The organism is Quadrisphaera granulorum, assembly GCF_003149145.1.
In the GTDB taxonomy this organism is placed as follows: domain Bacteria; phylum Actinomycetota; class Actinomycetes; order Actinomycetales; family Quadrisphaeraceae; genus Quadrisphaera; species Quadrisphaera granulorum.
Genome location: NZ_QGDQ01000038.1, coordinates 1 through 46,564 on the forward strand (window position 1 = coordinate 1; position 46,564 = coordinate 46,564).

At 72.1% G+C, this 46,564-nt stretch carries 42 protein-coding genes and 1 tRNA gene; 22 read left to right on the forward strand and 21 right to left on the reverse strand.

The window, feature by feature from the left end:
* Positions 1-377 precede the first annotated feature (377 nt).
* The 5 genes from BXY45_RS24890 to BXY45_RS20600 form a co-directional block, all read right to left on the reverse strand.
* A complete protein-coding gene (locus BXY45_RS24890; protein WP_109776408.1) occupies positions 378-740 on the reverse strand; it encodes a LysR family transcriptional regulator in 363 nt (120 codons plus the stop codon).
* 116 nt (positions 741-856) lie between these two features.
* Positions 857-1,990, reverse strand: a complete 1,134-nt coding sequence (locus BXY45_RS20585; RefSeq protein ID WP_170131652.1) for a PP2C family protein-serine/threonine phosphatase — start codon at positions 1,988-1,990, stop codon at positions 857-859.
* Positions 1,991-2,226: 236 nt separating this feature from the next.
* A complete protein-coding gene (locus tag BXY45_RS20590) occupies positions 2,227-3,192 on the reverse strand; it encodes an Fpg/Nei family DNA glycosylase (protein ID WP_109776410.1) in 966 nt (321 codons plus the stop codon).
* 39 nt (positions 3,193-3,231) lie between these two features.
* Complete coding sequence (locus BXY45_RS20595; RefSeq protein ID WP_172601978.1) at positions 3,232-3,705, reverse strand: ribose-5-phosphate isomerase; 474 nt, start codon at positions 3,703-3,705, stop codon at positions 3,232-3,234.
* Between the two features lie 94 nt (positions 3,706-3,799).
* Entirely contained in the window at positions 3,800-4,444 is a 645-nt protein-coding gene (locus BXY45_RS20600; RefSeq protein WP_109776412.1) for a mycothiol-dependent nitroreductase Rv2466c family protein, read from the reverse strand.
* A gap of 134 nt (positions 4,445-4,578) precedes the next feature.
* On the opposite strand from BXY45_RS20600, the gene pepN reads away from it, so the two are divergent.
* Entirely contained in the window at positions 4,579-7,230 is a 2,652-nt protein-coding gene (gene pepN, locus BXY45_RS20605) for an aminopeptidase N (RefSeq protein WP_109776440.1), read from the forward strand.
* Positions 7,231-7,407: 177 nt separating this feature from the next.
* On the opposite strand, the gene BXY45_RS20610 is transcribed toward pepN, so the two are convergent.
* From BXY45_RS20610 to malQ, 4 genes are all read right to left on the reverse strand, one after another.
* Positions 7,408-9,888: a transglycosylase domain-containing protein gene (locus BXY45_RS20610; RefSeq protein ID WP_109776413.1), complete on the reverse strand. Its 2,481-nt coding sequence runs from the start codon at positions 9,886-9,888 to the stop codon at positions 7,408-7,410.
* A gap of 156 nt (positions 9,889-10,044) precedes the next feature.
* Positions 10,045-10,926, reverse strand: a complete 882-nt coding sequence (locus BXY45_RS20615; RefSeq protein ID WP_170131653.1) for an RsiV family protein — start codon at positions 10,924-10,926, stop codon at positions 10,045-10,047.
* A gap of 226 nt (positions 10,927-11,152) precedes the next feature.
* Positions 11,153-12,412, reverse strand: coding sequence for a GNAT family N-acetyltransferase (locus BXY45_RS20625; RefSeq protein ID WP_109776415.1), 1,260 nt, complete (start codon positions 12,410-12,412; stop codon positions 11,153-11,155).
* A gap of 98 nt (positions 12,413-12,510) precedes the next feature.
* Positions 12,511-14,802, reverse strand: coding sequence for a 4-alpha-glucanotransferase (gene malQ, locus BXY45_RS20630; RefSeq protein WP_218566955.1), 2,292 nt, complete (start codon positions 14,800-14,802; stop codon positions 12,511-12,513).
* 141 nt (positions 14,803-14,943) lie between these two features.
* On the opposite strand from malQ, the gene BXY45_RS20635 reads away from it, so the two are divergent.
* The 13 genes from BXY45_RS20635 (at position 14,944) to BXY45_RS20695 (ending at position 30,097) form a co-directional block, all read left to right on the forward strand.
* Positions 14,944-17,229 (forward strand): prolyl oligopeptidase family serine peptidase, encoded by a 2,286-nt coding sequence (locus BXY45_RS20635; protein WP_109776416.1) that lies wholly within the window; start codon positions 14,944-14,946, stop codon positions 17,227-17,229.
* On the forward strand, positions 17,226-18,395 hold the full coding sequence (locus BXY45_RS20640; protein ID WP_109776417.1) for a mechanosensitive ion channel family protein: 1,170 nt from the start codon (positions 17,226-17,228) through the stop codon (positions 18,393-18,395). The genes BXY45_RS20635 and BXY45_RS20640 overlap by 4 nt, the downstream gene beginning before the upstream one ends.
* Positions 18,396-18,885: 490 nt before the next feature.
* Entirely contained in the window at positions 18,886-20,487 is a 1,602-nt protein-coding gene (locus BXY45_RS20645; protein ID WP_109776418.1) for an SDR family oxidoreductase, read from the forward strand.
* Positions 20,477-21,379, forward strand: coding sequence for an SDR family NAD(P)-dependent oxidoreductase (locus tag BXY45_RS20650; RefSeq protein ID WP_109776419.1), 903 nt, complete (start codon positions 20,477-20,479; stop codon positions 21,377-21,379). Before BXY45_RS20645 ends, BXY45_RS20650 begins: the two co-directional genes overlap by 11 nt.
* A gap of 218 nt (positions 21,380-21,597) precedes the next feature.
* Complete coding sequence (gene urtA, locus BXY45_RS20655) at positions 21,598-22,854, forward strand: urea ABC transporter substrate-binding protein (RefSeq protein WP_109776420.1); 1,257 nt, start codon at positions 21,598-21,600, stop codon at positions 22,852-22,854.
* Between the two features lie 44 nt (positions 22,855-22,898).
* Positions 22,899-23,783, forward strand: coding sequence for an urea ABC transporter permease subunit UrtB (gene urtB / locus BXY45_RS20660; protein WP_109776421.1), 885 nt, complete (start codon positions 22,899-22,901; stop codon positions 23,781-23,783).
* Positions 23,780-24,946 (forward strand): urea ABC transporter permease subunit UrtC, encoded by a 1,167-nt coding sequence (urtC, locus tag BXY45_RS20665; protein ID WP_211319791.1) that lies wholly within the window; start codon positions 23,780-23,782, stop codon positions 24,944-24,946. The genes urtB and urtC overlap by 4 nt, the downstream gene beginning before the upstream one ends.
* Before the next feature lie 68 nt (positions 24,947-25,014).
* The gene (gene urtD / locus BXY45_RS20670) at positions 25,015-25,776 is read left to right on the forward strand and encodes an urea ABC transporter ATP-binding protein UrtD (RefSeq protein ID WP_109776443.1); all 762 of its coding nucleotides are present in this window, start codon (positions 25,015-25,017) and stop codon (positions 25,774-25,776) included.
* A complete protein-coding gene (locus tag BXY45_RS20675; RefSeq protein ID WP_218566956.1) occupies positions 25,773-26,474 on the forward strand; it encodes an ATP-binding cassette domain-containing protein in 702 nt (233 codons plus the stop codon). Before urtD ends, BXY45_RS20675 begins: the two co-directional genes overlap by 4 nt.
* 145 nt (positions 26,475-26,619) lie before the next feature.
* Entirely contained in the window at positions 26,620-28,341 is a 1,722-nt protein-coding gene (locus tag BXY45_RS20680; protein WP_211319793.1) for a purine-cytosine permease family protein, read from the forward strand.
* Positions 28,342-28,346: 5 nt separating this feature from the next.
* Positions 28,347-28,970, forward strand: a complete 624-nt coding sequence (locus tag BXY45_RS20685; protein WP_170131654.1) for a TetR/AcrR family transcriptional regulator — start codon at positions 28,347-28,349, stop codon at positions 28,968-28,970.
* The gene (locus BXY45_RS20690) at positions 28,967-29,581 is read left to right on the forward strand and encodes a TetR/AcrR family transcriptional regulator (RefSeq protein WP_109776424.1); all 615 of its coding nucleotides are present in this window, start codon (positions 28,967-28,969) and stop codon (positions 29,579-29,581) included. The genes BXY45_RS20685 and BXY45_RS20690 overlap by 4 nt, the downstream gene beginning before the upstream one ends.
* A gap of 27 nt (positions 29,582-29,608) precedes the next feature.
* Positions 29,609-30,097 carry a globin gene (locus tag BXY45_RS20695; protein ID WP_109776445.1) on the forward strand — a complete coding sequence of 163 codons (489 nt, stop codon included), beginning with the start codon at positions 29,609-29,611 and terminating at the stop codon, positions 30,095-30,097.
* A 94-nt stretch (positions 30,098-30,191) separates the two neighbouring features.
* On the opposite strand, the gene BXY45_RS20700 is transcribed toward BXY45_RS20695, so the two are convergent.
* Positions 30,192-30,545 (reverse strand): PRC-barrel domain-containing protein, encoded by a 354-nt coding sequence (locus BXY45_RS20700; protein WP_109776425.1) that lies wholly within the window; start codon positions 30,543-30,545, stop codon positions 30,192-30,194.
* A gap of 194 nt (positions 30,546-30,739) precedes the next feature.
* Here BXY45_RS20700 and BXY45_RS20705 point away from each other — a divergent pair, with 194 nt between their 5' ends.
* Together BXY45_RS20705 and BXY45_RS20710 are read left to right on the forward strand one after the other, a co-directional pair.
* A complete protein-coding gene (locus BXY45_RS20705; protein ID WP_109776426.1) occupies positions 30,740-31,711 on the forward strand; it encodes an ATP-binding cassette domain-containing protein in 972 nt (323 codons plus the stop codon).
* Positions 31,711-32,469, forward strand: coding sequence for an ABC transporter permease (locus BXY45_RS20710; protein ID WP_109776427.1), 759 nt, complete (start codon positions 31,711-31,713; stop codon positions 32,467-32,469). The genes BXY45_RS20705 and BXY45_RS20710 overlap by 1 nt, the downstream gene beginning before the upstream one ends.
* Positions 32,470-32,548: 79 nt before the next feature.
* Here the strand turns inward: BXY45_RS20710 and BXY45_RS20715 are convergent, their stop codons facing one another.
* From BXY45_RS20715 to BXY45_RS20725, 3 genes are all read right to left on the reverse strand, one after another.
* The gene (locus tag BXY45_RS20715; protein WP_109776428.1) at positions 32,549-33,607 is read right to left on the reverse strand and encodes an ABC transporter substrate-binding protein; all 1,059 of its coding nucleotides are present in this window, start codon (positions 33,605-33,607) and stop codon (positions 32,549-32,551) included.
* Positions 33,608-33,671: 64 nt separating this feature from the next.
* Complete coding sequence (locus BXY45_RS20720; protein ID WP_211319794.1) at positions 33,672-34,319, reverse strand: DUF8010 domain-containing protein; 648 nt, start codon at positions 34,317-34,319, stop codon at positions 33,672-33,674.
* On the reverse strand, positions 34,316-34,765 hold the full coding sequence (locus BXY45_RS20725) for an acyl-CoA thioesterase (RefSeq protein ID WP_211319795.1): 450 nt from the start codon (positions 34,763-34,765) through the stop codon (positions 34,316-34,318). Before BXY45_RS20725 ends, BXY45_RS20720 begins: the two co-directional genes overlap by 4 nt.
* An 85-nt stretch (positions 34,766-34,850) precedes the next feature.
* Between BXY45_RS20725 and BXY45_RS20730 the strand changes: the two genes are divergently transcribed.
* Positions 34,851-35,762 (forward strand): acyl-CoA thioesterase, encoded by a 912-nt coding sequence (locus BXY45_RS20730; protein ID WP_245961955.1) that lies wholly within the window; start codon positions 34,851-34,853, stop codon positions 35,760-35,762.
* A 133-nt stretch (positions 35,763-35,895) separates the two neighbouring features.
* Entirely contained in the window at positions 35,896-36,651 is a 756-nt protein-coding gene (locus BXY45_RS20735; RefSeq protein WP_211319796.1) for a DUF6882 domain-containing protein, read from the forward strand.
* A gap of 431 nt (positions 36,652-37,082) precedes the next feature.
* Here the strand turns inward: BXY45_RS20735 and ettA are convergent, their stop codons facing one another.
* Both ettA and BXY45_RS20745 read right to left on the reverse strand, forming a co-directional pair.
* Positions 37,083-38,765, reverse strand: a complete 1,683-nt coding sequence (gene ettA, locus BXY45_RS20740; RefSeq protein WP_109776431.1) for an energy-dependent translational throttle protein EttA — start codon at positions 38,763-38,765, stop codon at positions 37,083-37,085.
* A gap of 75 nt (positions 38,766-38,840) precedes the next feature.
* The gene (locus BXY45_RS20745) at positions 38,841-39,452 is read right to left on the reverse strand and encodes a single-stranded DNA-binding protein (protein WP_170131655.1); all 612 of its coding nucleotides are present in this window, start codon (positions 39,450-39,452) and stop codon (positions 38,841-38,843) included.
* A gap of 153 nt (positions 39,453-39,605) precedes the next feature.
* On the opposite strand from BXY45_RS20745, the gene BXY45_RS20750 reads away from it, so the two are divergent.
* Entirely contained in the window at positions 39,606-40,208 is a 603-nt protein-coding gene (locus BXY45_RS20750; RefSeq protein WP_245961956.1) for a GNAT family N-acetyltransferase, read from the forward strand.
* A gap of 6 nt (positions 40,209-40,214) precedes the next feature.
* On the opposite strand, the gene BXY45_RS20755 is transcribed toward BXY45_RS20750, so the two are convergent.
* Positions 40,215-42,020: a GTPase gene (locus tag BXY45_RS20755; RefSeq protein WP_109776433.1), complete on the reverse strand. Its 1,806-nt coding sequence runs from the start codon at positions 42,018-42,020 to the stop codon at positions 40,215-40,217.
* Positions 42,017-43,837, reverse strand: a complete 1,821-nt coding sequence (locus BXY45_RS20760; protein ID WP_146211304.1) for a GTPase family protein — start codon at positions 43,835-43,837, stop codon at positions 42,017-42,019. Before BXY45_RS20760 ends, BXY45_RS20755 begins: the two co-directional genes overlap by 4 nt.
* Positions 43,838-43,960: 123 nt before the next feature.
* Here BXY45_RS20760 and BXY45_RS20765 point away from each other — a divergent pair.
* Positions 43,961-44,032 (forward strand) — tRNA-Arg (locus BXY45_RS20765).
* Positions 44,033-44,120: 88 nt separating this feature from the next.
* Here the strand turns inward: BXY45_RS20765 and BXY45_RS20770 are convergent.
* Positions 44,121-45,326, reverse strand: a complete 1,206-nt coding sequence (locus BXY45_RS20770) for a tyrosine-type recombinase/integrase (protein WP_211319797.1) — start codon at positions 45,324-45,326, stop codon at positions 44,121-44,123.
* A gap of 44 nt (positions 45,327-45,370) precedes the next feature.
* On the opposite strand from BXY45_RS20770, the gene BXY45_RS24780 reads away from it, so the two are divergent.
* On the forward strand, positions 45,371-45,550 hold the full coding sequence (locus tag BXY45_RS24780; RefSeq protein WP_109776436.1) for a helix-turn-helix domain-containing protein: 180 nt from the start codon (positions 45,371-45,373) through the stop codon (positions 45,548-45,550).
* Here the strand turns inward: BXY45_RS24780 and BXY45_RS20780 are convergent.
* The 3 genes from BXY45_RS20780 to BXY45_RS23600 are packed head-to-tail and all read right to left on the reverse strand — an operon-like array spanning position 45,544 to position 46,174.
* Entirely contained in the window at positions 45,544-45,843 is a 300-nt protein-coding gene (locus BXY45_RS20780) for a hypothetical protein (protein ID WP_109776437.1), read from the reverse strand. The two genes, BXY45_RS24780 and BXY45_RS20780, sit on opposite strands and share 7 nt — an antisense overlap.
* Entirely contained in the window at positions 45,840-46,010 is a 171-nt protein-coding gene (locus tag BXY45_RS23595) for a hypothetical protein (RefSeq protein ID WP_170131656.1), read from the reverse strand. Before BXY45_RS23595 ends, BXY45_RS20780 begins: the two co-directional genes overlap by 4 nt.
* Positions 46,007-46,174 carry a hypothetical protein gene (locus tag BXY45_RS23600; RefSeq protein ID WP_170131657.1) on the reverse strand — a complete coding sequence of 56 codons (168 nt, stop codon included), beginning with the start codon at positions 46,172-46,174 and terminating at the stop codon, positions 46,007-46,009. The genes BXY45_RS23595 and BXY45_RS23600 overlap by 4 nt, the downstream gene beginning before the upstream one ends.
* Before the next feature lie 66 nt (positions 46,175-46,240).
* On the opposite strand from BXY45_RS23600, the gene BXY45_RS20790 reads away from it, so the two are divergent.
* Positions 46,241-46,456, forward strand: a complete 216-nt coding sequence (locus BXY45_RS20790; protein ID WP_109776439.1) for a hypothetical protein — start codon at positions 46,241-46,243, stop codon at positions 46,454-46,456.
* The last annotated feature ends 108 nt before the right edge of the window (positions 46,457-46,564 follow it).

A 46,564-nucleotide genomic window follows, 5' to 3' on the forward strand; every position in this document is an offset into this window, starting at 1 on the left:
ACCGCTCTGGACGCTGCACCAGCAATGACGGCATGATCAGCGAAGCTGACCTCGCAAGGTGACAACGGAAGTACACCACTCCGAGGGACGTGACCCTGGCCGCGGTGGCAGCCGAAGATGCCAAGGCTGGCACGAGCTTTCGGTGGGCGGTACGGCGTAGACACCCACATCATCTGCCTGGGTTCGTGCCCGCCCACATCGACGTCACCGCAGGTCACAACCGCAGCTCACGCCCCGTATTCGTGACTTTGCCGAGGCCCTGCCTGTGCCCGACCCGCATCGGAACCATCGTCGCCGCCGCGCTCGTGGTGCTGCACCTGGAGCACCACCGCACGGTGTGACACAGCGTCACCACTCACACCACTACTGGCAAAGGCTCATTCCTTAACAGAAGAATAGACCAAGTTGGTGAGTTCCTCGGTCTCCCCTATCAACTGCGCGATCCTCGGCATCGCTCGAATGCCAGCCCGCGTTAAGGGGCAACCTCGCCTGTCACGCTGAAGGAGGCGGGCGCCTACACGGTCCTCAAGTGCCGTGATGTGCATCGAGACCGTGCTCACTGAGCAGTGCAGCTGCTGAGCAGCTTGGCTGACGGAACCCAACTGAACGACACTCAGGAAAGATCGCAGAACGACGAGGGGCAAGTCGGCGCGAGTCTCGGACGGACGGTCCCGGGGAACCGGTTGACGGGGTGGAAGCGTCGGCGGCAACGTCTCAGTCCGTGTGGCGGATCGGTTCACAACCGTTCATGCGAACACTGCGTGGTTCGATCACGCACTCCTGGCGTGATCTGAATCACACCGGCTCGGGGGGGGCGCTTGACGATCCCGCCTCGGGGAGACACCTTCCAGCATCGTCAGGCGGTGCGCCACACGAGGATGAGCGCGCGGTCGTCAGTCTCCTCCACCGCCGCCGCGTCGACCAGCCGCTCCGCGGCGCCCTCACGCCACCCGGCCCGGCAGGCCTCGCTCGCGAGCCGCAGCAGCGTCTCGGTGCCGACCGACAGGTCCTCCCCCGGCAGCTCGACCATGCCGTCGGTGCACAGGTACAGCGCCTGCCCCGGCAGCAGCCGACCCCGCACGGCGGGGAACTCGACGTCGGGCACGAGCCCGAGCGCGGGGCCGCCGTCGTCGTCGAGCAATCGCCAGGGAGAACCCGCGCCACCGGTGCCCGGCGGCGGGTGACCGGCGCAGCTGACGGTGAAGTCACCGGAGCGCAGGTCGACGGCGAGGTGGACGGCGGTCGCGAACCCCTCGGGCCAGTCCTGCCGGAGCAGGTACGCGTTGGCCGCCGGCAGGAAGCCCTCCGGCGGCATCGCGCCCAGCAGCCCCCCGAATGCCCCGGACAGCAGCAGCGCGCGGGTGCCCGCGCCCTGGCCCTTGCCGGAGACGTCGACGAGCACCACCTCGAGCAGGTCGTGCTCGTCGCGAGGGGTGCGGGTCGCCACGACGAAGTCTCCGCTGAACGAGTCTCCGTACGCGGGCCGCAGCTCGGTCTCCACGTGCCACTGGGCGGGCAGCGGCGGCACCCGCCCCTGGCTGCGGAGCCTGTCGCGCAGGTCGACGAGCATCGTGTCGCCCAGGGTCCCCTGCACACCGAGGCGCTCGCGGCTGCGCACGAACAGCGCAACGAGCACCGCCGTGGCACCCAGCAGCAGCAGGTCGCCGGGGCGCGTGCGCACCCCGCTCGCGTCCGGCACCGACACGGTCAGCGCCGCCCCGGCTGCGGCCACGAGGTACAGCAGCACCATAGTGCGCATCCGCAGGAAGAAGCCCCCGAGCAGCAGCACGAACACCATCGCGCTGGTCGGGGCCCACTGCGGCGCCATCACCCCGGTGAGGGCGACGACGACGGCGAGCGCCGTCAACCACAGCAGCAGCCATGCCTGGCGCGGCATCGTGCGGGGACGGAAGCGGGCGGCGAGCCGGCGGGAGAGGCGACGACGACGCCGGTGGACCCAGCGCGCGGCGCGGTCGAAGCGCTGGCCCACGGAACCGACCCTAGTCCGGGGCCCGGTCCCCCATCCGGGGTTCGCTGACTCCCGGCGCGCCTCCCGCCGTGAGCGGGTTGCGACGGGGCTGAGTGAGCCTCCGAACCACTCCCCCGCCGTGATCATGGACTCCCGCCACCCTCCGCAGGTGGCGGAGGCCCATGATCACGGCCAGAAAGTGGCCGAGTGCCCATGATCACGGGCGGAGGGTGGCGGACGCCCATGATCACGGGGGGTCAGGGTTTGAAGGGCGGGAGCTGCGTGCCGGGAGCCTGACAGCTGGGGCACCAGAACAGGTTGCGGGCCTCCACCACGGCGGTGGCCACGGGCGTCGCGCAGATCCGGCACGGCAACCCGGTGCGCCGGTACACGTAGTGCGAGCCGGCCTGGCCGCGGCGGACGGGCGTGCCGTCGACCTCGTCGTCGCGCTTTCCGCGGTCCACCGGGCGCGTGGTGACGATCCGACCAGACCGCACACCGGCGCGCATGAGCACGCGCAGGTCGTCCCAGACGCCCACCAGGCGCTCCGGCGCCACGTCACGGCCGGCCGCGAACGGGTCGATGCCCGCCCGGAACAGCGCCTCGGCGCGGTAGATGTTGCCGGCGCCGGCCAGCACGTCCTGATGCATGAGCAGCGCGCCGATGCTCACGCGCGAGCGCCCGGCGCGCTCCACGAAGCGCTCCGGGCCGTCGTCGGGACGCAGCGGGTCGGGGCCGAGGCGGGCGCGTAGCTCGTCGACCTCGGGGCGGACCATCACCTCGCACGCGGTGGGGCCGCGCAGGTCGGCCCAGCGCAGCGGACCGGCGCCCTCGGCGGCGTCGAGCGTGACGAGCCTCAGCCGCACCTGCCCGACGGGGGCCGGAGGCCCGGAAAGGACGTGGCCGCGAGCGCCGTCGTCGTCGTCCTCAGACTCCTCGGAGCCCCCGACGGAAGCGTCGGAGACGCCGAAGAAGACCTTCCCGTACAGACCCAGGTGCACGTGCAGCCAGCGCTGGGGCTCGCGGCGGCCGCTGACGTCCGCGCGCGAGAAGCCGACGAGCAGGTGCTTGCCGACGGCGTCGGCGCGGATGACGCGGTGACCGTCGAGCAGCGCCGCGCCGTCGGCGAAGCGGCCCTGTGGGCTGGTGGCTTCGACGACGCGGCCACCGAAGGCGTCGCGCACGGACCGGGCGAGGCGATGGAGGGTGTGACCTTCAGGCACGAGGGACGAGCCTGCCTCCCCGTGGCTGATCGCGCGCGATCAGCGCTCGGTGAGGTGCTCTGTCTCCCACGCGGTCATGGCGTCGAGGCGACGCTGGTGGCGGGGGTCGTTGCTGAACGGGGTGGCGAGGAAGGCATCGACGATGGCGGTGGCCTCCTCGAGGGAGTGCATGCGCGCACCGACGCTGACGATGTGGGCGTCGTTGTGCTGGCGGGCGAGCTGCGCCGTCTCCAGGCTCCACGCGAGCGCAGCGCGGATGCCGGGGACGCGGTTGGCGGCGAGCTGCTCGCCGTTGCCGGAGCCACCGAGCACGATGCCGAGGGCCTCGACGCCGGCGCGCACGTCAGCGCGGACGCCGAGCGCGGCGGGGATGCAGTAGGTGGGGTAGTCGTCGAGGGCGTCGTAGGCGGCGGGACCGTGGTCCACCACCTCGTGCTCGGTGCCGCTCAGGTGCTGCACGAGGTGCTGCTTGAGCTCGAAGGCGGCGTGGTCGCTGGCGATGTGGACGCGCACGGCGCTGATCCTCCCACTCCGCTGTGATCATGGGCAGTCGGCCACCCACGTGAGGTGGCCAACTGCCCATGATCACGGCCGGGAGGAGGGGCGATCAGTCGAAGATCGGGCCCTGGGTGCGGGTGCGCTTGATCTCGTAGAAGCCCGGGTAGGCGGCCACCGCGGTCACGCCGTCCCACAGCTTTCCGGCCTCCTCGCCCTTCGGGGCGGGAGTGATGACGGGACCGAAGAACGCCGGACCCGGCTCGCCGTCGGGGCCGCGGACACCGATGACAGGCGTGCCGACGTCGTCGCCGACGCGGTCGATCGCCTCGTGGTGGGAGGCCTTGAGCGCCTCGTCGTACTCCGTCGTCTCCGCGAAGCGGATGAGGTCGGCCGGCAGGCCGACGTCGGCCAGCCCACCCACCACCGCGGCGTGGAAGTCCTTCTCACCGCCGGGGTGGATTCGGGTGCCGATGGCCGTGTACAGCGGCTCGACGACCTCCTGGCCATGCAGCTCCTTCGCGGCGGTCACCACGCGCACGGGACCCCATGCGCGCTTCATCATCTCGACGTACTCCTCGGGCAGGTCGCGCCCGTCGTTGAGCACCGCGAGGCTCATCACGCGGAAGGTCACGTCGATGTCGCGGACCTTCGCGGCTTCCAGGATCCAGCGAGAGGTCATCCACGCCCAGGGGCAGATGGGGTCGAACCAGAAGTCGACGGGGCTCTTCGAGGCGCTCTGCGCTGTCTCGGTCATGCCACCGACAACACCACCGGCCCGGCTTCTCTGCCCGGCCTGCGTGCCCGGGAGCATCGGGTGGCAGCATCGGGGAGGTGCGGAGCAGCCATCACGAAGACGGCGCCGGCCAGCCGGCCGACGCCCAGCAGGGCATGAACCTCAGCAGGGCGGAGGCCTCCGAGCGCGCCGCGCTCGTCGACGTCAGCGCCTACGACGTCGAGCTGGACCTCACCACCGGCCCGACGACGTTCCGCTCGAAGACCACCGTGCGGTTCACCGCACGCGAGGGCGCCTCGACGTTCCTCGACCTGGTCGCCCCGCACGTGCACGAGGTGGTCCTCAACGGGACAGAGCTCGACCCGCGTGAGGTCGCCGACAGCGTGCGCGTGCAGCTGCACGGGCTCGCCGCGGAGAACGAGGTCGTCGTCGTCGCCGACTGCGCCTACATGAACACCGGTGAGGGTCTGCACCGCTTCGTCGACCCCGTCGACGGCGAGGTGTACCTCTACTCGCAGTTCGAGGTGGCCGACTCTCGCCGCGTCTTCGCGGTGTTCGAGCAGCCCGACCTCAAGGCCGTCTTCACGTTCACGGTGACCGCGCCCGACCACTGGACGGTCGTGTCGGTCTCCCCCACGCCTGAGCCGGCTCCTGGCCCGGCGGACGGCACAGCCACCTGGCACTTCGCGCCCACCCCGGTGCTCTCCAGCTACGTCACGGCCATCGTGGCCGGCCCGTACCACGCGGTGCGCGGCGAGCTGACCAGCAGCGACGGCCGCACCGTGCCGCTGGGCGTCTTCTGCCGCAAGAGCCTCGCCGAGTACCTCGACGCGGACGAGATCATGGACATCACCCGGGCGGGCTTCGCCTTCTACGAGGGCCTGTTCGAGATCCCCTACCCGTTCCCCAAGTACGACCAGCTCTTCGTGCCGGAGTTCAACGCCGGCGCCATGGAGAACGCCGGGGCCGTGACGTTCCTGGAGCGGTACGTCTTCAGGTCCCGCCCCACCGAGGCCGTGGTCGAGCGCCGCGCCGTGACGATCCTCCACGAGCTCGCGCACATGTGGTTCGGCGACCTCGTCACCATGCGCTGGTGGGACGACCTGTGGCTGAACGAGAGCTTCGCGGAGTACGCCTCCACGCTCGCCACCGCCGAGGCCACCCGCTGGACCGACGCCTGGACCACCTTCGCCTCCATGGAGAAGGCGTGGGCGTACCGGCAGGACCAGCTGCCCTCGACCCACCCGATCGTCGCCGACATGGTCGACCTCGAGGCGGTCGAGGTGAACTTCGACGGCATCACCTACGCCAAGGGCGCCAGCGTGCTCAAGCAGCTGGTCACCTACGTGGGCCGCGACGCGTTCTTCGAGGGTGTGCGCCGCTACCTGCGCGCCCACTCGTTCTCCAACGCGACCCTCGCCGACCTGCTGCGCGAGCTCGAGGCGACCTCCGGCCGCGACCTGGCCGCGTGGTCGAGCGTGTGGCTGGAGAAGGCGGGCGTGACCACGCTGAAGCCGGAGATCACCACCGCTGAGGACGGCTCCATCACGTCGCTGGTGGTCACGCAGACCACGCCGCCGGAGCACCCGGTGCAGCGCCCCCACCGCTTGGCCGTGGGCTTCTACGACCTCCACGTGCCGGGGTCGGGTGGTCACTCGGTGAAGGAGGACGACGACGACGACGGCGACGGCGACGCACCCGCCGCTGGCGCTGCGCCGCGCCTGGTCCGGACGGACCGGGTGGAGGTCGACGTCGACGGCGAGCGCACCGACATCACGGCGCAGCTGGGCGCCCTGGCAGGCCGGGATGCCCCCGACCTGCTGCTCCTCAACGACGACGACCTCGCCTACGCCAAGGTCCGCCTCGACCCGTCGTCGCTGGCCACGGCGGTGCAGCACCTGTCGGCCATCGACGACGCGCTGCCGCGCACGCTCGTGTGGTCGGCCGCGTGGGACATGGCCCGTGACGCCGAGATGGCTGCCCGCGACTTCGTGGACCTCATCCTCGACAACGCCGCCGTCGAGTCGACCCCGGCGACCTCCTCGGTGCTGCGCACGCTGCTGTCGCAGCTGACGACGTCCGCGCGGCTCTACACCGCGCCGGGGCACCGCGACGACGTCGTGGCCGGCGTCGCGGCGTCACTGCTCGACCTGGCGCTGGCCGCTCAGCCGGGCAGCGACGCGCAGCTGCAGCTCGCCACGGCCGCGGCGTCGTGGGCGCGGACGCCGTCCCAGCTCGACGCGGTGGCCGGGTGGCTGTCGGGCGAGGCACCCCTGGAAGGGCTGACGGTCGACACCGACCTGCGCTGGGAGCTGTTGACGGCGCTCGTCGTCGAGAAGCGCGCGGGCGAGGCGGAGATCGCAGCGGAGCTTGCCCGCGACGACACCGCCTCCGGCCGCCTGGCCGCCGCGGGCGCGCGGGCCGCGATCCCGGACCTGGGCGCCAAGCGGGCGGCGTGGTCGCAGCTGGTCACGTCGTCGGCGGAGCCGGGTCTGGCCAACGCCGAGCGTGCCGCCGTCATCGGCGGATTTGCGCGCGTCCACGACGCGTCACTGCTGGAGCCCTTCGTCGAGCCGTACTTCGCCTCGATCGAGAGCACGTGGCGGATGCGGACCAACGAGATCGCCCAGCAGGTGGTGACCGGGCTCTACCCGGTGCTGCTGGCCTCGCCCGCGCTGCTGGAGCGCACCGACGCGTGGCTCGCGTCGGCACCGGCGGACCTGCCGGCGCTGACGCGCCTCGTCAGCGAGCAGCGCGACGGCGTGGCCCGGGCCCTGCGCGCCCAGGAGCGCGACCTCCTCCGCTGACCCGCACTCCTCTTCTCGCAGCCGGGCTCCCCCCGGACGCGGAAGGGCCCCTCCCCGCACTCGCGAGGAGGGGCCCTTCCGCGTCCTTTCCCTTCCCGCACTTTCCGCGGCAAGTGCGGGAAGGGAGGGGGTCCTTGGCGCACTTTCCGCGGCAAGTGCGGGTGGGGAAGGGCGGGGTCAGCCCTGGGGGGTGCCGCCGGGGGCGGGCTGAGCGCTGCCGTCCCCGTTCCCCGCAGCGCGCTGGTCGCCCGCGGGCTGACCACCGCCGGCGGGCTGGCCGGAGCCAGCCTGCGGGGCGCTACCCCCACCCGCCTGAGCAGCGCCACCAGCGTCCTGAGAAGGCTGGTCGGTGCTCGCGCCGCCGTTGTCGCCGCTGCTCTGGCTGGGCGCCGGGCTCGACAGGGAGCTCGGCGAGGAGGTCGACGCGGGCGGAGCCGGCGGCGTGCCGATGATGCTCGCCAGCGGGGCGGTGAAGTCTTCCCGAGGAGCGCCAGCAAGCGCCTTGTCCATGTACGCCTGCCACATCGGCGCGGCGAGCGTCCCGCCGTACATCTCCGAGTACCGGTGACCGTTGATCACCGCGCCGTTCAGCGACATGCTGCCGCTGGGCACGCCGACCCACACCGCCGTCGCCAGTTGCGGCGTGTACCCGGTGAACCACGCGGCCACGGAGTTGTTCGTCGTCCCCGTCTTTCCGGCGGCTTCGCGGCCGCCCGCCAGGCCGTCACCGGCCGCCGTCCCCTGCGTCAGCACCCGCTGCAGCGCGTACGTGACGCCGTCGGCAACCTCCTGAGGGATCGCCTGCGTGCAGGTGGACGGCGGTACCGGCAGCGCCTTGCCGTCGGGGCCGGTGATCGACGTGATGGCCGTCGGGGTGCAGTACTTCCCCTCGGCGGCGAACGCCGCGTACGCGCTGGCCACCGTGAGCGGGGAGACACTGTCGATCCCGAGCGTCATCGACGGCGTCACCGTGAGGTCGGTGCTCTTCTTTCCGGTGGGGTTGTGCGTGTCGGGCTGGGCCTTGTGCATGCCGAGGGCCTGCGCGGTGGCCGCGACGTCGCACAGCGGCAGCTGGTTCTCCATGGCCGCGTAGCCGGTGTTGATGGAGTCGGCGGTGGCGTGCAGCACCGTCATCGACGACGTGCCCTCGCCGTCGCCGGCGTTCTTCGGTGCCCACGGCTTGCCCGTGTACGGCGTGCCGGCGGGTTCGCATCTGCCGTACTGCCAGCTGTCGTTGGGGAAGGTGCGCTCGCTGCCGTCGACGGTGTCGTAGAGCGAGTGCCCGGCAGCGAGCCACGTGGCCAGCACGAACGGCTTGAAGTTCGAGCCCGGCTGGAAGCCACCGGAGCCGCCGTCGGCGGCGTCGGTGCTGTAGTTGATCGATGTGTCCGTGGGCGGTGCGTCGTCGGCCGTGCTGTACGTCCGGTTCTGCGCCATCGCGACGATCTTCCCGGTGCCCGGCTGCACGGACACGATGGCGGCGCCGACCCCTGACGTCCCGGGCAGCTGCACCACGTTCCCGTTCACGATCTTGTTGTTCCGCACGGTGGAGTTGCCGGCGGGGACGGCGCTGGTGACCTCGGCCGCCGCGGCCTGTTGCGCGTGCGGGTCCAGCGTCGTGGTGATGGTGAGGCCGCCGCGGTAGAGCTGGGCGAGGCGATCAGCCCGGGTGCCGCCGAAGGCGTCGTCGTCGAGGAACTGCCCGACCACGTCGTCGCAGAAGTACGCCGCCGAGCCCGCCTGGGCGCACCCGTCGGGGGTCGGCTGCACATGGAGCATCGAGGCGATGGGGACGGCGACGGCGGCGTCGTGCTGGGCCTGCGCGATGTCGCCGAGCTGCAGCATCCTGTCGAGCACGGTGTCGCGGCGCTGCTTCGCGGCGTCGGGGTGGTTCACCGGGTCGTAGCCGGTGGGGTTCTGCACGATGCCCGCCAAGAGCGCCGCCTCGGGCAGGTCGAGCTGGGCGGCGGACTTGTCGAACCAGTGCTCGCTCGCTGCCTCGATGCCGTACTGACCGCCACCGAAGTTGGCGATGTTGAGGTAGTTCTCGAGGATCTGCTGCTTGGAGTACTTCTTGTCCGCGGCGATGGCGAGTCGCATCTCGCGCAGCTTGCGCACGATGCCGTCGATGCCGGACCTGACCGTGACCTCGTCGAAGACCTTCTGACGCTGCTCCGGGGTGGCGTTGGGAGGCAGCGCCGCGAGGGCCTGCTCCACCTGCTGGTTCTTGATCCACTGCTGGGTGAGGGTGGAGGCGCCCTGCTCGTCGCCACCGGTCAGGTCGTCGACGATGGCGCGAGCCACGCCCCGCGGGTCGACCCCGCCGTGCTCGTAGAACCGGTTGTCCTCGATGTCGATGAGGGCCTTCTGCATGACCGGCGCGACCTTGTCGAGCGGCACCGAGATCCGGTTCTCGTAGTAGAAGGTGGCCATCGGCGTGCCGTCGGCATAGAGGATGCGCGACTGCTGGCTGAGGGTCGGCTGGTCGAGCGAGGCGGGCAGGCTGTTGAGGGAGACCACCGAGTCACCGGTGGTCAGGCCGAGGCCGAGGACGGCGGGAGCGGCCAGGCCAGCCACGAGCAGGCCGGCGCTGGCGCTCACCGCGAGGAAGCCCGCCAGCAGCCGGGTAGAACGGCCGAACGAGGTGCGTAGCGGCATGCCGATGACGCTACGCAGCTCACCGTGGCGTCAGCTGAACGCTTCCTGGACGCTCGCTGTCGCCGTCGTCCTCCTCCTTCCCGCACTTTCCTCGGCAAGTGCCCAGAGAAGGGGCACCTTGGCGCACTTGCCGCGGAAAGTGCGGAAAGGGGGGCGTCAGGAGGTCGGGGCGAGAAGCGCCTGCGCGGACGGCAGGAGGTATGGCGTGACCGTCGACCACGGGATCGTGTAGCTGGGCATGCCGTGCATGCCGAGCTGGTAGTCCTGGAAGGTGAAGGTCAGGCCCTTGTCGTCGCTCTGCCATGCCGACCAGTTGGCCGTGGTCGGCGCCAGGCCGTCGGAGCCGGACGGGTCGTAGCCGTCTGCCTTGGCCTGCTCGATGACCAGCGGCGCGAACGCCGTCAGCGCCTCCTTCTGGTTCTTGAACAGGTGCTCGAGCGTGACGGGGGCGCCGCTCGCCGCGACGAGCACCACGGTGTTGTCGACGTTGGTCGGGTGCGCGGCGCCCTCGTAGAAGTCACTCATGGGGATCTCGATCTGCACGGTCCGCCCGTCGTTGGTGGTCACCGCGGCCTCGCCGTCGAGGGTGTGCTTGCTCTCCGGGTCGTCACCGTTCTGCGTCTTCGAGGCGGTGACGGCACTCTGCGCGGAGGCCTCGACACGCCGGTTCACCTCGGCCACCGCGGCACCTGAGCCGGTGAAGGTCGGCAGGGTGATGTCCCAGCTGAAGCCACCTTCGCTGCCCGACAGGTGCTTGTCGGGGCCGCGAGTGAACGGCTTGACGACCGTCACCGGAACCGCCTTGCCCGAGGCTGAGGACGACGACGACGGCTTGCTCGTCGCGTGGGCTGGCGCCGACGCGGAGGCTGTGGCGGTCTCGGTGGCGGCTGCTGACGCACCCGTCGACGCTGTCGACGACGCACCGGCCGTGTCCGTGGCGCCACCGCCGCAGGCGGCGAGAAGGAGCACCGAGGTCACGGAACCTGCGGCCAGGAGCGCGCGGGCGGTCGCGGAACCGAGGGGAAGGGGTGATCGCACGAAGGCGGACGCTAGGCCTGTCAGCTGGGAACGGACCCGCGACACGCCGCCCCCGTCCGTGATCATGGGACTTGTGCACAAACCCCACCGTGATCATGGACGTTGCGCGCAGAACGGGGCGTGATCATGGGAGTTGTGCACAACCGCGCCGACGCGATCCCCGCCCGCCGTACACAGAGTCCATGATCACGGTCAGTGGCGTGCACAACGTCCATGATCACGCGGGTTAGAAGTGGCCGATCGTGGGCCAGGACGTCGGCTGCCAGGCCAGCTGCGCCGACAGGCGCCCCACCGCCGCCGCATCCCCACGAACCCGGCCAGCGGCCGCCAGCGCTACGAGCGACGTCTCCCCGAGGTAGGCCGCGGACAGCGCGCCGACGTCGCACGTCACGTCGGCGTCCGCCGTCGTCGTCGTCACTGTCGCCAACCCATCGGCCACATCCAGCCGCCAGCGGCCCCCGGCGATGCCCAGCGCGTCGTGCACCTCCAGCACGCACGACCCCGCTGGGCCGAGCCAACCGCGAGCCTCGAGCGCCGCGGGCACGTCGAGCAGCCGCGCCCAGAGGTGGTCGCTGCCCTCACCGGCGAGCGCGTCGCGGCGGTCGGCCAGGAGCTCGGGCAGCGGGTCATCGAGTGGCCGCTCGGTGATGCGCAACCTGTCGACGATGTCCATCGACAGCAGGTGCTGCCACAGCGCAGCCTGTGCGGCGGGAGTCGCGGCGAAGACGTCGTGCACCTCGAGCGTCGTGTCATGGCGCATGGCCTGCCAGCTCTCCTGAGCCCGGTAGCGCGCGACCCCGACCGCAGCACCGGAGGCGTCGCGCGCGATCAGCGCGGGGCGGGCCGCCGTGGCGTCGTCGCCGGGTCCCGGAGCCAGACCCAGCGCCTCGTCCCAGAATCGCTCGGTGCGGAGCACCGCTCCCGGCCGGGCGGCCGCCACCGCGGCGAACAGCACGGGAGCCTCGGCGCGCAGGTCGGCGTCGTCGACCAGCTCGACGCGGATGCCCTCGGTGCCGGTGGGCACGTGGGCCAGCGACGCCGGAACGCGCACCGTCAGCGTCTGCCCAGCCACGGCCGCCCCGAAGCCGTACCGCCCGTAGATCGGCGCCTCCCCGGCCACGAGGTACGCCAGCGGCACGCCGCGCTCGCGCGCCGCACTTAGATCGGCAGTGATCATCCGGGTGAGGATCCCGCGGCGGCGATGGGTGGGCGCCACGGTCACCGTGCTGATGTGGTCCGTGAGCACACTGTGGCCAGCGCCGCCGGGCACGGGCAGCGACCACTCCCACGAGCGGTAGGTGCCGACCACACGATCGCCATCGAAGGCGCCCGTGAGCCGCTGCCCTTCCCACGTCGGCCGCCGGTGCTCGACGTGCTCGGCGGTCACCGTCTTCGGGTAGAGAAAGGTGCGGCGCGAGCAGCGCAGCCACTCCAGCTGCTCGCCCTCGGTGACCGCCCGGATCTCGACCTGCTGCTCCGAGCTCACGCCCCCACGCTAGGACGCCGCTGCCGACGACCCGCTCAGGTGTGCACAGAGTCCATGATCACGGCCCGTCGTGTGCACAACGTCCATGATCACGGAGGTTAGTCGTCGCTACGCCCGACCAGCTCGGCCAGCGAGATCACCCGCGGCCGCTCGCGCAGCTCCTCCAGCAGCACCACCTGGCCGGAGCCGTCGGTGAGCGGCACCCGCCAGTTCGGGTACTCGTCGGAGGTGCCGGGCTGGTTCTGCGTGCGGCGGTCGCCCACGGCATCCGTGAGCGCCACCCCGACGAGCTTGGCGGGCGTCGCCAGCAGGAAGGCGTGCAGCGCCTCGACCACCTCGCGCTCGGTGGGCTGCTCCCCCAGCAGCCCGAGCTCGCGCAGCTGCGCCATGACGGCGGCACGGTCGGCCTCGTCGGCGGCGCGCTCCTCGTCGATGGAGCGCGTCAGCAGGCCGAGCCGGTCGCGCAGCTCGATGTGCTCGCCCGCGAGGTAGCCGGCCGTCGGCGGCAGGTCGTGCGTGTTCACCGTGGCCAGGCACAGCTCCCGCCAGGACTGCGGCGGCAGGGGCTTGCCCTCGCCGTCCTTCTCGAACCACAGCACGGACGTGCCGAGCACGCCCCGCTCGGTGAGATACCCGCGCACCCACGGCTCGACCAGGCCGAGGTCTTCTCCGACGACGACGGCGCCGGCGCGCGCGGCCTCCAGGCAGAGGATGCCGACGAGCGCGTCGTGGTCGTAGCGGACGTAGGTGCCCATGCCGGGGCCGGAGCCGTTCGGCACCCACCAGAGGCGGAACAGGCCGAGCACGTGGTCGACGCGGACGCCGCCGGCGTGCCGCAGGATCGTGCGGACCATGTCGCGCCACGGCGCGTACCCGGCCTCGGCGAGGGCCACCGGCTGCCACGGGGGCTGCGACCAGTCCTGGCCCTGCTGGTTGAACGCGTCCGGCGGGGCGCCGACGGAGACACCGGTGGCGAGCACGTCGCGCAGCGCCCACGCGTCGGCACCGGAGGGGTGGACGCCGACGGCGAGGTCGTGCATGACCCCGAGGGCCATGCCCGCGTCGATGGCGGTGGCCTGCGCGCGGGCGAGCTGCTCGTCGCACTGCCACTGCAGCCACTCGTGGAACTCGATCATCGGCGCGAGCTCCTCGCGCAGGTGCTCCACCAGCGGCGTGCCGATGCGGGCGTCCTCCGGCCACGGGGTGCCGGGGCCGAAGTGCTCGATCATCGCGGCCCACAGCGCGTAGTCGGCAAGACCCTGGCCCTCGCGCTCCCGGAACGCGTCGAAGGCCGCCTGCCGGGCGTGGCTGCGGCCCAGCTCGAAGACCGTACGCAGCGCGGTGCGCTTGGCGGCCCACACGGCGTCACGGTCAAGCTGGCCGGGGTCGGTGTTGCGGGTCTGCAGCGGCTCGGCCTGCCACTCCACGAGGGCGTGGTCGGTGGCGGGCAGGTAGGCGAACTCGCGCACGTCCTCCACCCGCAGGTACACCGGGTTGGTGAACCGGCGGGTGGTGGGCAGGTAGGGGCTGTCCTGCATGTGTCCCACGGGCTCGGCGGCGAGCAGGGGGTTGACGAGCAGGAAGTCGGCGCCGAGGTCGCGGCCGGACCAGTCGAGCAGCTCGCTGAGGTCGGCCAGGTCTCCCAGACCCCACGAGGCGCGGCTACGCACCGAGTACAGCTGCGTCATGAAGCCCCACCGGTGCCCGGCGCCGGCCAGGTCCGCCGGGAGCTCCAGGCGGTCAGGGGTGACCACGAGCGGGGCCGACGCCTCAGCGACAGCACCGGAACCGCCGCCGGTGGTGACCGTCAGCTCGTGCCAGCCCATCGGCAGGTCGGTCGGCAGGGCGAACAGCAGCTCCTCGCGCTGCTCGCCGTCGATCTCGCGGGTGGTCACGGGCCACTCACCGCCCTCGGTACGCCGGGCGCGCTGCAGCTCGGCGGTGGCGCCGTCCTCCAGCACCACCGACACCCGCACCTGGGCGCCCTTGGCCACGTGGAGCGGCACGGTGCCGCCGTGACCGGCCCTGACGACGACGACGGGCGGCAGCACGCGGCGCCACGGCGCTAGCTCGTGGTCGGCCAGCGCCGTCGCGACGTCGTCCTCGGTGGCGCAGGAGATGCCCATGGCGGACAGCACCGCGACGATGGTCGCCCGCGAGACGGTGATGTGGCCGCCCTGCCAGTCCCAGTACTCGGTAGCCACACCGTGCGCCGTGGCGAGTTCCGCCAGACGGGACGAGGGCATCTCGGCCGGGTCGATGGGCGCCGTGGTGGGGGCGTTCTGGTGCACGGGTGAAAGGACCTCCAGGTCCGGGCCGGAGGTGGTGACGGAGACGTACCGCCCGTCGCCCTCGCTGGGGGCCAGCAGGGACTGCGGGCTGTCACTCACGCGGAGCTCCTGGGGTGGTTCTGGCGCGGCTGCGCGCGGCGTCTGACGTCGGGGACGGTACGAGCCCAGCCTGCCCGGCGGGGCGCGCCAGCGCGAGCGGGCGCGCCGGAGCGTCGGCACCTCCGCATAGGGTCGTGAGGCGTGCCGTCGCTCACGCCTCCCGCCTCCGCAGCGCCGCCAGCGGCCCTGGCCTACCCACCCGCCGAGCGGCTCGACCTCGTCGAGGAGCTTCCCGCAGGTTCGCCCCGCTACCGCGTCGCCGACCCGTACCGCTGGTTGGAGGACGACGACGACGCGCGCACCCGCGCCTGGTCCGCCGCTCAGGACGCGCTGTTCGCGGCCGAGCGTGCGACGTGGAAGGGCCGCGACGCCGTGGCCGCCCGCATCGCGCAGCTGCTGTCGGCCGGGGCCGTGGGCCCGCCGGTGTGGCGCGGCGACCGGTGCTTCCGCGCACGCCGTGACCCCGGCCGCGACCACCCGCAGCTACTCGTCACCGAGAGGGGACCGGACGGCGCCGTCGTCGAGCGCGTCGTCATCGACCCGCTCGTGTGGGACCCCACCGGCCGCACCACCCTCGACGCGTGGCAGCCTTCGCGCGAGGGCCACCTGCTGGCGTTCCAGCTGTCCGAGGGCGGCAGCGAGGAGAGCGTGCTCCGCGTGCTCGACGTCGCCACGGGCGAGGTGCTGGACGGGCCGATCGAGCGGGTCCGGTACTCCCCCGTCTCTTGGCTGCCGGTCTCCGAGGACGGCGCAGCCCGCTTCTTCTACGTCCGCCGGCTCGCGCCCGAGGGGCTGCCAGCCGGTGAGGAGAAGTACCACCGCCGCGTCTGGCTGCACCGGGTCGGTGCCGACCCCGACGCGGAACCCGGCGACGGCGGCGACGTCGAGGTGTTCGGCGCCGGCCAGCCCATCACCACCTACTACGGGGTGGGCACGTCGCTGGACGGCCGCTGGCTGACGGTGACGACGTCGGTGGGCACCTCCCCGCGGTCCGACTGCTACCTCGCCGACCTCACCGCCGACGGCGGCCTGGCTGCCGGGCTACCGCAGCTACGGCCCGTGGCCGTGGGGCTGGACGCCCACACCAGCGCGGGCGTCGGGCGCGACGGCCGCCTCTACGTGGGTACCGATCTCGGTGCACCGCGCGGGCGCCTCGCCGTCGCCGATCCGACGGACCCCGAGAACCTCGGACCCGACAGCTGGCGTGACCTCGTCGGCGAGCGCGACGACGCGGTCCTGGAGGACTACGCCATCCTCGACGGGCCCGAACTGTCCCAGCCGCTGCTGCTGGTCGCGTGGACGCAGCACGCCGTCGCCCAGCTCACCGTGCACGACCTCGCCAGCGGCGAGCAGCTCCCCGGCGAGCGGGGCATGGTGGCGCTGCCCGGCGCGGGCAGCCTCGGCGGCCTGCGCGGCCGGCCGGAAGGCGGGCACGAGGCGTGGTTCACGTGGACGTCGACGGTGGAGCTGCCGAGCGTGCTCCGCTGGGACGCGCGCACCGCGTCGCTCACCGTCGAGTCCACGGCGCCGGGCCTCGCGTCGATGGGCGAGCTGCCCGCCGTCGTCACCCGCCAGCTGGAGGTGACCAGCTTGGACGGCACCGTGGTGCGCGCCCTCGCCGTCGCCCGCGCCGACGCCTTCGCCACCCCCGACGCGTCTGCCCCCGCCGCCCCCGCTCCGACGGTGCTGTACGGCTACGGCGGCTTCGGTCACACGATGACGCCCGGCTACAGCGCGAGTGCGCTGGCGTGGGTGGAGGCCGGCGGCATCTGGGTGGTGGCCGGCCTGCGCGGCGGCAACGAGGAGGGCGAGAGCTGGCACCGCGCCGGCATGCTCGCCGCCAAGCAGAACGTCTTCGACGACTTCCTCGCCGTGGCCGACGCGCTCGCGTCGCGCGGCTGGACCACGCCCGCGCAGCTCACCATCAGCGGCGGCTCCAACGGCGGGTTGCTCGTCGGGGCGGCGCTCACGCAGAGGCCGCAGGCCTTCGCCGCGGTGCTCTGCTCCGCGCCGCTGCTCGACATGGTCAGGTACCAGCTGCACGGGCTGGGGGCCACGTGGTCACCGGAGTACGGAGACGCGAACGACCCCGACGACCTCGGCTGGCTCCTCGCCTACTCCCCCTACCACGCGTGCTCGCCCGACCCGGCGTCCGTGGAGTACCCGGCGGTGCTGTTCACGGTCTTCGACGGGGACTCCCGCGTCGACCCGCTGCACGCCCGCAAGCTCTGCGCGGCGCTGCAGCACGCCACGCGCTCCGACCCCGCTGAGAAGCCGGTGCTGCTGCGGCGCGAGGCCGGCGTCGGCCACGGCGCGCGGGCGGTGTCGCGGACGGTGCAGCTCGCGGCGGACACGCTCTGCTTCGCCGCCGCGCACACCGGTCTGGTGCTCGGTGAGCAGGACGACGACGGCGGGGTGGTCCCGTGATCGCTGCTGCGCTGACGTCCGTCCTTGCTGCCTCCGCGAGCGCGGCGCCGTCGTCCCCTGTGCAGGAGCTCACGAACGACGTCACCCGGTCCACCGAGGCGGCCTCCACCCTGGCGTGTTCACCCGGCGACGGCACGTGGTGCGGCCTCATGGTCAACGCCGGTGTCAACGAGACGTTCGCCAAGTTCCTCATGTACTACGGCTCACCGCTGCTCAAGATCGCGTTGATCCTGGTGGCGGGCCTGATCGTCCGCAACGTGGCTCACTCGGCCATCGAGGCGCTGGCCGAGCGGATCGCGAGCGGTGAGGCGCAGCCGGGCCGGTCGCGATGGTGGCGCGCCGGACGGGGCCGCGAGACGCGGGCGTCGGAGGCGAGTACCGCGAGCACCGACGGCACCCTGGCGTGGGAGCGGCGCTCGCAACGCGCCAGGACGCTCGGCTCGGTGCTGCGCAGCCTCACCACCGCCGTGGTGATGACCGTGGTGGCGCTGCTCGTCATCGGGCAGCTGGGCATTCCGCTGGCTCCGCTGCTCGCAGGTGTCAGCGTGGTCGGTGTGGCGGTTGGCTTCGGCGCACAGACGCTGGTCAAAGACTTCCTCGCGGGGATCTTCATCATCGCCGAAGACCAGTTCGGCGTCGGTGACTCGGTCAACCTCTCCGCCGACGCGCAGGGCACCGTCGAGGCCGTGAGCCTGCGGGTGACGCGGCTACGTGGGGTGGACGGCACGGTCTGGTACGTGCGCAACGGCGACGTGCTGCGGGTGGGCAACCGGTCGCAGGGCTGGTCGCGGGCGGTGCTGGACATCGACGTGCCCTACTCCGCCGACGCCGCGCGGGTCGCCGAGGTCCTCGACGAGGTGGGCGAGCAGTTCCACGCCGACGAGGACTGGCGCCGCCACCTGCTCGAGGAGCCGCAGGTGTGGGGCATCGAGGCGCTCAGCATGGACAAGGTGGTGGTGCGCCTCGCGGTGCGCACTGCGCCGTTGCAGCAGTGGTCGGTCTCGCGGGAGCTGCGGGCGCGCATCAAGGCGCGCTTCGACGCCGAGGGCATCGGCCACTCCATCGACGACCCCGCCGACCCTGCCGACGACGCCGACGACGCCCCCGCGCCGTCGCTGCCTCCCGGCAACCAGGGCCCGCCGACCGGCCCGTCCTCCCACCGCTGACCCTCCGCGGCGATCACGGAGGTCCTGCACGCCGGCCGCCCAGCGTCCGCGCGCAGGATCCGCGACGGGCGATCACGGAGGTCCGGCACGCCGACTGCCCAGCGTCCGCGCACAGGACCCGCGACGATCATGCAGCTGAGCGCCACCTCCCTGCGCAGGTGACGCCCCATCAGCTCCCTCGATGGGGCGTCACCTCCACCGACGAAGCCAGAACTGCACCGGCGCCATGCTCCAGGTGCCGCTACCCCGCCGCAGATGTCGGAATCACCGCCCGATTCCGACATCTGCGGCAACGTTCCGACACCTGGAGCGCGGTTCCGGCATCTGGAGCGCGGTTCCGCATCTGCGGCCGGGCGGGGCGCCGTCCCCATCGGCCGGCGCGCAGGGTGCGGCCCGCGGCCAGCGGAGGTGACGCGGACCCGCATGATCGTCGCCGCGAGGGCGGCGTGGTCGGGGTGCGGGCAGCGGGGCGGCGACGGAGGATCTCGACATGGCCGACTCGCCCGGCACCACCGCGCCCGCCGCCCCAGACTCCGCAGCCGACTCCCCCGTCCCGGCTCGCATCGACCTCGCCGGCCTCCCACGCGGCGAGGGGCGCCTCGCCCTCGTCACGGGCGTCACCGGGTACATCGGGGGCCGGCTCGTGCCGGAGTTGCTGGCCGCCGGGTTCCGCGTCCGGGCCTTCGCCCGCAACCCGCAGCGCCTGCGCGACAGGCCCTGGGCGAAGCACGTCGAGATGTTCGAGGGTGACGCCTCCGACGCGGAGTCGGTGGCCAAGGCGCTGGACGGCGTCGACGTCGCCTACTACCTACTGCACTCCCTCGGCACCGGGCGCAGCTTCGAGGCCCGCGACCGGCAGCTGGCCCTGTGCTTCGGCAAGGCGGCCCGCGAGGCGGGCACCGGGCGCATCGTCTATCTCGGTGGTCTCTACCCCGACGGCGAGGAGCTCTCCCCGCACCTGCTCGGCCGCAAGGAGGTCGAGGACATCCTGCTGGCCAGCGGGGTGCCCGTGACGGTGCTGCGCGCCGCCGTCATCCTCGGCTCCGGATCGGCGAGCTTCGAGATGCTGCGCTACCTCACCGAGCGCCTGCCGATCATGATCCGGCCGAAGTGGCTGGCCAACCGGATCCAGCCGATCGCGGTCCGCGACGTGCTGCGCTACCTCGTCGGCGCGGCGTCCATCCCGAGCGACGTCAGTCGCGGCTTCGACATCGGCGGGCCCGACGTCGTCACCTACCTCGAACTCATGCAGCGCTACGCGAAGGTCGCCGGTCTGCCCAAGCGGTACGCGATCCCGGTGCCGGTGCTGACACCACACCTGTCCAGCCACTGGGTCAACCTCGTGACACCCGTGCCGCACACCATCGCGGGGGCATTGATCGGCTCGATCATCCACGAGGTGGTGGTCAAGGAACGAGACATCACCGCCTACGTGCCCGACCCGCCGACCGGGCTGCTCGGGGTGGACGGCGCCATCGAGTTGGCGCTCGCACGTGTGCAGGAGTTCGACGTCATGACGTCGTGGCGCTCTGCCTCCACCCCGGGCGTCCCGTCCGACCCGCTCCCGTCCGACCCGGACTGGTCCGGCGGGTCGCTGTACGTCGACGACAGGTCCTCCCCCGTCGACGCCACCCCGCGTCAGCTCTGGACCGTCATCGAGGGCATCGGCGGCGTCAACGGCTGGTACTCGTGGTCGCTGGGCTGGCGCGTGCGCGGCCTCATGGACATCGGCGTCGGCGGCCCGGGCCTACGCCGCGGTCGCGCCAACCCGTACGACCTGTCCGTCGGCGACGCCCTCGACTGGTGGCGCGTGGAGGAGATCCGCGACCTCGAGCTGCTGCGGCTGCGCGCGGAGATGCGCCTGCCCGGGGAGGCGTGGCTCGACCTGTGCGTGGAGACCGACGACTTCGGCCGCACCGTCTTCCGCCAGCGGGCGGTCTTCCACCCCAAGGGATTGTCCGGATTCCTCTACTGGCAGGCGATCAAACCGTTCCACGGTGTCGTCTTCGGCGGCATGCAGCGGAACATCGCGATGGCGGCCGCCGCAGTCAAGGACACCGACGAGCGGTGGAAGCCGTCGCGTGCCTCCTGAGCAGCACGCTCCCCAGCCGCCACGCACGGTCTGGATCACGGGGGCGAGCAGCGGCATCGGGATGGCGACGGCGCTGGCGTGCGCCCGCCGGGGCGACCGGCTGATGCTCTCCAGCCGCGCCCCGGCGCCGCTGGAGGAGGTCGCCCGCCAGTGCAGTTCCCTCGGCTCCGCCGACGTGCTGGTCGCTCCCCTGGACATCTCCGACGACGACGCCGTCCGCCGCGCCTCGGCGAACGCCGCGCGGCGCTGGGGGCGGCTCGACGTCGTCGTCCAGAACGCCGGGGTCGCGGCCTACGGCCGCGTCGACGAGGTGCCGGCGGCCGTGCTGGAGGGGGTGCTGCGCACCAACGTGCTCGGGGCGGCGTTCGTGGCGTCGGAGGCGGTGCGGACGTTCCGCGCACAGGGCGAGGGGACGCTCGTCGTGGTGGGGTCCGTGCTCGGCCGCATCACGGTGCCGTGGATGGGTGCGTACAACGCCTCGAAGTTCGCGCTGCGTGGTCTGGTCCGCACCATGCAGCAGGAGAACCGTGACGTGCCGGGCATCCGGATCTGCCTGGTGGCGCCCGGCGGCGTCGACACCCCCATCTACGACCAGTCGGCCACCGTGCTGGGGCGTCGAAACCGCCCGCCGTACCCCGTCTCCTCCCCCGAGCACGTCGCGGCGAAGGTGCTGCACGCCGCAGACCGTGGCGCGCCGGCGCACCGTGAGCTCGACGCGGGGTGGGCCAACCCCGCGATGAAGGCGGCGTTCGCCCTGGCACCCGGGGTGTTCGACAGGCTGTCGCGACCGGCCATGCGCGCCCTGGGCTTCACCCGCGGACGGCGACCCGACGGCCCCGGCAACGTGCTCGCCCCGCAGCCCCACGAGGAGGGCCTGCACCAGCGCCGCTGAGGCGAGCGCCGGCAGCCTGTTGCTGCCACCCTGCGCGTCCGGCCCCGGTCGATGTCAGCACTACGACATCGGCCGGGGCCTTCTGACGTGCGCGAACAACGGAGTAACACAGGCGTTACACAGGGACATGGCAGTGTCATGACACTGCCGTCTGATCTGCCTCGCACGACCTGGCACCGCCAGGTCGCCCGTCCCTCGCAGACCAGAAGAGGTGTCCCGTGCTGCACCGCAACCGCCGCCTGATCGCCGTCCCCCTCGCCGTCCTCACCGGCACACTGGCCCTGTCCTCGTGCGGCGCCAAGGCCGGCGAGACCACGGCCGGGGCCTCCGGCGCCCAGAGCTGTGTCGACACGTCCGGCGACAGCGTCAAGGTCGGCTTCATCAACTCGCTGTCCGGCACGATGGCCATCTCCGAGACCACCGTCAGCGAGTCGCTGAAGATGGCCGTCGACGAGATCAACGCCGCAGGCGGCGTCATGGGCAAGAAGCTCGACGTCGTCGCCGAGGACGGCGCCTCCGAGCCGGCGACGTTCGCCGAGAAGGCCGAGAAGCTCGTCCGCCAGGACTGCGTGGCCGCGGTCTTCGGAGGCTGGACCTCCTCCTCGCGCAAGGCGATGCTGCCGGTCTTCGAGACCAACAACAGCCTGCTGTTCTACCCGGTGCAGTACGAGGGCCTGGAGTCGTCGCCGAACATCTACTACACCGGCGCCACCACCAACCAGCAGATCATCCCCGCGCTGGACTGGCTCAAGGAGCAGGGCAAGTCGAAGATCTTCCTCGTCGGCTCCGACTACGTCTTCCCGCGCACCGCCAACAAGATCATCAACGCCTACGCCAAGGCCAACGGCATGACCGTGGTCGGCGAGGAGTACACCCCGCTCGGCTCCACCGACTTCACGACCATCGCCAACAAGGTCGCCTCCTCGGGCGCCGACGCGGTGTTCAACACCCTCAACGGTGACTCCAACGTCGCCTTCTTCCGCCAGTACCGCAGCCTGGGCCTCAGCCCGGAGACGATGCCGGTGGTCTCGGTGTCCATCGCCGAGGAGGAGGTCAGCGGCGTCGGCGTCGAGAACCTCGTCGGGCAGTACACCGCGTGGGACTACTACCAGACCCTGGACACCCCTGCGAACACGAAGTTCGTCGCCGACTTCAAGGCCGCCTACGGCGCCGACCGCGTCACCTCCGACCCGATGGAGGCCGCCTACACCTCGGTCTACCTGTGGAAGGCCATGGTCGAGAAGGCCGGCTCCTTCGAGACCGACGCCGTGAACGAGGCCGCCGACGGCGTCTCCTTCGACGCTCCCGAGGGCACCGTCGTCGTCGACGGGGACAACAACCACATCACCAAGACCCCCCGCATCGGCCAGGTCGACAGCACCGGCCTCATCAACACCGTGTGGTCGGCTCCCGAGCCGGTCGAGCCCGACCCGTACCTCAAGTCCTACCCCTGGGCCGCCGGCATCGCCGGCTGAAGGCAGGCGCTGCGGGCGGACGAGAGAGAGCGAAGGAGGACGACGTGGACGTCATCGGATCGCAGCTGGTGGCAGGAGTGAGCATCGGGTCGGTGCTCCTGCTGGTGGCCATCGGGCTCTCGCTGACCTTCGGTCAGATGGGAGTGATCAACATGGCCCACGGCGAGTTCATCATGGCCGGGGCGTACACCGCGTACGTGGTGCAGCAGATCCTCGGCGACGCCGGGCTGTCCCTGCTGGTCGCGCTGCCGGTGGCGTTCGCCGTCGGCGGCGCGCTCGGCGCGCTGCTCGAGCAGCTGCTCGTGCGGCACATGTACCACCGGCCGCTGGACACGCTGCTGGCGACGTTCGGCGTCTCCCTCGTGCTGCAGCAGCTGGCGCGCGACATCTTCGGCGCACCCGCCGTCGACGTGCGCACGCCGAGCTGGCTACAGGGCAACGTCGAGGTGCTGGGCACCGTGGTGCCGTGGACGCGCCTCTTCATCCTCGGCGTGGTCGTCGTGGCGGTGGGCGGGCTCGCTCTGCTGCTCACGACGACGGCGCTGGGCCGGCGCATCCGCGCCGTCGTCCTCAACCGCCAGCTCGCCGAGACCTCCGGCATCTCCACCCGCGCCACCGACCGGCTGACCTTCGTCATCGGCTCCGGGCTGGCGGGCGTCGCGGGCGTCGTGCTGACGCTGGTGGGTTCCACGGGGCCCACCCTCGGCACCGGCTACATCGTCGACGCGTTCCTCGTGGTGGTGGCCGGCGGCATCGGCCAGATCCGCGGGGCAGTGCTGGCGGCCTTCGGCCTCGGCCTGCTGCAGGCCTTCGTCGAGCTGTCGACGACGGCGAGCATCGCGAAGTTCCTCATCCTGGTGATCGTCGTGGCCTTCCTGCAGGTCCGTCCGCAGGGCTTGTTCACGGTGCGCACGCGGAGCCTGGCGTGACCGGCGGACTGGGGGTCCCCAGCCGCCGGAACGCGCTGGCGGGCACCGGGGCGCTCGCCCTCGTGCTGCTCGTCGTGGCGCCGCTGATGCTGTCGGACTTCCGGCTGGCGCTGCTGGGCAAGTTCATCTGCTTCGCCATCGTGGCGGTGGGCATCGGCATCGCCTGGGGGCGCGGCGGCATGCTCACCCTCGGCCAGGGCGTCTTCTTCGGCATCGGCGGCTACGCGATGGCCATGCACCTCAAACTGGCCGACGCGGAGCTCAATGGCGGGTCGGGCGTGCCCGACTTCATGCTGCTCTACGGAGACGGCACCGTGCCGGGCTGGTGGGAGCCGTTCCGCAGCCCGCTGTTCACGCTGCTGGCCGTGGTGGCACTCCCGGCGCTGCTGGCGACGGCGCTCGGGCTGGCCATCTTCAAGCGCCGCATCAAGGGCGCCTACTTCGCCATCCTGTCCCAGGCGATGGTGGCGGCGTTCGTCGTCCTCCTCGTCGGGCAGCAGCAGACCACCGGCGGCACCAACGGCCTCAACGGCTTCCGCTCGTTCTTCGGCTACTCGCTGTCCGACCCCGCCAACCGGCTCACGCTCTACTACCTGGCGGCGGGGATCCTCGTGGCCGCGGTGGCACTGTCCGCTGCGCTGCAGCGCAGCCGCTTCGGGGAGCTGCTGGTGGCCACCCGCGACGCCGAGGAGCGCGTGCGCTTCCTCGGGTACGACCCGGCGCTCGTCAAGACCGTGGCGTTCGCGCTGGCCGCGGCGCTGGCCGGTGTCGCGGGGGCGCTCTTCGTGCCGATCGTGGGGATCATCTCCCCCGCGGACATCGGCGTCGTCCCGTCGATCGTCTTCATCGTCGGGGTGGCCGTCGGCGGACGGGCGGGGCTGTTCGGGCCGGTGCTCGGCGCCATCGGCGTGGCCTGGGCGGAGACCAGCCTCTCGGAGGCGTTCCCTTCCTTCTGGAGCTACTTCCAGGGTGCGCTGCTCATCGCCGTCATCGCCCTGCTCCCGGGTGGCGCGGCGTCCCTGGTCGACAGGCTGCGCGAGCGGGCCACGAGCCCGCGGCGCGGCGCGTCAAGCCCTCCCGCCGCGGGTGCGGCCGGCACCCCGGCGCCCGCCGCTGCCGCGAGCACTCCCGCCGATCGACCCGCCGAGGAGGTCCACCCGTGAGCCCCCAGACCGTCGACGTCCTCGGCGCACCCCAGGACGTCGCCACCGGCCTCGCCGCCCCCGTCTCGCTGGTCGTCAGCGGTCTGCGGGTGCAGTTCGGCGGGTTCGTGGCCGTCAGCGACGCCAGCTTCGACGCCCACCCCGGTGAGGTGCGCTTCCTCATCGGTCCCAACGGGGCGGGCAAGACGACGTGCATCGACGCCATCACCGGGCTGGTGCGCGGCACCGGGTCCGCCAAGCTCGGCGACGACGAGCTGCTGGGCCGCCCCGTGCACCGCACGGCGAGGCTCGGTGTGGGCCGCACGTTCCAGACGGCCAGCGTCTTCGAGGAGATGTCGGTGCTGCAAAACCTCGACATCGCCGCGGGCATGAACCGCCGCTCCGCGGCACTCCTGCGGCCGCGGCGCACGGTGGAGCCGCGCATCGAGGCGGCCGCCGAGCAGATCGGCCTGGCCGGGTCGCTGGAGCAGCGCGCCGGCACCCTCTCCCACGGCCAGAAGCAGTGGCTGGAGATCGGCATGCTCCTCGTCCAGGACGCGCGCGTGCTCCTGCTCGACGAGCCGGTCGCCGGGATGAGCCACGACGAGCGGACGGCCACCGGCACGCTGCTGCAGCGCATCGCCGAGCACCGCGCCGTCGTCGTCGTCGAGCACGACATGGACTTCATGCGCCGCTTCGCCACGCGCGTCACGGTGCTGCACCAGGGGTCCGTCATCAGCGAGGGATCGGTGGCACACGTCCAGGCCGACCCGCGCGTCCAGGAGGTCTACCTGGGCAGCGCCGCCACCCACGGCGCTGACCCGGCCGAGCACGAAGGAGCGACGTCGTGACACTGGAGCTGGTCGGAGTCGATGCCGGCTACGGGCGCACCCAGGTGCTGCGCGACGTCAACCTGGCGAGCGAGCCGGAGGGCGTGGTGGCCGTGCTCGGCCACAACGGCGCAGGCAAGACCACCCTCGTGAGGACGGCGGTGGGGCTGCTGCGGCCCACCCGCGGCCAGGTGCTGTGGGACGGCGAGGACATCACCTCCCTCGCCCCCCACAAGCGCGTCGCGCGGGGCCTGGCGTACGTGCCGCAGGGGCAGCAGTCGTTCGGGCAGCTGACGACGACGGAGAACCTCCAGCTCGTCGCCGACCGCGCCCGCCCGCGCGCCCGGCGCGCGGCGCTGGTCGACGCGGCGATGGAGAGGTTCCCGGCGCTGACCGCCGTGGCCACCCGCAAGGCGGGCCTGCTCTCGGGCGGCCAGCGCCAGCAGCTGGCCATCGCGCGGGCGCTCATCACCGAACCGAAGCTGCTGGTGCTCGACGAGCCGACCGAGGGCATCCAGCCGTCGGTGGTCGCCGAGATCGAGGCGGCCGTCACCGACCTCGCGTCCAGCGGGACCGCGGTGCTGCTCGTGGAGCAGCACGTGGGCTTCGCGCTGGCGGCGGCGGCGCGGTACGCCGTCCTGGCGTCCGGGAGAGTGGTGAGCACCGGCGCCGGCGGGCGTGAGGCGCACGCCGGGGTCCGGGAGGCCCTGACCATCTGATGCTGCGGTGGACATGGTGCAATCAGCCGGCGCTGCCGCTCGCATCCCGAACCGCAACGGCGGTGAAACACGAGGGCAACACGACTGCGGCGTGATCGGGGATGGACGGCGCGGGTGGCGCTGCGGGCGGGTGCGGGGGCGGACCGTGGGGCAGGGCGACGTGCGGGCGACGGGCGGAGACGCGCTCCTCGCCGCCCAGGACTCCCTGGAGGACTACGCCTTCCGATACGTGCCCCGCAGCTTCCGCCGCTGGAGCACCTCGGCCGTGGGCGTCTCGGCGCTGGGCTCCATCGCCTTCCTCGCCGACTTCTCCATCGGGGCGAGCATCGGCGTGGTGCACGGCACCATCGACGCCGTCCTCGGGGTGCTGCTCGCCTCCGCGATCATCTTCGTCGTGGGTGGGCCGGTGGCGCACTGCGCGGCCCGCTACAACCTCGACCTCGACCTGGTGGCCCGGGGAGCCGGCTTCGGCTACTACGGCTCGATCATCACCACGCTGGTCTTCGCGGGCTTCACCTGCATCTTCTTCGCGCTCGAGGGCGCGATCATGGCGCAGGGGCTGCACACCGTGCTCGGGGTCCCGCTGCCGGTGGGCTACTTCGTCTCGACCGTCGTCGTCGTACCGATCGTCATCTACGGCATGCGGGCCCTCGAACGGCTCCAGGCGTGGACGACACCGCTGTGGCTCGTGCTGGCGGTCCTGCCGCTGGCGTGGCTCGTGGTGTCCGACCCGCAGGTCCTCGACGACTTCACCAGCTTCACCGGAGACCCGTCCGCCGTCGGGGGTGGCGCCGGCGGGGGTGCCCCCAGCGGTCCCACCCTCAGCGGCGTGGTGGCCAGCGCGGCGGTCTGCTTCGCCCTGACGCCGCAGCTGGCGGAACAGGTCGACTACCTGCGCTCGATGCCGCCGCGCACGGCGGAGAACCGGCGCTCGTGGTGGATCTGGACGGTGCTCGCGGGGCCGGGGTGGGTGGTCTTCAGCGGTCTCAAGCAGGTGCTGGGGGTACTGCTGGCGGCGTTCCTCCTGACCCGGGTCGACCCGGGCATGGGTGCCCGCGCGGTGGAGCCCGTGCAGCAATTCCTCGCGCTGTACGGCGAGCTGCTGCCCCCGTGGCTCGGGGCGGTGGCCACGCTGGCGCTCATCGTCGTCGCCCAGGTGAAGATCAACGTGACCAATGCCTACTCCGGCTCGCTGGCGTGGCTCAACGTGTGGACCAGGGTCCGGCGCACCTACCCGGGTCGCACGATCTTCGTGGTGTTCAACCTGGCGATGGCCCTCGGGCTCATGCTGCTCGACGTCTTCTCGCTCATCGGCTTCGTGCTGAGCCTGTACGCCAACATCGTCATGGCGTGGCTCGTGACGATCGCCGTCGACCTCGTGGTGGTGCGCCGCCTCCTGGGCATCGGGCCGCAGTACCCGGAGTTCCGCAAGGGGATGCTCCACTCCTGGAACCCGGTGGGCCTGACGTCCGTGGGGCTGAGCTCGGTGCTGTCGCTGCTGACGTTCTTCGGCGCGTTCGGGGAGGGGGCGCGCTCGTTCTCGGTGCTCGTGGCCATCGGCGTCGCTGCGGTGACCACTCCGGCGGTGGCGCTGGTGACTCGGGGCCGCTGGTACCTGCGGCGCACGGATGACGGCATCGCCTCGCCGCTGGTCGACGAGGCCGGCAACCCGTCGGGGCAGCGCCTGCGCTGCCACGTCACCGGGTACGTCTTCGAGCGCCCGGATATGCTCGCGTCCACCCAGGTGGGACCGTTCGGAGAGCCCTTGTACGTCTCCTCCCTCGCCCTCACGCTGGACCCCACGGACAGCTACGTGCTTCCACCGGACGCCCCGCCCACTGGTGCGGCCGACGCGCGAGGGAGGTGACCCCGGTGGTGCAGGAGACCCGCGACACCCGCTCGGCCGTGCTCGCCGCCGCGTGCACCCTCCTCGACGAGGTGCCGTTCGACGACATCTCCTACCGCGTCCTGGGTGACACCGTGGGTGTAGCGGAACGCACCGTCTTCCGGCACTTCCCCACCCGCGCGCACCTGCTGACGGGCGTCGCGCAACGCATCGACACCCTCGAGATGCCGTTCGCGCCGTTCCGCACGGCCGCGGAGTTCCGCGCCTCGACGCGGCAGCGGTTCCTCGCCTTCGACACCGCGCCACGCAAGGCGGGCGTGCTCGCCCGGTCGGCTGCCGTGTCACCGGTCTCCGCGCCCGAGCCTGACTTCTTGACGCACGCGGTGGTCGCCGTCGTGGAGCACGAGCTGCCCGGCGCCAACCGCCGCGACCTGCGCCGCGCGGCCGGCGCACTGCGAACCTTCGCGGCGCCGCTGTTCTGGGCCCACGCCCGCACGAGCCTGGGGATGGACGGCGCCGCCGCGGCCGACGTCCTCGACGTCGTCACGGAGCGGGTGCTCGCGGCGCTGCGGCCGGCGGGTGAGCACGCGCAGTCGTCGTCCTCGTCCTCGTCCTCGTCGTCGTCGCTGCCGAGCTGGCCGCTGCCGTGAGCACGCCGGCCGGGGCCGCTGCGGCGACCGAGCTGACTCCCGTGCTGACGCGCACCCAGCTGGCGGTGCTCACGGCGTACGTCGCGCTCATCGAGGAGCTCGGCACCGACGACGTGCCGTTCCGGCTCATCGCGCGACGCTCAGGCGTCGCCGAGCGCACCGTCTACCGGACCTACCCGACCCGCACCCAGCTGCTCGTGGCGACGGCCGCGTGGGTCGAGGCGACGGCGTTCGCGCGGGAGGCCACCGAGTCCGTCTTCGATGTGCCCCTCACCGTGCGCGAGACGATGCGCGCCTACTCCGAGCGCCCGGAGCTGGCGCACGTCGCGGCGGAGACGCCGCTGCGGGCGGTGTCGGACGCTGCTGCGGGTGACGAGGCGCTCCCCGCGGAGACGACGCATGTTCCGCGGCTCGTGCGTGAGGAACTGGGCACCGCCGACGACGAGCGCCAGCGCCACCTCACCGCTGCGCTGACCCACCTCGACTCGCCCGCCACCTGGGTGGTGCTGCGCCAGGAGCTGCAGATGGAGCCCCGTGACATCGCCGACGCGGCGGCGTGGGCCGCCGAGGTGGTGCTGCGGCCGAGCCCGCGGGAGGGCGGCGAGCGGTGAGCTGCGAGCGGAGATGATGGGCGCGTGATGCCGTCGTCGTCCTCGTCTCCCCAGCAGGGCCCGCAGACACGTGCCCAGGCCACCCCGCAGCAGGGGGTGCGCCCCGGGTTGGGTGTGGGCCGCGCCGTGCCCGCCGAGCAGCAGAGCTTCTACGAGGCGGTCGGTGGGCACGAGACCTTCGTGCGTTTGGTCGACGCGTTCTACGAGGGGGTGGCGGATGACCCGCTGCTGCGCCCGATGTACCCCGAGCAGCAGCTGGACGGCGCCCGCGAGCGGCTGACGCTGTTCCTGGAGCAGTACTGGGGCGGCCCGACGACGTACTCGGAGACCCGCGGCCACCCGCGGCTGCGGATGCGGCATGCGGGGTTCCACATCGGGCCGGCGGCGCGTGACGCGTGGCTACGGCACATGCGGGTGGCGGTCGACTCGCTCGCGCTACCGCCGCTGCAGCACGAGGTGCTGTGGGACTACCTGGAGCGGGCGGCCCACAGCCTGCTCAACACTTTCGAGGACTAACCCCCTCCCCCCTTCCCGCACTTTCCTCGGCAAGTGCGCTTCCCGGCGGCCGGGTGCTGCACTTGCCGTGGAAAGTGCGGTTCCGGAGGGGGGGTCAGCGGCGGCCGAGACGGCGTTCGGACGGCGCCGCGGTGTAGGTGAGCCCGTAGTGGGCGAAGACGTCACCCTCGGCCTCGGCGCGCAGCTCGCCGTCGGTCTCGATGGACGGCGCACCCTTCACCTGGTTCTTGGAGAACGGCACCTTGACGTACCCGGGGCCGACCACGGCGTCGTCGATGGGCACGAAGACGAGCTTCTTGCCCATCAGCCCTACGAGCACGGTGGCGAAGGCGGGCTGGTCGGTGGTGGTGTCGACGTAGATCGACTCGAGCTTGCCGATCCGGTCACCGGCCTCGTCGACGACGTCCTGACCGCTCCACTCGCGGATGTTCCCCACACGCACTGGCATGACGCGAACGCTAGCGATCGGGGCACGTCAGCGCGCACCGGGGCGCACTCTGCGGCGTGCAGGACTTCCTTGATCGTCGCGGTGAGGTGGGCGCACCGATGAGTTCTCTCAGCGAAACCCGTCGACTCCGGCACCGGGGAGCCACCACGCTGGCGCCCAGACCCATCGCCGGCCCACGCACCAGGAGGCACCGCTTGATCCGCGCCCGCGGGCTCGCCCGCACGTTCACCTCGCGCCGTGGCGCGGTCCACGCTGTGCAGGGGGTCGACCTCGACGTCGCCCGCGGCGAGGTGGTCGGCTTCCTCGGCCCCAACGGAGCGGGCAAGACCACCACCATGCGCATGCTCACCACGCTGCTCGCGCCCACGGCGGGCGAGGCACAGGTGGTGGGCTGCGACCTGCGCACCGACCCGGTGGGCGTGCGCCGGCGCATCGGCTACGTGCCGCAGTCGGGCTCGTCCTCGCCGGAGGCCCGGGTGGGCGAGGAGCTGGTCGACCATGCCGCTCTCTACGGCATCCCCAAAGCCACCGGCCGCACCCGCGGCCAGGAGCTGTTCTCCCGCCTCGACCTCGACGGCGTCTGGGAGCGCACCGTCCGCACGCTGTCCGGAGGGCAGCGGCGGCGGCTCGACATCGCCAAGGGCCTCGTGCATGACCCGGAACTCGTCTTCCTCGACGAACCGACCACCGGGCTCGACCCGCAGTCGCGCGCCAACCTCTGGACCCACATCTCCGGGCTGCGCGACAGCCACGGCACCACGGTCTTTCTCACCACCCACTACCTCGACGAGGCCGACGCCCTGTGCGACCGCATCCTCGTCATCGACCACGGCACGATCGTCGCCGAAGGCACGCCCGACCAGCTGAAGCAGCGCGTCAGCGGAGACGCCGTGGAGCTGGAACTCGACGACGCCACCCGCACCGGAGACGCGCTCGCCCTGGTCAGCGCGTTGCCGGGTGCCACGGACGCCGTCGTCGACACCTCCGGCGCCACCCCGCGCGTGCGGGTCCGGGTGCCCTCGGGTGGGCGAGCGCTGCCCGGCCTGCTGCGCCAGCTCGACGCCGCCGGCGTGGCGCTGGCCGCCGTCGACGTGCAGCGCCCGACGCTCGACGACGTGTTCCTGGAGATGACCGGCAGGTCGCTGCGCGAAGGAGGAGAGGGCTGATGCGCGTCTTCTGGCGCGACACCTGGAGGGTGTTCTGGCGGGCCATGCGTATGTCGCTACGCAACCCCGCGTGGGTGATCATCGGGCTGGCGCAGCCCGTGCTGTACCTCGTGTTCTTCGGGCCGCTGCTGGAACCGCTGGCCGGTCAACTCGGCACGGGCAACGCCTACCAGCTCTTCGTGCCGGGGATCATGGTGCAGCTGGGCATCTTCGGGGCGATGTTCGTGGGCTTCGGGCTCATCGCCGAGGTGCGCGCCGGTGTGGTGGAGAGCCAACGCGTGACGCCCGCCTCGCGCACGGCGCTGCTGCTCGGCAGGGTGCTGCGCGACGTCGTCGTCCTGTTCGTCCAGGCGGTGCTGCTCGTGCTCGTGGCCCTGCCGATGGGCCTGCGCGCGCCGCTGGCCGGGATCGTGCTGGGCGTGGTGATCGTGGCGCTGCTCGGGGCGTCGCTGAGCTCGGTCTCGTACGCGGTGGCACTGACGGTGAAGAGCGAGGACGTCATGGCACCCCTGCTCAACGCCGTCGCGTTCCCCGTGCTGCTGCTCTCCGGGATCCTCCTGCCGATGTCGCTCGCGCCGGGCTGGCTGGAGACACTGTCGGAGATCAACCCGTTCAAGCACGTCGTCGACGGGGTGCGGTCCGCCTTCGCGGGCAACGTCACCGCTACGGACTCGTGGGTCGGTGCACTCATCACCGTCGCGCTCGTCGTGCTGGGCCTCTGGTACGGCACGCGCACCTTCCGCCGCGAATCGTCCTGAGGTGCAGAGCTGAGGACGACGGCGGCGCTCAGCACGCCGCTGCTGGCGCTCGCCGACCGTCGCCGCCGTCCTCGCGGCCTCACACCTTCGCTGCGGCGGCCTGCAGCAGGTCGAGGTACTGGGGCAGCATCCACGGCACGGACAGCAACGACGGCGCCGAGGCAGCCGCCGAGAGGGGCGCACCATCGGGCAGCACCACCACGGACCCCCGGGCGACGGCCGGGAGCTTGCCGATCAGCGGATCAGCCTGAAGGGTCGCGAGCGTGCCGTCGTCTCCATAGGTGACGAGCACGTCGACGTCGGCCAGCTGGTCGATGTTCTCGCTGGCGAACTTCACGAAGAAGCCGTTGCCGTCCGGCTTCGTGGCCGCCACCGACGGCGCGACCGTCAGGCCCAGGTCGGTGAGGAACTGCACGCGCGCGTCGTCGGGCAGGTAGAGGTTGAAGCGACTCAGGTCGCTCGGGTCGATGTAGGCCGCGGCGAAGGTCTTGCCCTTGACATCAGGATGGCTCGCGAGCCCCTCGGTGATCTGCTGCTCGATGCCGGCGATGGCCGCCTGCGCCTGCGCCTTCTCGCCGAGCGCCTCCCCGTCGAGGAGCGCGGTCTCGCGCCAGGTGGTTCCGAAGGCCCGCTCCGGAAAGCTCACCGTGGGCGCGATCTTCGAGAGGGTGGTGAAGTCGTCCTGGGTCAACCCGGAGTAGGCGGCCAGGACGACGTCGGGCCGGGTGTTGCTGACAGCCTCGAACGGGATGCCGTCGGTCTGGTCGAAGAGCACCGGGAGCTTGCTGCCCGTGGCACCGGCCTTCTCCAGCGCCTGGTACGTCCAGGGGAGCACGCCGTCGCCGTCGTCGTCGCCGTAGGTGGCCTTGGGCATGCCGACGGGAACCACGCCCAGGGCGAGCGCGACGTCCTGGTTGGACCAGGACAGGGTTGCCGCCCGCTCGGGACGGGACTCGATGGTCGTGCCGCCGTAGGTGTTGGCGATGGTGACGGGGAAGGCGCCGGCCGCCGTCGCGGGCGCGGTCGCCGTGCCCTCCGGTGAGGAGGCGACGGTCGGGCTGGCGCCCCAGCCGGTGAGGAACGCGGAGGTGGCCAGGGCGAACAGTGGCAGCAGAGGGCCGCTTCGGAGGGAGCGCACGACCGCGAGCGTATCGAAGTTTAGGAGAGCCTTGCCTAAGTCATAAGGTCGGGTGGGCAGAGGGTCAGGCCAGCAGCGGGTGCCGGCCCAGCACGTGGCCGCGCCGCGTCGACAGGCGGCGCCAGGCACCGGCGGTGGCAGCGGTCACGGGCGCCCCCGCCTCGGGGTGATCGTCCGGCGGCAGGAAGCCCAGCGCGTCGGCGGCCCGGGCCAGGGCCGCGGCGAGGTCACGCGGATCGGCCGCGGCCTGCTGGCGCAGCGCGGCCACCTCCTGCGGCGGGGTGGGCGCCCATCCGCTGCGCGGCGGGAGGAGTCCCGCCCACGCCGTGCCCGCACCGACGTCCACCGGCGGCACCGCGAGCTCGGTGAGCGGGCCCCCGCCGGGACCGCTGCGCCGGGCGAGCCGGTCGGCCAGGGCGGCCAGTTCGACGACGACGTCGAGCTCACGCGGCTCGGCGGCGGGCGCCAGCGCGAGCGTGCGCAGGCCCAGCACGGTCGGCAGTCCGGCGCCGTGCAGCGGACTCACCCACACGGCGAGCACGCCGCCGCCCGCCACGAGGCGCGCCGCGCCACCGGAGTCCGCTCGGGACGCGCGCGAGACCAGCACGGCGAGGTCGTCCAGGGCGCGCGGATCAGCCGGGACCAGCGGCGCCGGCGACTCGCCCGCGTCCTGCGGCTCCCGCGGCTCGTGGCGCGGCGGCGGAACGCTCATCGCGAGCGCCTCCGGAACGGCACCGGCTCGTCGATCCAGCTCTCGAGCACCTCGCGCTCGACGGTGCCCAGGCGTCGGGCGGAGCCGGTGGCGAGGTCGTAGGCGACGCACGTCGTGGCGGCGCGCACGTACACGGTGCGCTCGCCGCCCGCGCCCGGGGAGCCGGCGCTCTCGTCGTCGTCGTAGATCTCGTAGCCGACCTCGAAACTGGCCCCACCGACCGCGGTGATCCAGATGTCGGCGGGCACGGGCGCGAGGCGCCAGACGAGCGGCGCGAGGTACTCGACCTCGTGCCGGGCAACGACGACGCCGCTCTCCAGCAGGCTGGGGCCGCCGTGGTCGCGGAGGTCCTCGAAGGCGTGCACGCGCACCTCCTCCAGCAGCCGCAGCACCTGCACGTTGTTGACGTGCCCGAACGCGTCCATGTCGGACCAGCGGACGGTCACCGGGACGCTTCTCCTCGCCACCGGGCCATGCTGGCGCACCCGCCACCTGCTGCGTCGCCCACCCCGTCCCCCTAGTCTCCGGCGGGTGGCTGACGATGTTCGCGACGCTGCCCAGGCCCACGGACTCGCGGGTCTCCTGGACGTCCTGGATCTGACCCCCGGGGGCGTCGACGCCTCCGGGCAGGACCTGTTCACGGGCGAGAACCAGCGCTCGCCCCACGGGCGGGTGTTCGGCGGGCAGGTGCTGGGTCAGTCGGTGGTCGCGGCGACCCGCACGGTCGACCCGGCGCGCCGGGTGCACTCGATGCACGGCTACTTCCTGCGTCCCGGTGACCCGAGCACGCCGATCACCTTCGCGGTGGAGCGGCTGCGCGACGGCGGCTCGTTCAGCGCGCGGCGCGTGCACGCCATCCAGCACGGGCAGCCGATCCTGTCGATGATCGCTTCGTTCCAGGAAGACCAGGACGGCGTCGACCACGCCGCTCCGGCGCCGTCCGTGCCCGAGCCGGAGTCGCTGCCGAGCATTGCGGACCTGGTGGGCCGCCTCGACCACCCCTTCGCGCGGTACTGGGCGCGGGAGCGGCCGGTGGACGTGCGTCACGTCGAGGGCGCGATCTACCTGCCGGGGACCTCGAAGGATCAGGACGACGACGGCGACGGCTCGCAGGCGGTGTGGCTGCGCGTCGCCGGGCCGCTCCCGGAGGATCAAGCGCTGCACCGTGCGGTGCTCGCCTGGGCCAGCGACGTGACGATCCTCGAGCCGGTGCTGCGCCGCCACGGGGCGGCCTGGGCGACGCCCGGCATCCGCGTCGCCAGCCTCGACCACGCGCTGTGGTGGCACCGCCCGGTGCGCGCCGACGACTGGCTGCTGTTCGTGGAGGAGACCCCGTCGGCGTCGGGCGCCCGCGGGCTGGGCCTGGCGCGGGTCTACGACCGGGCCGGCACCCTCGTGGCCACGGTCGCCCAGGAAGGCATGACCCGCCTCCCCCACCCGTGATCATGGGCGTCCGCCACCCTCCCCGTGATCATGGGCGTCCGCCACCCTCCCCGCGACGATCAAACGCCTGCGCGTCACGTCCCGCTGCTTCGCGCAGGCTGAACCCGTCGGGGCTGCGGCAGACTCGCTGCCCGTGAGCGACCAGGTGACCCTGCAGCAGCTGCTCGACGACGCCGCCTTCCTCTCCCTAGAGCACCAGCTGCACCTCGACGGGCTTCTCGGAGACCACACCTGGGACGTCGACCTGTCGGAGGGCCACTTCGCCTTCCGTGCCGCGGAGACCGGCGCCGGGCCGCTCCTCGCGGAAGCACCGGATGGCGAGCTGGTGGCCACGCGGATGCACCTGCTCGGAACGGCCGCACCCGGGCCGCGGTCGTGGCTGTGGTGCTGGGCCAACCCGGTGGGCTTCGGCGACGTCGTCACCGGCCTCGCCCGGTGGCTGCGCGACTTCGGCGGTCGCCACGGCGTGCCGGAGCTGTCGCAGCCGGAGGTGCAGTTCGCGGAACTGCCGGGCGCGGCCACCGAGCCGGCCCAGGCGGTCGGCGTCGTCCTCGACGCCGCCAAGGCCGCTGCCCGCCGCTGGACCTCCTACAGCGGCGACGTCGGCAACGGCACCCGGGCGGCGTTCCTGCTCGACCACCCCGCGTTCGCGCTGCCGGAGCCGTCGGGGCCGCGCACGCTCCGCGTGCTGCTGGAGCGGCTCTCGGGCCCGACACTGGGCGACCACCGCCGCGCCGTCGCCTCGTACGCCGGTGGGCGAAGCCTCGCCCAGCACTGGGAGGCCGAGCATGCGGCGGTGCGGCTGGCGGGCCCGGCGTTCGAGCTGCGGGTCCGCTTCGACGAGCTCGGCCAGATTGCCGGCGTCGACGCGGACTTCTCCCCCGCCTGACCCGCTCCGCCCACCCCGCCCCTTCATGTGATCATGGACTTCCCGAGCACTTTCCCCGGTGATCATGGGCACTCGGCCACCTGACGCGTGACGACGCACGTGCAGAACCCCGCCAGACACCCCTCCGACGGGGCGTGGGCGGGCTTCTGCATGTCAGGCGTCACGCCGCCTCCGCCCTGACGTCCCGCCGAGCATGCAGAACCCCGCCGAAGCCGCCTCACATCGGCTCCAGGACCACTTCTGCATGCTGGACGGGACAGTCACGCCCACCACGGCGTGCAGAACTTCCTAGATCGCGCCGAGGGGGTGGCGCGGGCTTCCTTGATCGTGCCGAGGGGGTGGCGCGGACTTCCTTGATCTCGCCAAGGGGGTGGGACGACGACGGGCCCGCCGCTGCGAGGTGCAGCGACGGGCCCGGGAGCCGTCCAGCGTCAGTCGCGGGTGAGGCGGCGGTGCGTGACGCGGTGCGGGCGCGCAGCGTCCTCACCGAGGCGGTCGATCTTGTTCTCGAGGTACCCGGCGAAGTTGCCCTCGTACCAGTACCACTGCGCCTCGTCCTCCTCGGTGCCCTCCCAGGCGAGGATGTGCGTGGCGACGCGGTCGAGGAACCAGCGGTCGTGGCTGATGACCACGGCGCATCCGGGGAACTCGAGCAGCGCGTCCTCCAGCGACGAGAGCGTCTCGACGTCGAGGTCGTTGGTGGGCTCGTCGAGCAGCAGCAGGTTGCCGCCCTGCTTGAGGGTCAGCGCCAGGTTGAGGCGGTTGCGCTCACCACCGGAGAGCACGCCAGCCTTCTTCTGCTGGTCCGGGCCCTTGAATCCGAACGCGGAGACGTAGGCGCGCGAGGGCACCTCCACGTTGCCGACCTGCATGTAGTCGAGCCCGTCGGAGACGACCTCCCACAGCGACTTGTTGGGGTCCAGGCCGCCGCGGTTCTGGTCGACGTAGGAGACCTTGACGGTCTCGCCGACGCGCACGACGCCGGAGTCCGGCTCCTCTAGGCCCACGATCGTCTTGAAGAGCGTGGTCTTGCCGACGCCGTTGGGGCCGATGACACCGACGATGCCGTTGCGGGGCAGCGTGAAGCTGAGCCCGTCGATGAGCACCCGGTCGCCGAAGCCCTTCTTGAGGTCCTTCACCTCGATGACCTGGGCGCCCAGACGCGGGCCCGGCGGGATCTGGATGGACTCGAAGTCCAGCTTGCGGGTGCGGTCGGCCTCGGCTGCCATCTCCTCGTAGCGCGCCAGGCGCGACTTGGACTTGGTCTGGCGGGCCTTGGCGTTGGAGCGGACCCACTCGAGCTCGTCGGCGAGGCGCTTGGCGAGCTTGGCGTCCTTCTTGCCCTGCACCTGCAGGCGCTCGCGCTTCTTCTCCAGGTAGGTGGAGTAGTTGCCCTCGTAGGGGTAGAGGCGGCCGCGGTCGACCTCGGCGATCCACTGGGCGACGTTGTCGAGGAAGTACCGGTCGTGGGTGACGGCCAAGACGGCGCCGGGGTAGCTGGCGAGGTGCTGCTCGAGCCAGGTGACGGACTCGGCGTCGAGGTGGTTGGTGGGCTCGTCGAGGAGCAGCAGGTCGGGCTCGCTCAGCAGCAGGCGACACAGGGCGACGCGGCGGCGCTCACCACCGGAGAGGACCTTCACGTCGGCGTCGCCCGGGGGGCAGCGCAGCGCGTCCATCGCCTGCTCGAGCTTGGAGTCCATGTCCCACGCGCCGGCGTGGTCGAGCTCCTCCTGGAGGTCGCCCATCTCCTTCATGAGGGCGTCGAAGTCGGCGTCCGGGTCTTCGAAGGCGGCGGTGATCTCGTTGTACCTGTCGACCTTGCGCTTGAGGTCGCCCATGCCCTCCTGGACGTTCTCCAGGACGGTCTTGTCCTCGTCGAGCGGGGGCTCCTGCAGGAGGATGCCCACCGAGTAGCCCGGCGAGAGGCGGGCCTCACCGTTGGAGGGCTGGTCGAGACCGGCCATGATCTTGAGGATCGTCGACTTACCGGCACCGTTCGGGCCGACGACGCCGATCTTCGCCCCGGGGTAGAACGACATCGTCACGTCGTCGAGGATCAGCTTGTCACCCAAGGCCTTGCGGGCCTTGTACATGGTGTAAATGAACTCCGCCATGACCTCCAGCCTAGGGGCGGGCGGCGTGCTGCCACGCCGCCCGCCCCTGCCCCTCCTTCCAGGCGGGGCCGAAGGTCAGGCGCTGCGCGACAGCTCGACGCGCGCGTCGTCGTCGCCGTCGAGGGGGGCGTCCTCCAGGGGGTCGTCGTCGGCCGCAGAGCTCTCGGCGCCGTAGTCGTGCAGCGAGCGGGGGTCGAACTGCTCGTCAGCCGGCGCAGAAGCCTGGCCCGGCACGCCGGCCGTGGCCCACGGGTTGTCCGTCACGACGCCTGTGGTGCTGTCGACGCGGGTGACGGGCGCGGCGCCCTGCTCGGCGCGGTCGCGCACGAACTGCCGGACGATGCCGCGACGCAGGTCGAGCGCCACCGACCGTGCCTTGAGCGTGGTCGAGCGGCGACGCTCGGCGTCAGCACCCTCCCCGACCAGGTACTCGCGCTGCTCGAAGGTGCCCGACACCACCACGCGCGACCCGCGCTTCACGGACGCCGCCACGTTCTCGGCCAGCTCGTCCCAGCAGGTGACGTCCCACCAGTTGGTGGGTCCGTCCACCCAGGCGCCCGTCGCCTGGTCACGCCAGGAGTCACTCTCGGCGACTCGGAACCTCACATACGGCACTCCCGCCGCGGTGGCCCGCAGCTCGGGATCAGCCCCCAGGTTGCCCACCACGGTGAACGTCGACTTCGGCACGCCGGCCTCCTCATCTCGGCCCGCCCGGCGCGGGCGATGCCGCCGACCCTGCCGCCGTCGTCCTGGTCGCCACGACTGCGACCACCGCGGCCTGTGGACGACGACGCCACGCACCCGGCCTGTGGGCGGACGACGGCGCTAGCGTGCGCGCTCGTGCCTGTTCCGCTGAGCGACCGCGTCGTCCTCGAGAACACCCACGTGCGTCTTGAGCCGCTGTCCATCGACCACGTCGACGAACTCGCGACCGCGCTGGCCGAGGGCGGACTCGAGCACACCTGGTACACCTCCGTCCCCACCCCGGAGACGGTCGCCGACGACGTCGCCAACCGCCTCGCCCTGCACGCCGCCGGCCTCATGAACCCGTGGGCCGTGCGCCGCGCCTCGGACGGAGCGCTGGTCGGCTGCACCACCTACTGCAACATCGCGCAGGCCGACCGCCACGTGGAGGTCGGCCACACCTGGCTCGTCCCGTCCGCGCAGCGCACCGGTGTCAACTCCGCGGCCAAGCTGCTGCTGTTCGGGCACGCCTTCGAGGCGTGCGACGCGATCGCCGTCGAGCTGCGCACCCACTGGCACAACCGGCAGTCGCGGGCGGCCATCGAGCGGCTCGGCGCCAAGCTCGACGGGGTACTGCGCAACCACAAGATCGGCCCCGACGGCGTGCTGCGCGACACGGTGGTCTACTCGGTGCTCCCCCACGAGTGGCCCGCGGTGAGGGCCACGCTGCAGGCGTCACTCACGCGCCATACCCGCTGAGCAGCGTCAGTGCCGCTCGAGGTGCCCAGCAGCCGCGAACAACGCCTCCCGGGCGCCGGCGTGGCGGTCCACCACGTGCGCGACCGAGCTCAGCAGCTGCTCCTCCGCCACGTCGGCGACGACGGCGCGCAGCCGCTCGCGGGCGGACCGGCGGAGGCGCTCCGCGCGACGCCGCACGAGCGCGCGGCTGAGCACTGCGGAGAACCAGCCCAAGAGCACCCCGCCGACCAGCAGCACCGTCGGCAGTGGCACCGCCCACGCCTCGTACCCGGAGCCTGGCGACGGCCCGACGCGCGGCATCGGCGGGGCGGGCAGCTGCAGCCACGCGATTACACCCAGCGCTCCGAGCCACAGCGCGCCGACCACGACGCACGCGGCGAGCACGAGCTGCAGCGCTTCGACAGCGGCCCACCAGCGGGGCGCGGGGGCGGCCAGCGGCACGGTCTGCACGGCTTGGTCGAGGGCGTCGGCGAGGTCGTCCGTGACCGGCCCGGCGGAGGCACGCGCGGCGTCACCCCAGCGCGGCGGCAGCTCCTCCGCCACCGAGGCCACCACGCCGCGCACCGCCGTCGACACCTGCGCCCGCTGCGACGGCGTCGGCACGGGCACCGAGGTGCGGGTCAACGCGGTGATCGCTGTGGCCTCGCCCGATCCCCGTGACGAAGAGGAGGAGGACGACGACGACAGCAGGTGCAGACGCTTCAGCGGGTCCGGGCGCAGCCGCCGCGCCCATCGCGTGAACGGCCATCCGGTGCGCCCGACGCCGGCGCGCACCTCGCTGGAGCGCACGGCGTCGGAGATGGCGGGCACCCCCGCGGACACGGCGAGGGCGTCGACGAGCTGCGGTGAGCCCTCGGCGGTGGCGACGTCGGGGTCGTGGTCGCTCACCGACGGCAGGAGCTCGCGGGCGGCGGCGAGCACGTCGGCCTCGGCGCGGCGCCGCGCGACCGTGCGGGCCTGCACGACGTCGGTGAGCACCTGCCGCAACGCGCCGACGCCCTGGCCGGTGCGGGCCGACGTCGTGAGCAGCCGCACCCTGTCGAGCCCGTCGGCGGCGAGCAGGCGGCGCAGGTCGGCCTCGCAGACGGCGGCGGACGCCTCGTCGAGGGTGTCGACCTGGTTGAGGACGACGACGACGACGTCCTGGTGGTCGGCCAGGTGCCGCAGGTAGCGCTGGTGCAGGGCAGCGTCGGCGTACTTTTGCGGGTCGGCCACCCAGATCACGAGGTCGGCGAGGGCGACGAGCCGGTCGACCTGCAGGCGGTGCGACAGCGTGGTCGAGTCGTGGTCGGGGAGGTCGAGAAGCACCAGGCCGGTCAGCGCGTCCTCGCGGCCCGCGTCGAGCTCGCTGACCCGCTCGGTGCGGTGCCGCCGGGGCACCTCCAGCCAGTCGAGCAGGGCGTCGGGGACGTCGCCCCACACGCACGCGGTGGGGTGCGACGTCGTCGGGCGGCGCACGCCCACGGTGGCGACGTCGAGGCCGGCGATGGCGTTGAACAGGCTCGACTTGCCGCTGCCCGTGGCGCCCGCGAGCGCCACTACGCTGGCGCCGGTGTCGCTGGCGAGGCGGTGCCGGGCCCGTTCGGCGACAGCGTGGGCGTGGGCGGCGGCGTCGGGGTCGAGCTCGTCGCCGCCGATCTCGAGGGCGTACTCCAGCTCGGCGAGGGCAGCGCCGAGAGGCGTGGACGGGTCGAGCGCGGTCGGCAGGGCGTCGGCGCCGTCGGGCGTCCACGCGCCGTCGTCGTCGTGCGTGTTGTCCTGCCTGTTGTCGTGGTCGTACTCGTCGTAGTGCTCGCGGGTCTGGGCGCTCATGCGGCGCTCCCCCGTCCGACGTCTCCGGCGCGGGCCACGGCGGCCGCGGCCTGCCGCAGCTGGGAGCCGATCTCGGCCTCGCCGTGCTGGGTGCCAAGCCGCTCGGGGAGCAGCTGGGCCAAGGAGTGCTGTTCGTCGTCGAGGAGTGCCTCGACGCGGGCGATGAGGTCGGCGCGGGCCGCGGCGGCGAGCTGGCGCACGGCCTGGTCACCGAAGGCGGCTTCGAGCACGCGCTGCGCGAGCGCTGCGGTGAGTGCGGCGATGCCCGCCTCGGCGCCGGTGAGACCGGCGCTGGCGGCGAACACCACGAGCATGAGCACTGCGCCCGCTCCGCTGACGCCGAGGCTGTAGAAGAGGGCGCGGCTGCGCTTGCCTTCGCCCTGGGCGCGCACGAGATCGAGCACGTGCTGCTGCCAGTCGCGGACGAGGCGTTCGACGTCGGCGGTGAAACCGTCACGCAGCTGCGGGTCGCTGGCCCCGTCGGGTGCGTTGGCCAGCACCGCGGCACCGGAGGGACGGGCGCGCCAGCGCAGCAGCGCGTTCTGCCGGGCGCTTCCGGCGGCGTCGATGACGAGAGCGGCGACGCCCGTGACCAGCGCCTCCCCCAGCCTGTCGGCCGGGGGTGCCTTGCGGCGCACAGCAGCGGCGATCCGGTCACGCACCCGACCGACGCCCGCCTGGAGGCTGGCGAACAGCTCGCCAGTGCCGACGAACTCCTGCCAGCGCGCGAGCACTTCACCGCGCAGCAGCGTGCCGTCGGACAGGTGGTCCTGCAGGCCTTCGGTGGCGTCGGCGTAGGCGCCGTGGAGGTCGGCCAGGAGCGACCGCTCCTCGGCGTCCTGAGCGTCTGCGGCGTCGGCAAGACGCGGCACTCGCGTGGCCAGGGAGACGAGCGCGCCCGAGAGGGTGCGACGGACGACGACGTCGCGGCTGCGCGCGTCCACGCTGATGCCGGCCAGCCAACGCCGCAGCGGCGCCATCTGGGCCCGCGGCAGCAGGCCAGCCTCCAGCGAGCACTCGGCGATGGTGAACAGCGGCGCTGCCTTGAGGCCGGCCTCGGCCAGCATCCGCGCGAGGTCGGTGCGGACCTCCGCGAGTGCCTCCGGGGGGATCCTGTCGAGCACCACGGCCACCGCGGTGCCACGCTCGGTGGCGGTGCGCAGCACCTCCCACGGCACGGCATCGGCGTAGCGGGCTGCGGTGGTGGTGAACAGCCACAGGTCGGCGGCGCCGAGCAGCTGGACGGCGAGGTCACGGTTGGACTCGACCACAGAGTCAACGTCGGGAGCGTCCAGCAGCGCCAGCCCCGCCGGCAGGTGCTCGACCTCCACCAGCCGCAGCCCCTTCGCTCCCGCCACGGAGGGGTGCGTGGGATCGGGGACGTCGGAGCCGGTGGTCCGTGCCAGACCCGGCAGCACCGCGTCGGACAGGAAGTGCGCCGCGTCAGCCGGGGAGTGCACGAGCACCGGGTAGCGCGTGGTGGGCCGCAGCACCCCCGATGTCGTCACCTGCCGCCCGACGAAGCTGTTCACCAGCGTCGACTTGCCCGCCCCCGTGGACCCACCGACGACGGCGAGCAGCGGCGCGTCGAGGCGCCGCAGGCGCGGCAGCAGATAGTCGTCGAGTTGGGCGAGCAGCTGGTCACGCTCGGCACGGGCACGGTCGGCTCCGGACGCGTCGAGCGGGAGGTCCAGATCAGCAACCAGCACGCGGAGCTGCTCCACCGGCTCGAGCAGGGACGACGCCGAGGTCGGCACGGGAGACGATGGCGACGACGACGACGGCGACGGGGATGCCGCTGCCGCAGACGTAGTCACCTGCTCAGCCTGCCGTCCGCCTCTGACAGGCGCCACTACCGGCCCCCAGATCGGCGCAAGCGACGGCGTGCTGCGCGGCGCGTCGTGACGCCTACGCTGTGCGGCGGCGCGGAGACGCGTTACGCCCTCGTAGCTCAGCGGAAGAGCACCGGACTTCTAATCCGATGGTCGCTGGTTCGAATCCAGCCGGGGGCGCCGACGTCCGTGCAGGTCAGAGGCTGTTTCCTGGCTTACCGCCCCAGGCCCTAGAGGCATCGTCACCACAAACTACCCACATAGCCCTTCACGAGGCCTCCTTGCGCTTGCTCGCGAGGAAGTCCCGGTGCGCCTGGTCCATCCGCTTCGCCAGCGCCTGCCGATCCTTGCGGAAGAGGCCCGTATAGACGTCCAGCGTCATCGCTGCCGACGCATGCCCGAGCATCTCCTGCACCGACTTCACTGAGGCGCCTGAAGAGATGGCCATGCTCGCAGCAGCGTGGCGCAGGTCGTGCGGGGTGAACCCCACGATGCCTGCCTTGCGCATCGCGGGGTCGAAGATGCGGCGTCGCCAGTTGCTCAGACGCAGGACGCCTCCCTCGGGTGCCTCGAAGAGCGGCTCATCAGGTCCGCGCCCGTCAGCGCGTGCCGTCAGGTCGGGCACGAGGAAGCCAGGCACGTTCACCCAGCGGTCCTTGTCGTTCTTGGTGTAGTCGCTCCACATGAGCTTCCCTCGGAGCTCGCTGACTGAGGCTGCGACGTGCAGTTCTCCGATGCTGGGGTCGAAGTCGGCCACGCGGAGTGCAGCGAGCTCACCGAAGCGGAGTCCCGTCTGGGCCATCGTCTGCACCACATCCTGGTCCTGACCTGCGGCTTCGGACAGTGCATGGACCTGGTCACGGCTGGGGACGTTCTGCTTCGGCTTGGCCGGGCGCGGCAGAGAGACGCGCGCAGCCGGGTTCATGGCCAGGCGAGAGTCGCTCACGGCGTAGCCCAGCATCAGCGCCAGCACCCGGTGCGCCTGACGCACAGACGACGCAGACAACGGCGTCTTCCTATTCTTGGCCGGCTTCGTGCTCAGCTTCCCAACCCAGGCGGCCACGGCACTGTGCTCCACCTGGTCCAGGCGCACGTGGCCCCACGAGGGCAGCACGTGAAGGTTGAGGGTGTTTTCGTAGCGGTCCCGAGTGGTTGCCTTGAGATGAGGCTGAGCAGCGAGCCACGTCTCTGACCACTCAGAGATGGTGATGCGGGAGCGAGCCGGGGCCGTATGAGTTCCCGAGACTATGGCGGCAGTGCGGCCGTTGAGCCACTGCCGTGCGTCGGTCTTCTTCTCGAACCGCTTTTCGTGCTGCTTGCCGGAGGCGTCTCTGTATCGCGCCCGATAACGCGTACGTCCACCAGGGGTCTCGAACTTGTGAATCGATCCGGCCATGCTCAAATTGTCCTGGAATGCGGTGCTTTGCTTCTGTATGCGTTGGGCCGATTGGGGGACGGTCTGGCCGCCTGGCATCGCTTCTTCACTTCACCAGCTCAGCTGCCCCGCAGGCTGATTTCATGAGCGAGCACCTGACCCCGGCGGAGGCAGCGGCATATCTAAAGCGGTCCCCTGAGACCCTGCGCTACTGGCGCCACTGCTCGAAGGGACCGACCTTTTTCCGCATGGAGAGTCGCGTTTTCTACGACCGCGCGGAACTCGATCACTGGCTCGATCGGCTCCGAAAGCAGGCTCAGTAGATCGTCTGGCACGGCCAGGTGGTGCTGACGTGCTCATGGCCAAGGCACTCGGCCAGGGTCACGTCGACCAGCTCGGTCATCACCGGCCAGTGGCTCATCGGCGAGCGGTCCTCGTGGTCGCTGATCACGTGCTCCAGCACCAACCGGTCCAGCATCGCGGCGTGCTCGCGGCCCTGGACCTCCATCAGCGCCAGGTGCTCCTGCACGATGGCGAGGATCTCCCCGGTCGTCATGAGCATGGTCAGCATCTGCCCGCCGCTGGTGACGGCTGCGAGGGCGACGTGACGGGTCACTGCTGTCCCAGCATGTCGCGCAGCACCTGGCGTACGCCCTTGTAGGTCTCGCACCGGTGCGACGAGACCGGGCGCCCGTCCACCACGTCGTCGGCGATGACCTGCGCGATGAGGCCCACCATGACCTCCACGCGCTGCACCTGCTCGCGCGCCAGGGGCGAGCTCACAGCAGTGACCACCAGGAGAATGAGCCGCCGCCACGACTCTTCTCGCGGCGCTGCTGCTGGCGCTCACGGTCCTCGCGGTAGCGCTGCTGCTGGCAGGGGTGGCAGTCGCTCCAGCTCGTCATCCAGTGCCCGCAGGTGCGATAATCGCGCATACTGAGCACCATACCGAGTATGATTGAACCCACGGCAGGCTAGCTGGCCCGCCCGGGTGACCTCGTTAGGGTGCTGCTGTGAGCGACGTGCGTGACCTCCTCGCCGAGGCGTCCGCCCGGCTGGCTGAGACCGACGCCGTGCGCTCCCAGCGGCTGGCCGAGCGGGACGCCCTGATCGAGCGGGCGCGAGCGGAGCAGGTGCCATGGGTGGAGATCGAGGCACTGACGGGACTGACCCGGGGAGCAGTGGCGAAGGCGCTGCGCAGGGCCGCAGGGGCTGGCTCCAGCGACTGAGGGACCGCCAGGCGAGGAATGATCAGAACCTGTGGATGACCGGGCGGGTCGTACCTTCCCGGTGATCTCCACACCCAACGAGAAGAAGATCAGCGTTGCAGCGCTGTT

Bases quoted from the DNA above. Each gene is read 5' to 3' on its own strand.
- BXY45_RS20600 (WP_109776412.1), bottom strand. From the start codon at position 4,444: ATGACCGAGACAGCGCAGAGCGCCTCGAAGAGCCCCGTCGACTTCTGG.
- pepN (WP_109776440.1), top strand. From the start codon at position 4,579: ATGAACCTCAGCAGGGCGGAGGCCTCCGAGCGCGCCGCGCTCGTCGAC.
- BXY45_RS20610 (WP_109776413.1), bottom strand. From the start codon at position 9,888: ATGCCGCTACGCACCTCGTTCGGCCGTTCTACCCGGCTGCTGGCGGGC.
- BXY45_RS20645 (WP_109776418.1), top strand. From the start codon at position 18,886: ATGGCCGACTCGCCCGGCACCACCGCGCCCGCCGCCCCAGACTCCGCA.
- BXY45_RS20695 (WP_109776445.1), top strand. From the start codon at position 29,609: ATGCCGTCGTCGTCCTCGTCTCCCCAGCAGGGCCCGCAGACACGTGCC.
- BXY45_RS20700 (WP_109776425.1), bottom strand. From the start codon at position 30,545: ATGCCAGTGCGTGTGGGGAACATCCGCGAGTGGAGCGGTCAGGACGTC.
- BXY45_RS20710 (WP_109776427.1), top strand. From the start codon at position 31,711: ATGCGCGTCTTCTGGCGCGACACCTGGAGGGTGTTCTGGCGGGCCATG.
- BXY45_RS20720 (WP_211319794.1), bottom strand. From the start codon at position 34,319: ATGAGCGTTCCGCCGCCGCGCCACGAGCCGCGGGAGCCGCAGGACGCG.
- ettA (WP_109776431.1), bottom strand. From the start codon at position 38,765: ATGGCGGAGTTCATTTACACCATGTACAAGGCCCGCAAGGCCTTGGGT.
- BXY45_RS20755 (WP_109776433.1), bottom strand. From the start codon at position 42,020: ATGAGCGCCCAGACCCGCGAGCACTACGACGAGTACGACCACGACAAC.
- BXY45_RS20770 (WP_211319797.1), bottom strand. From the start codon at position 45,326: ATGCCAGGCGGCCAGACCGTCCCCCAATCGGCCCAACGCATACAGAAG.
- BXY45_RS24780 (WP_109776436.1), top strand. From the start codon at position 45,371: ATGAGCGAGCACCTGACCCCGGCGGAGGCAGCGGCATATCTAAAGCGG.
- BXY45_RS23600 (WP_170131657.1), bottom strand. From the start codon at position 46,174: ATGGTGCTCAGTATGCGCGATTATCGCACCTGCGGGCACTGGATGACG.